54 protein-coding genes, 1 pseudogene and 2 riboswitches are annotated in these 55,815 nt (G+C 66.9%); of the genes and pseudogenes, 17 read left to right on the plus strand and 38 right to left on the minus strand.

Annotation, left to right across the window (positions count from 1 at the left end):
* The first annotated feature begins 313 nt into the window (after positions 1–313).
* A complete protein-coding gene (locus IEX49_RS15710) occupies positions 314–1,033 on the plus strand; it encodes a TetR/AcrR family transcriptional regulator (RefSeq protein ID WP_188807089.1) in 720 nt (239 codons plus the stop codon).
* A complete protein-coding gene (locus IEX49_RS15715; RefSeq protein ID WP_188807091.1) occupies positions 1,033–3,597 on the plus strand; it encodes a YhgE/Pip domain-containing protein in 2,565 nt (854 codons plus the stop codon). The genes IEX49_RS15710 and IEX49_RS15715 overlap by 1 nt, the downstream gene beginning before the upstream one ends.
* 315 nt (positions 3,598–3,912) lie before the next feature.
* Here IEX49_RS15715 and IEX49_RS15720 read toward each other — a convergent pair whose 3' ends face one another.
* A complete protein-coding gene (locus tag IEX49_RS15720; protein WP_188807093.1) occupies positions 3,913–4,290 on the minus strand; it encodes a hypothetical protein in 378 nt (125 codons plus the stop codon).
* A 125-nt stretch (positions 4,291–4,415) separates the two neighbouring features.
* The gene (locus IEX49_RS15725; protein ID WP_188807095.1) at positions 4,416–4,847 is read right to left on the minus strand and encodes an Hsp20/alpha crystallin family protein; all 432 of its coding nucleotides are present in this window, start codon (positions 4,845–4,847) and stop codon (positions 4,416–4,418) included.
* Between the two features lie 140 nt (positions 4,848–4,987).
* Between IEX49_RS15725 and IEX49_RS15730 the strand changes: the two genes are divergently transcribed.
* Positions 4,988–5,278: a MerR family transcriptional regulator gene (locus IEX49_RS15730; protein ID WP_188807097.1), complete on the plus strand. Its 291-nt coding sequence runs from the start codon at positions 4,988–4,990 to the stop codon at positions 5,276–5,278.
* Here IEX49_RS15730 and IEX49_RS16935 read toward each other — a convergent pair.
* The 9 genes from IEX49_RS16935 to IEX49_RS15765 form a co-directional block, all read right to left on the minus strand.
* Positions 5,262–5,621, minus strand: coding sequence for a PEP-utilizing enzyme (locus tag IEX49_RS16935; RefSeq protein ID WP_229672789.1), 360 nt, complete (start codon positions 5,619–5,621; stop codon positions 5,262–5,264). The two genes, IEX49_RS15730 and IEX49_RS16935, sit on opposite strands and share 17 nt — an antisense overlap.
* Positions 5,622–5,660: 39 nt before the next feature.
* Complete coding sequence (locus tag IEX49_RS16940) at positions 5,661–6,380, minus strand: PEP/pyruvate-binding domain-containing protein (protein ID WP_229672791.1); 720 nt, start codon at positions 6,378–6,380, stop codon at positions 5,661–5,663.
* Positions 6,377–6,523, minus strand: coding sequence for a hypothetical protein (locus IEX49_RS16945; RefSeq protein ID WP_229672792.1), 147 nt, complete (start codon positions 6,521–6,523; stop codon positions 6,377–6,379). The genes IEX49_RS16940 and IEX49_RS16945 overlap by 4 nt, the downstream gene beginning before the upstream one ends.
* Positions 6,524–6,865, minus strand: coding sequence for a hypothetical protein (locus IEX49_RS16950; protein ID WP_229672794.1), 342 nt, complete (start codon positions 6,863–6,865; stop codon positions 6,524–6,526).
* A gap of 130 nt (positions 6,866–6,995) precedes the next feature.
* Entirely contained in the window at positions 6,996–7,643 is a 648-nt protein-coding gene (locus IEX49_RS15745) for a transcriptional regulator (RefSeq protein WP_188807099.1), read from the minus strand.
* Complete coding sequence (locus IEX49_RS15750; RefSeq protein ID WP_188807101.1) at positions 7,640–8,047, minus strand: hypothetical protein; 408 nt, start codon at positions 8,045–8,047, stop codon at positions 7,640–7,642. Before IEX49_RS15750 ends, IEX49_RS15745 begins: the two co-directional genes overlap by 4 nt.
* An 82-nt stretch (positions 8,048–8,129) precedes the next feature.
* Positions 8,130–8,252: a type B 50S ribosomal protein L36 gene (gene ykgO / locus IEX49_RS15755; RefSeq protein ID WP_188807102.1), complete on the minus strand. Its 123-nt coding sequence runs from the start codon at positions 8,250–8,252 to the stop codon at positions 8,130–8,132.
* Positions 8,249–9,358: a GTP-binding protein gene (locus IEX49_RS15760; RefSeq protein ID WP_188807103.1), complete on the minus strand. Its 1,110-nt coding sequence runs from the start codon at positions 9,356–9,358 to the stop codon at positions 8,249–8,251. The genes ykgO and IEX49_RS15760 overlap by 4 nt, the downstream gene beginning before the upstream one ends.
* 105 nt (positions 9,359–9,463) lie before the next feature.
* Entirely contained in the window at positions 9,464–9,754 is a 291-nt protein-coding gene (locus IEX49_RS15765; RefSeq protein ID WP_188807105.1) for a GNAT family N-acetyltransferase, read from the minus strand.
* A gap of 108 nt (positions 9,755–9,862) precedes the next feature.
* Between IEX49_RS15765 and budC the strand changes: the two genes are divergently transcribed.
* On the plus strand, positions 9,863–10,642 hold the full coding sequence (gene budC / locus IEX49_RS15770) for a meso-2,3-butanediol dehydrogenase (RefSeq protein ID WP_188807107.1): 780 nt from the start codon (positions 9,863–9,865) through the stop codon (positions 10,640–10,642).
* 65 nt (positions 10,643–10,707) lie between these two features.
* Here the strand turns inward: budC and IEX49_RS15775 are convergent, their stop codons facing one another.
* On the minus strand, positions 10,708–12,027 hold the full coding sequence (locus IEX49_RS15775; RefSeq protein WP_229672796.1) for an aspartate aminotransferase family protein: 1,320 nt from the start codon (positions 12,025–12,027) through the stop codon (positions 10,708–10,710).
* A 220-nt stretch (positions 12,028–12,247) separates the two neighbouring features.
* A complete protein-coding gene (locus tag IEX49_RS15780) occupies positions 12,248–13,168 on the minus strand; it encodes a LysR family transcriptional regulator (RefSeq protein ID WP_188807111.1) in 921 nt (306 codons plus the stop codon).
* 229 nt (positions 13,169–13,397) lie between these two features.
* On the opposite strand from IEX49_RS15780, the gene IEX49_RS15785 reads away from it, so the two are divergent.
* Both IEX49_RS15785 and IEX49_RS15790 read left to right on the plus strand, forming a co-directional pair.
* Positions 13,398–14,828, plus strand: coding sequence for an APC family permease (locus IEX49_RS15785; RefSeq protein WP_229672801.1), 1,431 nt, complete (start codon positions 13,398–13,400; stop codon positions 14,826–14,828).
* A gap of 149 nt (positions 14,829–14,977) precedes the next feature.
* Complete coding sequence (locus IEX49_RS15790; protein WP_188807115.1) at positions 14,978–16,456, plus strand: benzaldehyde dehydrogenase; 1,479 nt, start codon at positions 14,978–14,980, stop codon at positions 16,454–16,456.
* Between the two features lie 28 nt (positions 16,457–16,484).
* On the opposite strand, the gene IEX49_RS15795 is transcribed toward IEX49_RS15790, so the two are convergent.
* Positions 16,485–17,222, minus strand: a complete 738-nt coding sequence (locus IEX49_RS15795; RefSeq protein ID WP_188807117.1) for a thiamine phosphate synthase — start codon at positions 17,220–17,222, stop codon at positions 16,485–16,487.
* Entirely contained in the window at positions 17,219–18,058 is an 840-nt protein-coding gene (gene thiM / locus IEX49_RS15800) for a hydroxyethylthiazole kinase (protein ID WP_188807119.1), read from the minus strand. Before thiM ends, IEX49_RS15795 begins: the two co-directional genes overlap by 4 nt.
* Positions 18,049–18,142, minus strand: a riboswitch (TPP riboswitch). It overlaps the preceding gene by 10 nt.
* Positions 18,143–18,227: 85 nt before the next feature.
* Between thiM and IEX49_RS15805 the strand changes: the two genes are divergently transcribed.
* Both IEX49_RS15805 and IEX49_RS15810 read left to right on the plus strand, forming a co-directional pair.
* Positions 18,228–18,737, plus strand: coding sequence for a helix-turn-helix domain-containing protein (locus IEX49_RS15805; protein WP_188807121.1), 510 nt, complete (start codon positions 18,228–18,230; stop codon positions 18,735–18,737).
* A complete protein-coding gene (locus tag IEX49_RS15810) occupies positions 18,734–19,291 on the plus strand; it encodes a DUF6036 family nucleotidyltransferase (RefSeq protein WP_308421960.1) in 558 nt (185 codons plus the stop codon). Before IEX49_RS15805 ends, IEX49_RS15810 begins: the two co-directional genes overlap by 4 nt.
* Here IEX49_RS15810 and IEX49_RS15815 read toward each other — a convergent pair.
* The 4 genes from IEX49_RS15815 to IEX49_RS15830 form a co-directional block, all read right to left on the minus strand.
* Positions 19,254–20,729, minus strand: a complete 1,476-nt coding sequence (locus IEX49_RS15815; protein ID WP_229672805.1) for an MFS transporter — start codon at positions 20,727–20,729, stop codon at positions 19,254–19,256. The genes IEX49_RS15810 and IEX49_RS15815 overlap by 38 nt on opposite strands.
* The gene (locus tag IEX49_RS15820) at positions 20,726–22,420 is read right to left on the minus strand and encodes a bifunctional hydroxymethylpyrimidine kinase/phosphomethylpyrimidine kinase (protein ID WP_229672806.1); all 1,695 of its coding nucleotides are present in this window, start codon (positions 22,418–22,420) and stop codon (positions 20,726–20,728) included. The genes IEX49_RS15815 and IEX49_RS15820 overlap by 4 nt, the downstream gene beginning before the upstream one ends.
* A riboswitch (TPP riboswitch) is annotated at positions 22,411–22,504 on the minus strand. Its footprint overlaps the gene before it by 10 nt.
* A gap of 29 nt (positions 22,505–22,533) precedes the next feature.
* Entirely contained in the window at positions 22,534–23,001 is a 468-nt protein-coding gene (locus IEX49_RS15825; protein WP_188807122.1) for a hypothetical protein, read from the minus strand.
* A gap of 221 nt (positions 23,002–23,222) precedes the next feature.
* A complete protein-coding gene (locus IEX49_RS15830; RefSeq protein ID WP_188807124.1) occupies positions 23,223–24,035 on the minus strand; it encodes a hypothetical protein in 813 nt (270 codons plus the stop codon).
* Between the two features lie 445 nt (positions 24,036–24,480).
* On the opposite strand from IEX49_RS15830, the pseudogene IEX49_RS15835 reads away from it, so the two are divergent.
* Positions 24,481–25,787, plus strand: a pseudogene (locus IEX49_RS15835) (ISL3 family transposase).
* Positions 25,788–25,848: 61 nt separating this feature from the next.
* Here the strand turns inward: IEX49_RS15835 and IEX49_RS15840 are convergent.
* From IEX49_RS15840 to IEX49_RS15855, 4 genes are all read right to left on the minus strand, one after another.
* Positions 25,849–26,904: a hypothetical protein gene (locus tag IEX49_RS15840; protein WP_188807126.1), complete on the minus strand. Its 1,056-nt coding sequence runs from the start codon at positions 26,902–26,904 to the stop codon at positions 25,849–25,851.
* 65 nt (positions 26,905–26,969) lie between these two features.
* The gene (locus IEX49_RS15845) at positions 26,970–27,902 is read right to left on the minus strand and encodes an HNH endonuclease (RefSeq protein ID WP_229672807.1); all 933 of its coding nucleotides are present in this window, start codon (positions 27,900–27,902) and stop codon (positions 26,970–26,972) included.
* 96 nt (positions 27,903–27,998) lie between these two features.
* Complete coding sequence (chcB2, locus tag IEX49_RS15850) at positions 27,999–28,874, minus strand: cis-4-hydroxycyclohexanecarboxylate dehydrogenase (RefSeq protein WP_229672808.1); 876 nt, start codon at positions 28,872–28,874, stop codon at positions 27,999–28,001.
* A complete protein-coding gene (locus tag IEX49_RS15855; protein ID WP_229672809.1) occupies positions 28,871–29,458 on the minus strand; it encodes an FAD-binding protein in 588 nt (195 codons plus the stop codon). The genes chcB2 (IEX49_RS15850) and IEX49_RS15855 overlap by 4 nt, the downstream gene beginning before the upstream one ends.
* Before the next feature lie 291 nt (positions 29,459–29,749).
* Between IEX49_RS15855 and IEX49_RS15860 the strand changes: the two genes are divergently transcribed.
* The 3 genes from IEX49_RS15860 to IEX49_RS15870 all read left to right on the plus strand — a co-directional run bounded on the left by IEX49_RS15860 (position 29,750) and on the right by IEX49_RS15870 (position 33,022).
* Entirely contained in the window at positions 29,750–30,667 is a 918-nt protein-coding gene (locus IEX49_RS15860) for an NAD(P)-dependent oxidoreductase (RefSeq protein WP_188807128.1), read from the plus strand.
* A gap of 68 nt (positions 30,668–30,735) precedes the next feature.
* On the plus strand, positions 30,736–32,229 hold the full coding sequence (locus IEX49_RS15865; RefSeq protein WP_188807130.1) for an SLC13 family permease: 1,494 nt from the start codon (positions 30,736–30,738) through the stop codon (positions 32,227–32,229).
* Positions 32,230–32,296: 67 nt separating this feature from the next.
* Entirely contained in the window at positions 32,297–33,022 is a 726-nt protein-coding gene (locus IEX49_RS15870) for a sulfite exporter TauE/SafE family protein (RefSeq protein WP_229672810.1), read from the plus strand.
* Positions 33,023–33,112: 90 nt separating this feature from the next.
* Here IEX49_RS15870 and IEX49_RS15875 read toward each other — a convergent pair whose 3' ends face one another.
* Complete coding sequence (locus tag IEX49_RS15875) at positions 33,113–33,517, minus strand: carboxymuconolactone decarboxylase family protein (RefSeq protein WP_188807134.1); 405 nt, start codon at positions 33,515–33,517, stop codon at positions 33,113–33,115.
* Between the two features lie 134 nt (positions 33,518–33,651).
* Here IEX49_RS15875 and IEX49_RS15880 point away from each other — a divergent pair, with 134 nt between their 5' ends.
* Both IEX49_RS15880 and IEX49_RS15885 read left to right on the plus strand, forming a co-directional pair.
* Positions 33,652–34,347 carry a GntR family transcriptional regulator gene (locus IEX49_RS15880; RefSeq protein ID WP_188807136.1) on the plus strand — a complete coding sequence of 232 codons (696 nt, stop codon included), beginning with the start codon at positions 33,652–33,654 and terminating at the stop codon, positions 34,345–34,347.
* Positions 34,348–34,430: 83 nt separating this feature from the next.
* Complete coding sequence (locus IEX49_RS15885; protein WP_229672811.1) at positions 34,431–35,909, plus strand: aldehyde dehydrogenase family protein; 1,479 nt, start codon at positions 34,431–34,433, stop codon at positions 35,907–35,909.
* Here the strand turns inward: IEX49_RS15885 and IEX49_RS15890 are convergent.
* The 9 genes from IEX49_RS15890 to IEX49_RS15930 form a co-directional block, all read right to left on the minus strand.
* Positions 35,898–36,125 carry a hypothetical protein gene (locus IEX49_RS15890; protein ID WP_188807138.1) on the minus strand — a complete coding sequence of 76 codons (228 nt, stop codon included), beginning with the start codon at positions 36,123–36,125 and terminating at the stop codon, positions 35,898–35,900. The two genes, IEX49_RS15885 and IEX49_RS15890, sit on opposite strands and share 12 nt — an antisense overlap.
* A 138-nt stretch (positions 36,126–36,263) precedes the next feature.
* A complete protein-coding gene (locus IEX49_RS15895; RefSeq protein ID WP_229672812.1) occupies positions 36,264–36,986 on the minus strand; it encodes a nitroreductase in 723 nt (240 codons plus the stop codon).
* A 37-nt stretch (positions 36,987–37,023) separates the two neighbouring features.
* Positions 37,024–38,229 carry an MFS transporter gene (locus tag IEX49_RS15900; RefSeq protein ID WP_188807140.1) on the minus strand — a complete coding sequence of 402 codons (1,206 nt, stop codon included), beginning with the start codon at positions 38,227–38,229 and terminating at the stop codon, positions 37,024–37,026.
* Positions 38,226–39,362: a CaiB/BaiF CoA transferase family protein gene (locus IEX49_RS15905; RefSeq protein ID WP_188807142.1), complete on the minus strand. Its 1,137-nt coding sequence runs from the start codon at positions 39,360–39,362 to the stop codon at positions 38,226–38,228. Before IEX49_RS15905 ends, IEX49_RS15900 begins: the two co-directional genes overlap by 4 nt.
* On the minus strand, positions 39,362–41,491 hold the full coding sequence (locus IEX49_RS15910; protein WP_188807144.1) for a TRAP transporter large permease subunit: 2,130 nt from the start codon (positions 41,489–41,491) through the stop codon (positions 39,362–39,364). The genes IEX49_RS15905 and IEX49_RS15910 overlap by 1 nt, the downstream gene beginning before the upstream one ends.
* Complete coding sequence (locus tag IEX49_RS15915) at positions 41,488–42,684, minus strand: C4-dicarboxylate TRAP transporter substrate-binding protein (RefSeq protein WP_229672822.1); 1,197 nt, start codon at positions 42,682–42,684, stop codon at positions 41,488–41,490. The genes IEX49_RS15910 and IEX49_RS15915 overlap by 4 nt, the downstream gene beginning before the upstream one ends.
* A gap of 51 nt (positions 42,685–42,735) precedes the next feature.
* Positions 42,736–43,893: an acyl-CoA dehydrogenase family protein gene (locus tag IEX49_RS15920; protein WP_188807148.1), complete on the minus strand. Its 1,158-nt coding sequence runs from the start codon at positions 43,891–43,893 to the stop codon at positions 42,736–42,738.
* A gap of 14 nt (positions 43,894–43,907) precedes the next feature.
* The gene (locus tag IEX49_RS15925) at positions 43,908–44,372 is read right to left on the minus strand and encodes a MaoC/PaaZ C-terminal domain-containing protein (RefSeq protein WP_188807150.1); all 465 of its coding nucleotides are present in this window, start codon (positions 44,370–44,372) and stop codon (positions 43,908–43,910) included.
* On the minus strand, positions 44,357–46,591 hold the full coding sequence (locus tag IEX49_RS15930; RefSeq protein ID WP_188807152.1) for an acetate--CoA ligase family protein: 2,235 nt from the start codon (positions 46,589–46,591) through the stop codon (positions 44,357–44,359). Before IEX49_RS15930 ends, IEX49_RS15925 begins: the two co-directional genes overlap by 16 nt.
* 110 nt (positions 46,592–46,701) lie before the next feature.
* Here IEX49_RS15930 and IEX49_RS15935 point away from each other — a divergent pair, with 110 nt between their 5' ends.
* Genes IEX49_RS15935 through IEX49_RS15945 form a run of 3 tightly spaced genes read left to right on the plus strand, consistent with a single transcriptional unit; the run spans position 46,702 to position 49,089 of the window.
* Complete coding sequence (locus IEX49_RS15935) at positions 46,702–47,892, plus strand: thiolase family protein (protein WP_188807154.1); 1,191 nt, start codon at positions 46,702–46,704, stop codon at positions 47,890–47,892.
* The gene (locus IEX49_RS15940) at positions 47,889–48,308 is read left to right on the plus strand and encodes a Zn-ribbon domain-containing OB-fold protein (RefSeq protein ID WP_188807156.1); all 420 of its coding nucleotides are present in this window, start codon (positions 47,889–47,891) and stop codon (positions 48,306–48,308) included. The genes IEX49_RS15935 and IEX49_RS15940 overlap by 4 nt, the downstream gene beginning before the upstream one ends.
* A 4-nt stretch (positions 48,309–48,312) precedes the next feature.
* A complete protein-coding gene (locus IEX49_RS15945; protein ID WP_188807159.1) occupies positions 48,313–49,089 on the plus strand; it encodes a FadR/GntR family transcriptional regulator in 777 nt (258 codons plus the stop codon).
* Positions 49,090–49,134: 45 nt separating this feature from the next.
* Here the strand turns inward: IEX49_RS15945 and chcB2 (IEX49_RS15950) are convergent, their stop codons facing one another.
* The 5 genes from chcB2 (IEX49_RS15950) to chcC1 are packed head-to-tail and all read right to left on the minus strand — an operon-like array spanning position 49,135 to position 55,352.
* Positions 49,135–49,998, minus strand: coding sequence for a cis-4-hydroxycyclohexanecarboxylate dehydrogenase (gene chcB2 / locus IEX49_RS15950; RefSeq protein ID WP_229672815.1), 864 nt, complete (start codon positions 49,996–49,998; stop codon positions 49,135–49,137).
* Positions 49,995–51,746: a 4-oxocyclohex-2-ene-1-carboxylate 5-dehydrogenase gene (gene chcC2, locus IEX49_RS15955; RefSeq protein ID WP_188807160.1), complete on the minus strand. Its 1,752-nt coding sequence runs from the start codon at positions 51,744–51,746 to the stop codon at positions 49,995–49,997. Before chcC2 ends, chcB2 (IEX49_RS15950) begins: the two co-directional genes overlap by 4 nt.
* 32 nt (positions 51,747–51,778) lie before the next feature.
* Positions 51,779–53,182, minus strand: coding sequence for an MFS transporter (locus IEX49_RS15960; RefSeq protein WP_229672817.1), 1,404 nt, complete (start codon positions 53,180–53,182; stop codon positions 51,779–51,781).
* Positions 53,179–53,559 (minus strand): Dabb family protein, encoded by a 381-nt coding sequence (locus tag IEX49_RS15965; RefSeq protein WP_188807162.1) that lies wholly within the window; start codon positions 53,557–53,559, stop codon positions 53,179–53,181. The genes IEX49_RS15960 and IEX49_RS15965 overlap by 4 nt, the downstream gene beginning before the upstream one ends.
* Complete coding sequence (gene chcC1 / locus IEX49_RS15970; RefSeq protein ID WP_188807164.1) at positions 53,556–55,352, minus strand: 4-oxocyclohexanecarboxylate 2-dehydrogenase; 1,797 nt, start codon at positions 55,350–55,352, stop codon at positions 53,556–53,558. The genes IEX49_RS15965 and chcC1 overlap by 4 nt, the downstream gene beginning before the upstream one ends.
* Positions 55,353–55,815: the final 463 nt, after the last annotated feature.

The following is a 55,815-nucleotide window of genomic DNA, read 5'->3' on the forward strand; positions in this document are numbered from 1 at the left end:
TGGCCGCCGTCGTCCCCCGACTTTCCGGGCAATCCCCACCGGTGACGATTGCCCGGAAAGGCATCAGTGGTTCACGACGCCGTCGTAGCGCTGGAGGAACGTGGCAAAGTACGGCTGACCTTGAGGTCGGAGGGCCGGCCCCATGTGACCCAGTCGTTGTGTTCCTCAGAGCTGACTCCTTAACACATGTCAGCAAGCGAGACCTCGATACGCTGTCATCGTCGGCATCTAGGCCCGTAGATCTCCCCGTATTTGGTCTCGCACATTTGACAGGTGTAAAGTTACCTCCCGCGAGCCAACAGCAGGAGGACCCATGAGCGAACCGTCGCAGCGCCAGGACCGGCCACATCTGTCGGCAGGCCGCTCCTGGGCGCCCCTCATCGACGCCGTCACGGCAATCCTGGACGAGGGCGCGGACCCGCACTCCCCGAACACCCCGCTGAACGTCGCGGATGTCGCCCGCCGCGCGGGCGTCAGCCGACCCACGTTCTACAAGTACTTCCGGGACGTCCCCACCCTGGTCCGCGCGGCCGCGCTGCAGCGCATGGAGGCCACCTTCGAGCGGGTGCCGACGGTGGAGCTCGGGGACACCTGGACCGTGTTCGCGCGGGACACCTTCCAGACCCTGCTCACGGACCTGGCCGCCCACCGCCGCTTCTACCTCTCCGCCATCGCGCTCAACCCCGCGGACGTGGCCAGCGACTTCGTCCGCTACATCTCCCACCGCCTGCTCGCCTACTCCCCCCTCGGCCCGGTCATCCATCGGCGCAAAGGCCCGGACACCGCCGCCGAGCGCGCGGAGTTCCTGGCCGCGGGCACGGTCTGGCTGGTGCAGCAGTGGCTCGCCGCCTCCGCAGACCCCCTGGCGGAGGTCCCGGACATGGTCGACCGCCTCTCGGCCCTGCTCCTGTCCAGCTCGGGTGCCACGGAGCAGGAGATCGCCGCGGTCCGCTCGGCCTCACCGGCAACCACCACCGTCGCCACACACCCCGGCACGACGCCGGCCGGCGCCTCCCCGGAAAGGATCGCCTGATGGCGCAGCACCGGAAGAACCCGCCCACCTATCGGCTCCGGAACGGCCGGACCGCACCGGTTCCCTTCGGAGGACGGCCCGCGCACCGTCATACCGTTCATCACGCCGCTCAACCCGCTGCCCAGCCCGCAGCCCAGCACGGTGAGGCCCTCGATGCCATCGGGGCCTCCGCGCCGCAGCAGGCGGTGGTGCGGAAATCGGCGCTCCAGCGCTACGGCGCCATGGCCTGGTTCGGGGTGATCCTGCTGGCCCTGGCCATCATTCCGTCCCTGTACTCCGGGCTGCTCACCGGCGCCAACATGGACCCGACGGGCAACCTCGATACGGTTCCGGCCGCCGTCGTGAACCTGGATGAGCCGGCCGAATCCCAGGGCGAGGCCATCCACCTGGGCGAGGACCTGACCGAGGAACTGGTGCACCCAGACGGGGACTCGGACAACCTGGACTGGCGTCCCCTGGGTGTGGCCGAGGCGCGGACCGCCCTGGAGGCCGGGGACGTGATGGCCGTGCTGACCATCCCGGAGCACTTCTCCGCGCACGCGGCCGGTCTGTCCACGGGTGAGGCGGAGGACGCGGCGCAGTCCACCCTGCGGATGCAGACCAATGACGGCGCGAACATCATCATGGGCACCATCGCCAGGACCATCGGCGAGACCGCGTCCAGCACGGTGGCCGAGGGCATCGGCGAAGAGTACGTGAAGAACGTGCTGCTGGGCTTCACCGAGGTCCACCACGGCATGCAGGAGGCCGCCGACGGCGCCGGACAGGTCGCCGAGGGCTCGCAGGATGCCGAGAGCGGCGCCGGCGACCTGGTCGTGGGGATCGACCAGCTGGCGGATGGCTCCGTCACCCTGGACCACGGGGCCCAGCAGCTGGCGGAGGGCGCCGCGGCGGCCAACGCCGGCAGCCAGGACCTGGCCCGGGGCGCCTCCTCCGTGGACGACGGCGCGCAACAACTGAGCACGGGGCTGGGCCAGATGCGGTCGCAGACCGAGTCCCTGCCCAGCCAGACCCAGACCCTGGCGGACGGGGCCGGGAAGGTGGCGGCCGGCGTCGGACAATTGGACCAGGGCGTCACCGCCCTCGAAGACACCGCAGGCACCCTCTCGGGCGGTGCCGGGCAGTTCGCGTCCGGTCTGGACGAGGCCGTGGCCGGTGCACTCCAGCTGCGGGACAGTGCCAGCGCGGTCGTGACCGGTGTGCAGCAGGTACAGGGTGATGCGGGCACGCTCCAGGAGCGGATCGCGAACCTCCGGGCCGCCGGCGATTCGATGACCGATGAGCAGCGACAGGCCGCCCTCGCGGAGCTGGCGGACGGAGCGGCACAGGTCCACGCGGGTGCCGAGCAGGCCGCTGCCGGGGCGTCCACGGTGAACGAGGGGCTCGGCGGGATCGTCGGGGACTCCTCCTCCGGCACGGGGCTGACCGGCCTGCGCGACCGCGTGGACGAGATCGCCTCCGCAGCCTCCACGGGCGCCGCCACGGTCTCCGAGGTGGCGGACAAGATCCACACGCTCTCGGACGGCGCCGGCCAGGTGGCCGCGGGCGCGCAGACGCTGGCGGACAGCTCCGGCACGCTGACGGACGGGATCTCCACGGCGGCCACCGGCGCGCAGACCCTGGCCGATGGCACCTCGCAGCTCAGCGACGGCGCAGGCCAGCTGGCCGCGCAGATGCCGGCACTGGCCTCCGGGGCGCAGGAGCTGGCCGCGGGCAGTTCCGAGCTGTCCTCCGGACTGGCCACCGCCGATGACGGTTCGCGCGAGCTGGCCTCCGGCCTGGGGGAGCTCTCCGATGGTTCCGGCCAGCTGTTCGCGTCCCTGCGGGACGGCACGGCGGACGTGCCGAGCTACACGGACGAGGACGCCTCCACCCTCGGCGCCGTGGCCGCGCTGCCGGTGAGCGCAGACCTGGAGCGCACCCACGAGGTCCCCTCCTACGGCTACGGCCTGGCCCCGTACTTCATGGCCCTTGCCCTGTGGGTCGGCGCACTGGGGTACTTCCTGATGCGCCCGCCCGTGCGTGAGGCCATGATCACCGAGGGCAAGCCCCTGTGGCGTGTGATGCTGCGCTCGGCGGCATTGCCCGCACTGATGGGCGTGGTGCAGTCCCTGGTGATGGTCTCGGTGCTCGTGTTCGGCTTGCACATGGCACCGGCGAACGCCTGGGGGCTGGCCGGATTCGCCGTGCTGACCTCGGTGACCTTCATGGCCATCAACCAGGGACTGGTTGCGCTGCTGGGACCGCCCGGACGCTTCTTCGCCCTGATGCTGATCGTGCTGCAACTCTCCGCCGCAGGCGGCACCTACCCCGTCCAGACCGCACCGGCGTTCTTCCAGGCCATCCACCCGTGGTTGCCGATGACCTACGCCGTGGAGTCCTTCCGGTCCCTCATCGCCGGCGGATCCATCGGCGTGGGACACGGGATCACGGTGATGCTGATCTGGATGGGGGTTGCGGTGGCGATGCTGGCGGTGGCCGTGACGCTCAAGGGCATCAGGGCGCGTCAGGCAGCCTCCGGATCGGACCGGTCCGAGGGGCGGACTGCAGTGGTCACGGCGTAACCCGAAACCCGACGCCAGCGGTCCGGTGGGGGCCTGGGGCGCGGGCCATCGATGCGCACGGCTCCGGCTCCTTCACCAGGACGATGACGCCACGGAACTGCGCCGGTCCACGGTCTCGAAGACCCGTGGCGCCGTGCTGATCTCCTCGCCCTGCCTCGGAACCTGTCAGTTGGCAAGCGTCGCCGCCGTGGGATACCGCGACGGGGCCAGCGGACAGGTGGGCCCATGGTGTGGCTCTCCGGGTTTGACGACGAGGCGCGATTCCAGGCGTTCCGGGAGTGGGGGGGCGGGAGGCCCACCAGTCATCTGGAGATATCAGGCACCCTGCCCGAAGATGAACTCCTCGGCGTGCCGGATGGCCTTGGTGAACGCCTGGTTCCGCAGGGTCACCCGCTCCCGGTCCACCCCACTCGTTGGCTCGGCGTACTGCGTCGGCCCGGGATGCAGGATCCAGATGTCGCCATGCGGGGGCAGGTAGAACACCCCAAAGGACCTGCGCTCGGAGTCGTCCGCCCACACCGGCACCACGGCCACGGCGGCACCGGTATCAGCGTTGATCCACTGCGCGCGCGGCATGGGCGGCTCCAGCACCTCGGGATCGAGGAACGGGGCAGTGCCCTTGCCCCAGCGCTCCTCGAACCGCTCGTAGAACGCGGGCAGCAGGGAGTGGTTGTACGGACGCCATGAACTCATACCGGTCTCCTCGACTGAGAGGCTTCGGACAGGGGCCGGACGCCCACGCCCCCGAGGGTTGGAACGCGAGCGTCCGCCCGCGGAGGCCCGGAGCCACGCCCCGGGCCCCGCGATGAGGGAAGCCCCTAGGAGCCGGACTCCACGAGCTGCCTCTGATCGCCGGTTGCCTCGACCTGGATCCGCCGTGGCTTGGCGTGCTCCGCCACGGGGATCCGCACCGTCAGGACGCCGGACTCATAGCCGGCCGTGATCGCGCCGGTGTCGAGTTGTTCGCCCAGGACGACCTGACGGCTGAAGACGCCCCTCGGCTGCTCGGAGGCCAGCATCTCGGCACCCTCCGGGGCCCGCGGCGACCGCTCGGCCCGAACGGTCAGGGCGTTGCCTTCGATCCCGAGGTCGATGGAGTCCGCCTCGACCCCGGGCAGGTCGAACGCGATGACGAACTGGTCGCCCTCCCGCCAGGCCTCCAAGGGCATGGCCGCCGGCCGGGAACGGGTTCCCAGTACCTGCTCGGCGAGTCGGTCAAGTTCGCGGAACGGATCGGTACGCATCAGCATGATTGCTCACTCCCAACAGATGATCGGTCTGAATCTCCTGGTGCCAGCCTTGCAGATCTCAACTGGCTGGTACATATTTATATAACTCACGAAGCCAAGGTCCGCAAGAGTGAGTTTTCAGGCGGGCAGGGAGGTTCCGCATGGTGGCGAGCAAGGACAACCAGGGCGTCTACAGCATCTCGGTGACCGCCAGGATGGTGGGGATGGAGCAGCACAACCTGCGCCAGTATGAGAGCCGCGGGCTGCTCGAACCCGACCGGACCTCGGGCGGCACCCGTCTCTACAGCGACCGGGACGTCGCCGTACTCCGGCGCATCGGGGAACTGCTGGCCGAAGGCCTGAACCTGGCCGGCGTTCGCCTGGTCCTGCAGCTCGAGGCCCGCAATCGACACCTCAGGCGGCAGATGGACCGCCTCAAGGGCCAGACGTAGCGTCGACGCGGCCGGCATCGCCATCCACCGTCACTGCCGCCACGCGGATCAGAGCCTCGGCAGCCCCGGGTACGGCGAGCACGGCGGGGATCCCCACCTCGCGGGCGACGATGGCCGCGTGGGACAGCACCCCTCCGGTCTCGGTCACCACCGCCGCGGCGATCGTGAACAGGGGCGTCCAGGCCGGATCTGTCTCGCGGCACACGAGCACGTCACCCGGGCGGACGGCCGCGAAGTCCCCGGGGCCGCGGACCACCTGGACCCGGCCGGTGGCCACCCCCGGACTGGCCGGCACCCCCACCAGCACCTGCCCGACGCCGGTCCGTTCCGGCCCCGCTGTCACCTCCGGGAGGGGTGTGGTGACGGGACGGGCCTGAAGGATTTAGGTGGTGCCGTCCGCGAGCACCCACTCGATGTCCCGGGCACCGCCCAGCACGGAGGACACCTTCCGGCCCACCACGTGCAGGGACTGCACCCGGGAGTCCGCCAGGCACCACGCTGCCTGCTCCGCCGCGGCCACCGGGCCGGTCACGAGTCGCCCGTCCCGACGGTCCGAGCGCGTGATCTTCCGTCCTGCCCGGCGCGCGAGGATCCCAGAGTCGTCCGTGCGCCAGGAGTCGGGGGCGACCCTCCCGGAGACCAGCAACTCCCCCACGCCCCAGGAGCCCTCGATCACGGTCGGGTCACCGGTGAACATCACCCCGGAGACCTCGGCGTCCACGAAGCGCTGGACCAGCACGGCCATCCCGCCCGCCGCTCCAGCCGAAGCCCCCGCGCCGTCCTCGCCCACCGCCGAGGACCGCACCGCCACATACTCCGAGCCGGCCCCCTCCAGCAGGTCATCCACCGCCCGCCCGACCCCCTCGATGACCGCAGCGGGCAGGTCGATGGCGAGGAGCCGGCGTCGTGCTTCTTCGGGGCGCCCGGCGGACGGCCGGTCCAGACCCAACGCCACCGCCGCTTGGCGATACACGCCCGCCGGGATCACGAAGCCGTGCGGCACGGCGAACCCGGCGCGCAGCAGCCGGGCGAGGGACGCGGCCTTGCCGCCGACCTCGGGAACGCCGACGGCCCCGGCGGCGGCGAGGTCCAGTACGGTCATGGCTGCCTGCCGCCGGCGAATCCGGTCCACCGCAGCCGATCGGGCAGGTGGGAGAGTTCGTTGACCGTCACCACGCCCGGGGGTTCGCCCACCCGGAGCTCGATCACGGTCAGGGAGGCGTTGGCGATCCCGGCCAGGGACATTCACCGGGCCGTCGGCGCCCCGAGGGCCTCCCGCACCAGCCAAGCGATGGGGTAAGCGTGGGTGACGAGCACCTCGTGCGTCGGGCGCTGGGACTGAGCGTCCGGTCGGCCGAACCGCGCCACGAGAGCGTCCGCCGCCCGATGCCCGGTCTCCGCCTCGGCACGGTCATAGCCGTCGAAGAGACCGGTCCAGGAGGGGGAGAGCTCGCCCGGCGCCGGCACGTGGGGGACGTGGTCCACGAGTTCGGGGGCCTCGTCGACCAGGACTCGCGGCCGCTGCGCGCCCAGCTCCGCGGAGAGGATCGCCGCGCTGGCGGCCGCCCGCGGCAGCGGGAATGCCACACCGCGTCGAGGGGCATTCGCGCGAGACGTCGGCCGATCAGGCGTGACTGTTCCCGGCCGTCGTCGGTCAGTTCACCCAGGGCGTCAGCCGCCCCGTGGCGCAGGAGGTAGAGGGTGCGGGCGGCCACGGTCACCGTCCGCCCGGGTCCGGCTGCGGGGTACGGGCGCGGCCCAGGCTGCAGAGCAGGTCCTGGTGGAGTTCGACCCACACGGTGTGGCAGGACAGGATCCCGACGCCGGCCACCCACTTCTCCTCGCCCGCGCGCGCCGTCCGCACGGCGGCGGTGAACTGGCGCGGGTAACGCGCGAACCTCGGGAGATCGGCGGCGAGGTCGGCGAGGAGGCGTTCCAGGGCATGGCCCAGCTCGGTCAACTCGGGCAGCACCGCGTCCCGGTGGCTGGCGCGGCTGGCGGGTGACTCGAGCTGCCACTCGGTCAGGAGGCGCACGAGCCGGGTGTTGAGATCCTCGAAGCGTTCCGCGGTGGATTCGAGGACTGCGTGGGCTCCGGCGGTCCGGCGCTCCTCGGCGAGCAAAGCGGTGAGTCGTTCCTTGCCCGCGTCCGTGAGGATCCAGCCGCCGGATCCACCGAAGCTCATGCGCTCGATGAGGGCGTCGCGGGCGAGGCCCAGGAGGGTACCCTCCGCGGTAGTGACCTCCAGGTCGGCGCGCTCGGCGACGGCGAGGGTGGCTGCGAAGCCGCCCAGGCGGACGGCGTTGAGGATGCGGAGCTGCGGGGTCGAGGGACCGGTGCCGCCTGACGCAGGGCGCGCGTTCACGAGGGCCGCCCCGGGGGCCCTCCGGACTCCGTGCGGCTGGAGACCCGCTGGAACCGCTGCTGGGCGGCCTGGGGCGAGTTGACCCCGAGCTGCTGCGCGATGTCCGGCCAGGTCAGCCCTTCCGCGCGGGCGACCAGCAGCAGCCCCGCCTCGAGGGCGTCCAGGTCCGCCCGCGCCGAGTCCACCAGTTGCAGGGCAGCCCGCAGCTCCTCGTGATCTGCCCGTCCCAGGGCGGCGTTGGCGCGCTCCAGGGCGTACCGCAGCAGTGTCAGGTCATCGGGCGGACTGCCGGCGCGTTGCCAGGGGAACCGCGGGAGTCCGTCGGCGCCGGCGTCGAGGAGCCGGCGCCGGGCGGACACGGCCTCGTGGTGTTCTTCGGATTCGTCGGGGAGCGCAGGGGCCATGCGGGAGAGCCTGGAGCATCAACGTTTCGTTGTCAATCTTTCGTTGATGTCAGCGAGTACCCTCGCCCCGCCTGACCCGGCCTCAGCCCTGGCGGGCCTTCATGCGGGGGTTCTGCTTGTTGATGACGAAGGTGCGCCCTCGGCGGCGGACCACTTGCGCCCCGGGGATCTTCTTCAGCGCGCGCAACGAGTTCACTACTTTCATGGGGTCCTCCGATGGTCGGTGTCATGGGTATCATCCAGGCCGAAGGGGTCGGCCAGGCCGGTGAATCCGGACTGCATCTCAGCCTCGGTCAGCTGGGATTCGGTGAGCAGGCGGGCGAACTCGGCGGTGCCCAGGCCTTCGCCGGTGGCTTCGATGACCGTGCCGGGCTGCCCGAGGTCGCCGTGCGAAACGCCCTCAGCGAGCATCACCGGAGGTGCCGGCAGGGATTCGTCCCGGTAGGCCGGCCACGGCCCGGTGTTCTCCAGCCACACCCGGGGGCCAGCCCCTTTCAGCAGGATCCGGCACTCCGGGGCAGGGGCCATCCAGAGCTGTCCGCGCAGCCGGCAGCATCCCGGCGCCAAGACCTCCAGGGCCCGGTGGAACCGTTCGGGGTGCAGGGGGCGGTGGAGCCGGTGGCGCACGGTGCCGAACGGCGAACCGGCCGCATCGCATCCCCCCGGTTCCTGCGAACCACCTGAACAGCTTGAATCGCGCCGGACCTCGGCAGCCCTGGTGGTGAGGTGGGCATGAGGTGCCAGCTCCCGGAGCAGCTGGAGTCCCCGGGCGCGGGCGGGTGGGTCGACCGGGACCACGTCGGGCTCGGCCAGCAGCACGGCGCCGGTCAGCGCGAGTTCGTCCATCAGGAATTCCCCCGGCGTCCGCGGATCCTGCGGCAGCGCGAGGTAGCCGGACTCGAACAGCGTGTGGCGGTCCCAGATCTGGTCCTCCACCGCACTCGGGGAGCAGGCCAGCACCACAGCGTCCAGGGTGATGCCCCGGCGGGTGCCGCCGGTCAGCGCCTGCAGCACACCGGCGGCCGGCAGCGCCTCGGGCAAAGCCAGGATCAGGTGCCCCACACCCTCGTCCTGCGCCTGCCGGACGGAGGGCACGATCTCCAAGCGGACGGCGCAGCTGGGACAGGGGTGCTCCAGTCGCCTCTTATGACGCTCCGGTCCCACCCCGGGCCGGAAGACACGGCGGACCAGCACTCCGTCCTCCAGGAGGTCGTGGAACGCCACCACGGCCTCCGGAGACGAGGTGGCGAGCAGATCACAGGCCTGTCGGCGACACAGGGAGTCCAGGGAACTGACGAGGGTGAGGCGCATGCCCGCCATCCTACATGAGAATGATTCGCATTAGAGAGGCCAGTTGGCGCAGACCGGCCCTACGGCCGTCGACGTCAGCAGTCGAGGCGGGCCCCGGAACCGAGATCACCGCCCATAGCGGTCCGACCGCTCCCAGGGCCAGTCCTCGGCGATCCAGTCGACGAGCGTCTCGGCCAGCGGACCGTCCAGGGAGGCGTGGCTCGCGCGCACCCAGGACTGCACCGCGACGTCGAAGCCCTCCCTCTCCGGAGGGTAGAGGTAGACGCAGCCGATGACGTCCCCGTCCACCGGGTCCAGCACCGTGAAGGTGAACCCCTTGCGCGCCTCGAAGTCGGCGGCATGCCGGGTCAGGTCCTGGAGGTTCCGCTCGGGCGGATAGCCCTCCGGCGGCGGCACGCCTCGCAGAGCCGCTGACGCCGCCCTCCTTGCATTCACCCGTTGCACCACTCCTACACTGGGCACATCCGCTATTCGTAAAACTGTTTTGCAAAGGAGTGGGTATTGATGCGTTTTGACGGAAAGCGAATTCTGGTGACCGGGGGTATCTCGGGTATCGGGGCCGCCACCACCCGGCGGTTCCTCGAGGACGGGGCCCGGGTGGCCGTGCTGGACATCGACCAGGAGCGCGTTGACGAGTTCGTCTCCGGCGAGTCCTCAGGCGATCGGTTGATCGGTGTGGCGGCCAACGTCTCCGATTCCGACTCGGCGAAGGCAGCCGTGGAACAGGTCGTCGAACAGCTGGGCGGTCTCGATGTGCTCATCAACAACGCCGGTGTGGGCGGCGTTGGCAAGGCCGGTGACGTCAGCGACGAGGACTGGCGCAAGGTGATGGGCGTGGACCTGGACGGGGTCTTCTTCATGGCGCGTGCGGCCCTGCCGCACCTGCTGGAGTCACAGGGCAACATCGTGAACACCGCGTCCATCTCCGGGCTGTATGGCGACTACGCCATGGTGGCCTATGACACGGCCAAGGGCGCCGTCGTGAACTTCACCCGTGCCACTGCCGTGGACTACGGGCACGATGGCGTGCGCGTCAACGCCGTGGCCCCCGGCCCGGTGCGCACCCCCATCCTCGAGGAGGCCCTGGCGAACGAGGAGATCGCCGCCACCTACGCCGAGCGCATCCCGCTGGGCCGCACCTCCGAACCCGAGGAGATCGCCAGCGCGATCACCTTCCTCGCCAGCGAGGACGCCAGCTTCATCACCGGCGTCATCCTGCCGGTGGACGGCGGCCTGACCTCCTGGAGCGCCCAGCCGAACATCTCGGTCGGCCTCTCGACCTGATCCCGCACGCGGGATCAGCGTGGTTTCCCCACCCACTCTCGCCCAACGGGGAGGAGACAGCCGCGCTACAAAGCGTGCGTCGCCGGCCGGACGGCGTTCGTCACAGTCTCGGATTCCATGTCCGAGACGATTGACTTCAGGGTCTCGATCAGCCCAGTGATGTCCTCGTCGGTCATGGCCAAGGACAGCGACATCTCTCCCCGGTGGACGGGAAAGTATCCCCGGTTGGCCAGCTCGAGAGAGATGGTCTGCGTCTTCTCCCCGTCCACGATGCGCCAGTAGTCACGGTGCGTTCGCACCGCCTCGCCAGGCGAAGTCATGTAGGCGTACCCCAGATGCGAGATTTCCCGTCCGTGGATCCGGAACGGGCTGTTGCGATCCTGGCTCCACGTATTGAGCTCTGACGCGATACGCCGGGCATGCCCATTCAGCGTGGCGAAGGCCTCTTCGGTGAGCTCAGTCAGGCAGGCAGCCCCTGCCAGCACCGAGAGTTTGTGCCCGTGGTGTGTTCCGGAGACCGAGACCCGGCCGTCCTCCAAGGCATCCATGATGTCTGCCCTGCCGCCCACCGCTCCCAGGGGCAGCCCGCCACCGATGATCTTGCCCATGACGGTCAGGTCCGGTGTGATCCCGTAGAGGCCCTGCAGTCCGTGGTATCCGGCCCGCAGACTGATGGTCTCATCGAAGACCAGCACGATCCCCAGCTCTCGGGTGACATCGCGCAGCATCTGCACGAATTCCTGATCCAGCGCCACCATACCGCCAGCACCGCTCTGGAGTTCCAGGATCAGGCACGCCAGTTCCTCACCATGGGCCCGCAGGAGTGCTTCGGTGCCAGACAGATCATTCTGGGTCAGCACGAGGACGTCGTCCACCGTCGTGGCAGGGATACCCCCACTGTCCGGCACGGATGCCGGGGCCGCGGCCTCGCCGCCATTCTCCGGGGTGGGGTGTGCGGAGATCTGCAACACGTCGCTAAAGCCGTGGTATCCACCTTCGAGTTTCGCAATCCGGGTGCGCCCCGTGGTGGCTCGCGCCAGACGGACGGCCGTCATACAGGACTCCGTCGCCGAGCAGGAGAACTGCACCTTCTCCACCGAGGGGATGCGCTCAATGAGCATCCGGGCCAGGTCCCCCTCCTGGCTGCCCGGATTGCCGAACGAGATTCCGTGGGGAATGGCTTCCATCAAGGCCGACGTCAGCGCAGGGTGGTGGTGACCCAAGACATTGACGGTGTAGTTGTTGTTCAGATCCAGGAGACGGTGCCCGTCAACCGTCTCGATGTAGGCCCCTTCACCGCTGGTCACGAAGATCGCGTGGGGGCCGAAGTTGAAGGAGTTCCGACTGTATCCGCCCGGCACGGATCGGCGACTCTCCTCGCTCATTCGCCCGGAGACCGAGAACCGCTCCATGAATCTCTGCTGTGCTTGCTGAAGCGAGAATCCCGCCACAATGAACCTCTTCGTTGATGGGATGGCAGCCCACGGCTGCTGTCTGTCGTTCCATCTTTCGGTCCACGGCCTACAGTCGGCAATCACGGAAACTCGAATGCGTCTTCGCCAGAACAGAACGCCCGACGCCGGCCCGCAGAGTGGCAGGTCGGCCTCAGCCGACGAGAGATTCGGCTTCCGGCAGGTCTGAGATGTGGTCCCGGATCACCGTCCGGGTCACCTCCAACAGTTCGGGAATCATCGGATTCACATTGCCTCGGCGCCAGGCGAACGCCTGGACACTGGCGGGCGCATCGGAGATCGGGACGAACCGGACTCCGGGGTGTTGGAAGGTGCGGGTGGCCGAGGCCGGATAGGTGTCGATCGCCCCGGAGTACGCCACCGCAGAGAGACTCTCGTTCAAGGTGCGGACCAGGGCACCGGCGCGGCCAGGCGCCCCGCGGACGCCAGCCAGGGTCCAGAAATCCGCCCACTCGGTCGGAGTGGTGTCCCCGGCGACCGCAAAGGGCTGATCCAGGATGTCGGCCACCGTCAGGGAGGCGGCCTGTCCGAAGGGCCCAGTGGCCGCCACCGCCGCGTAGAGCCGCTCCTGGAAGAGCGGTCTGATCTCGAATCGCGGGTCGTCGATCGGCATGCGGAAGAAGGCGACGTCAACCACCCCCGAGCCGAGCTCTTCGAACTGGGTACTCATGGACAACTCCGTGAAGTCCAGTCGAGTCTGTGGAAAGTTCGCTGCGAAGGCCCCGAAGACCCGGTGGGTGAGTTCGCCCAGTGCCTCCCCGAAGAAGCCAATGCTCAGATGCTCGGTAGCGCTACGAGCGATGGACTGGGTTTCGGTGCGCAATCTGTCCAGTTGGTCCAAGATCATTTGGGCCTCGCGGACGAAATGCACTCCTGCGGGAGTGACCAACACCTGATGGGGGGTCCGTTCGAACAATTTGACGTCCAGTCTGGATTCGAGCCGGCGTATGTGGGTGCTCAGGGCAGACGCGGCGATGTGCTCCATCTCGGCAGCACGGCCGAAGTGCAGTGTCTCGGCCACCCGCACCACATACTGCAGCTGCCGGATCTCCATCACCAGTCACCCTCGACTCTCCTCGGCCTTCAGCGCCCCGTGGACTCCATGTTCAAGAATCGCGAACGCACCTTCTCACAGTGACCGTTGTCACGTACCGCTGGCTCCCGAAGCATGGAAGACCACAGTGGATCGACCACCTGCCAGCATCTTCCCACCCCCAGAGGTATCCATGAAAACGTCATCCCCGACGAGCCAACCCCAGACAGCGTCATCGAAAACCACCCAATTGAACACGGGTTCCATCGGCACCGCCGGGATCGTGTTCTTCGTGGTCGCGGCCGCCGCACCTCTGGCCGCCACGTTGGGAGCCGGCCCGGTGGTGTTCATGTTCGCCGGCCCGGCGGCTCCGGCCATGTATCTGATCGCTGCGTTGGCCCTCTTGCTCTTCGCCTTCGGGTTCTCGGCCATGAGTCGGTACGTCACCAATGCCGGCGGTTTCGCCGCTTTCATCTCCTGGGGCATGGGCCGCTGGGCTGGTTACGCCGCCGCCGGGATCGCCCTGGTGGCCTATCTCGCCATGTTCCTGGGAATCTCGGCCCAGTTCGCCACATTCACCTCTGACTTCTTCGACCGGTTCCTGGGCCTCGAGGTTCCGTGGCAGGCCACGCTTTTGGTCGGTGTGGCTGTCATCGGCCTGCTCGCCTATCGAGACATCCGAGTGTCCACGGTGCTCCTGGGCGTCATGCTGGTCCTGGAGGTCCTGTTTCTGCTCGTCTTCGATGCCGCCGTACTGGTGCAAGGCGGTGTCGAAGGCATCAACGTGGCCTCGTTCAGCCCTGCCGACATCTTCAGTCCCACCATGGGGCTGGCCCTGCTCTTCGCCTTTGCCTGTTTCGTCGGCTTCGAGGCGACCATCCTGTACGGCGAAGAGGCACGTGACCCCAAGAAGTCGGTGCCGCGGGCCACCTACATCGCCGTCATCGTGATCGGTGTGGCCTACACCCTGACCATGTGGGCCCTCGCCCTCGCCTACGGGGTCGATGACGTCCAGGACGCCGCCTTGGCCGACCCGGTCAACTTCGTCCTCGCTGCCGTCACCGATTACCTCGGCGCGTGGGCCGCCGTCGTGATGGAACTGCTCGTGGTGACCAGCCTGCTGGCGGTGCTGTTGTCCTTCCACAATGCCCTGAATCGCTACGTGTTCTCCCTGGGCAGGTCCGCCTTCTTGCCACGGTGGCTCAGCCACACACACCCCCGTCACCACAGTCCGAGCCGTGCCAGCGTGATCGTCTCGATCACCTGTGGCCTTCTGCTGGTGTTGTTCATGCTGACCGGCCAGGACCCCTTTGCAGTGCTGTACATGTGGATGATCGGGCTCGGCACACTCGGCCTCCTGCTGTTGCAGGCTGCCGGCGCCGCAGCCGTCGTCGTTTTCCTCCGCGGGCGTTCCGCTCAGGTGGGCCTGTGGTCACGCCTCGTCGCGCCTCTGATCGGAGGAGCAGTCCTGGTGGTCGCCGTGGTTCTGGCGGTGATCAATTTCGACGCCCTGATCGACACCGAAGGCGCCATCTCAGTCATCCTTCCGGCCCTCTACCTGGTTGCCATCGGCGCCGGACTGATCATCGGCGCCGTGCGCCCCGTCGAGGACCTACGCCGCGAATATGACCCTGAGACCGTCGCAGAGCCACGGCTGGCGGACCCCACACCGGGAACGTGATAGCTCCTGGATGCGGAGCACCGACACCGCCCGATCCAGCCCCGCCAGCTGGACCGCTCCACACCACCACTGGTCACTGCCATTCCCCACGGGAACCGCTACGCGGGGCATCCCGCGCCATATACACATCTATTGTTACGAGGAGAATCATGACAACGTTGCAGACCGAGCAATCGTCCATTCTGGATCCGTCTGTCTGGGGCGGCAAGATCTATACGGATGGCTGGACGCAGGGTTCGGCGGAGTCGGTGGACGTCATCGAGCCGGCCACCGGTGCGGTGCTGGGCAGCGCGGGGATAGCCTCCGCGGAGGATGTCTACGCCGCGGCCACCCGGGCCGCCGCGGCTCAGAGGGAATGGGCTGCGCGCAAGCCGGAGGAGCGTGCCGCGGTGCTGCGCCGGGCCGGTCAGGTCTTCGAGGACCACGTTCAGGAGTTCAACACGTGGATCCAGCGCGAGACCGGGGCGATCGCCCCGAAGGCCGGGCTGGAGACCCATGTGGCGGCCAATGAGTGCTTCGACGCCGCCGGACTGCCGCACCATCCGGCCGGGGACGTGCTGACCTCCGATGAGGACCACTGGTCCTTCGCCCGCCGGGTCCCGGCCGGAGTGGTTGCGGTGATCTCCCCGTTCAACTTCCCGCTGATCCTGTCCATCCGTTCCGTGGCGCCGGCCCTGGCCCTGGGCAACGCGGTGATCCTCAAGCCCGACCCGCGGACCCCGGTCTCCGGCGGCGTGATGATCATGCGCGCCTTCGAAGAGGCCGGCCTGCCCGCCGGGGTGCTGCAGCTACTCACCGGTGGCGCGGAGACCGGGGCCGCGTTGACCGACGCCCCGGAGGTGCGGATCGTGTCCTTCACCGGCTCCACCGCCGCCGGCCGGAAGGTCGGGGAGGCCTGCGGCCGCAACCTCAAGCGAGCCCACCTGGAGCTCGGCGGCAACAACGCCATGGTCGTGCTGCCTGGCGCCGATGTCGCCGCCGCTGCCAGTGCCGGAGCCTTCGGGTCCTTCATGCACCAGGGACAGGTCTGCATGACCACCGGCCGCCACCTCGTCCACGAGTCCCTGAAGGAGGAGTACGTGGCCGCCCTGAAGGAGAAGGCCGAGCACCTGCCCGTCGGCGATCCCACCGGGCAGGTCGCCCTGGGACCGATCATCGACGAGAAGCAACGGGACAACATCGACCGCATCGTGCGGGGGGCGAAGGACGCCGGGGCGAACATCGAGGCCGGCGGCACCTACGAGAACCTGTTCTACGCCCCCACGGTGATCTCCGGGATCGATCGGGACAACCCGGCCTGGGCCGAGGAGATCTTCGGGCCGGTGGCTCCGGTGTTGTCCTTCAGCTCGATCGAGGAGGCCGCCGAGATCATCAACGCCAACGAATACGGGCTCTCCGTGGGCATCCTCGGAGACGTCGGCCAGGCCATGAAGCTGGCGGACCTGGTCCACTCCGGCAAGGTCCACATCAACGAACAGACCGTCTCGGATGAGTCCAACGCCCCCTTCGGCGGGGTCGGAGCCTCCGGCACCGGCTCCCGGTTCGGTGGCTACACCGCGAACATCGAGGCCTTCACCGAGACCCAATGGCTCACCATGCGCCCCGACATCGCCCCCTACCCCTTCTAAACCCCACCACCCACTATGAGGGCAGAGATCACCAGTAATCTTTGCCCTCAAAATGCGGTATGGGGGCCGACCGTCGGGTCAACTGTGACTGACGATCTTGGCGACCAGCGAACCCCGCCAGCACCTTCCGCACCACAGCCCCCGGATCCTCGGTCTCCATGAGGGCCCGCACCAGCGCGACGCCGGCCACGCCGGTCCCAGCGAGCGCGGCGGCATCGGCGGCGGTGACGCTCCCGATCGCCACGATCGGCAGCTCCGTCGCCGCCACCAGGGGACCGTAACCGGACACCCCCAGCGGTTCCCGCCCGGAGTCCTTCGTCGGGGTCGGCCGGAACGGCCCGGCCCCGACGTAGTCGATCACCCCGCGCAGCTCCTCTGCGGCCCGCACCAGCTCCAGGGTCCCGGTGGTCACCCCGATCACCGCCTCCGGTCCCAGCAGCTCGCGTGCCGCTGCCACCGGCAGGTCGTCCTGTCCGAGGTGCACGCCGTGGACCGCAGCTCCCCGGGCACGGGCAGCGAACGCCACGTCGGCCCGGTCGTCCACGAGCACGCGCGTGGCAGGGTTCGCCGCGCGCACGGCCTCCGCCACGGCACACGTGAGCTCGAGCAGATCGGCCGCGGACGCGTCCTTGGCCCGCACCTGCACGACGCCGGCCCCGGCACCCGCCGCGGCGGCCGCCACCTCCACGGTCCGACGCCCGGTCCCGGAGGTCACCAGGTAACAGCGCAGGTCCAGCGGCTCGCGCGCCGAGTCACCAGCCCTCACCGCACGGCCCCGCCCGAACCATCCGTCGCGGCGCCCACCGCGTCCAGCGCATCGAGCAGCTCCACCCGGAAGCTCCCCGGCCCTGCGGCCCGCTCCGCAGCCACTTCACCGGCCACGTTCAGCCATGTCGTCGCAGCCAGCCCCGCCCGGAACGGATCCACCTCCACCGCGCAGCACGCCGCGGTCAGCGCCCCGAGAAGGCATCCCGTGCCGGTGACCCGCGTGAGCTGGGAGGTGCCGCGCGCCACCAGGGCGCGACGGCCGGCGTCGAGCACCAGGTCCGTCTCACCGGAGACGGCGACCGCTCCCCCGGTCCGCCGCACCACCTCCCGTGCGGCCTCCTCGGCCGCGACCGGTGCCGCCACCGAGTCCGCTCCACGCCCACCAGGCCCACTCCCCACCAAGGCCAGCACCTCGGAGGCATTGCCGCGCACCACCTCCGGATGAGAATCCAGCAGCTCCCGCGCCAGCGGCGTGCGGACAGGGGCAAGGCCGATCGCGGTGGGGTCCAACACCCAAGGGCGCCCGTCCCGCACGGCGACCTCCACCGCTGCCGGGATGCCGTCCATCGCGTCGGTGCTCAGGGTCCCGAGGTTGACCGCGAGCGCGTCGGCCACGGTGGTCACCACGGGGGCCTCGGCGAGGGTCTCGGTCATCATGGGGCGGGCGCCGGCGGCGAGCAGCCCGTCGGCCACGATCCCCATGGACACGGTGGCGGTGATGCAATGCACCAGCGGCGCGCGCTCGCGCACCGCACGGATCACGGGCGCGACGGCGGCCAGGTCCGGATCGTGCGCGAGGTCCGGTCCCGGCCGGGTTGAGCAGGAAGAAGTCACGTGGACATCCCTTCGCTAGTTCGAACTAGATCAGGTTCCACGGGTGTGATCTCAGCGCCGGTCGGCGCACCCCGTGTCCAGGGTTCAGTGTAGGGCAGGCACACTCATTCCCATCCCCGGCCCCACGTCCAGTCGTTGTGTTTTTGGCGTTTAAGAGTAGCCTTTTACTATGGACGATGACTGGCTCAGCACGGGCAGTGCCGCAGAGATTCTCGGTGTCTCGCGGCAACATATCGTTGACCTCTGTGATCGCGGCGATCTGCCGTCCATCAAGGTCGGCACACATCGGCGGATCCGGCGCGACTCCCTCGCTCGCCTCATAGCGCCGCAGTTAACTCGCAATCAGGAAAGATCCCTGTGGCTTCATCGGGCAGTGCTGGGCGCTCTCATGATGGAGCCCGCCGTCGTGCTTCAGTCGGCTAGGGACAACATCGCTCGGTGGAAGTGCGCGCATCGCCCGGACGGCAAGTCCGTGCACTATCTCGACCAATGGAGTGCGGTCATCGAGGGCGGCGTGGATCAGGTGGCCGCTGTGCTGACCGGAACCGATGAACTGTCTTGCGAGCTTCGGCAGAACAGCCCCTTCGCCAGCGTCCTCACCGATGAGCAGCGGCAGCAGGTCCTGCGCTCATTCCAGCAGCACTGGCGCCAGGACCACAGCGGGGAGCGCGCCGCATGAACAGACAGCAGCTGGCCCACATCCTCCGGTCGGCATGCACCATCGTGGGCGACAAGGACGTGCTCGTCATCGGCTCACAATCGATCCTCGGCTCCTATGACGAGGACGACCTGCCCGCAGAAGCTACCGCATCGATCGAGGCCGACATCGCCTTCCTCGATGATCCCGATCGAGGGAAAGCAGACCAGGTCGAGGGCATCATCGGCGAGCTGTCCGGATTCCACGCCTTGAACGGCTTCTATGCAGAAGGCATCCATGTTGAGACAGCTATCCTCCCTGAAGGGTGGCGGGATCGCCTGGTCGGGTGGGACATCCTCTCCTCGGCTCCCGCGGAACCTCACTTCCTGGAGCCGCACGACCTCGCCGTGTCGAAGCTGGCAGCAGGCCGCGAGAAGGACAAGACGTTCGTCAACGCACTCATCGTGAACGGCATGCTCGATGTGAAGACCCTGCACGAGCGCAACGAACTGATCTCGAACGAACACCAGTTCCTTAAAGACCGGTCCCGATCGCATCTCAACAACATTGGAAGGGCCTCAGGTAGTCAGACCTGACCGATCCGTCCCTGTCCGCCCCCGCCCCGACCACACCCGCGGCGACCTCGTCCAGGTCACCGTCCAGGTCCCGGGGCGCCAGCTTCGGCCCGAGCGCCGCGCCGAGCACGAGCAGCAGCCCGCCGAGCGCCACGAGCGCCATCACGGAGCCGTCCCGCCCCAACCCCGCCTCGAGCGCGGGCAGGTAGAAGGGGTAGAGCGCCGGCAGGATGAGGGACAGGCTGTACCCGGAGCCGTAGCCGGTGGAGCGGACCTCGGTGGGGAACCGCTCGGACAGGTACGCGGAAACGGGGCCGTAGGCGGAGACGGTGATCACCTGCAGCACGGCGGCGCACGCGGCCGCCGCGGCGAGGGTCGGCGAGTGCACCGCCAGCCACCACACCACCGGCCCGGCGATCCCGGCGGCCACACCCCACAGCACGAAGACCCGACGCCGCCCCACCAGGGTGGACAGGTGCCCGGCCAGGGCCATCACCACGGCCTGCGCCACGGAGGCGATCCCCATGACCACGGGGACCGCGGTGGGCTCCAGCGCGGAGTCGGTGGCCAGCCGGTCGGTCAGCAGCAACACGGTGGTGTTGGTCAGCAGCCACAGCCCGGTCATCAGCACGAAGACCTGCCAGAAGGCTCGCGCCCACCGGCCGGCGAGCAACTGGCGCAGCCCAGCCTTCCGGCTCGGGCCGCCGCGCCCCACCGGTACCTCCTGCGCCCGGCCCTCCTGCCTCCCGTCAACCTGCTCCGCCCTCTCGACTGCTTCCGCCCGCTGCCGGCTGCGGTGGAACACCGGGGCATCGGTGACCTGCCGGGAGTAGTAGACCAGCATCCCCACGGAGAGCAGCGCCCCGAGCACGAACAGCAGTCGCCAGCCCCAGGCGGCGTAGGCGTCTGGCCCGATCAGCGCGAGCAGCCCGGCCACGGAGAACGCGATGGACGCCTGCGCCCACGGGGCCATCGAGAGAATCAGCCCGCTCATGAGCCCGCGGCGCCGGGGTGCGGACCACTCCATGGCCAACGGGATGGCCGCCGAGTACTCCCCCGCCACGAAGATCCCGCACAGGAACCGCAGGGCCAGGATCAGCCCGATGGTCCCGGCGCCGAGGATCTCGTGGGTGGGGGTGGCCGCGATGGCCAGGGCGCACAGGGCGGTCCCGGCGATCGCGATCCGGGTGGTGCGGGTGCGCCCGAGCCGGTCGGCGATGCGCCCGAACACCACCCCGCCGATCGGCCGCCCCAGCAGCATCGCGATGACGATCAGCGCCCCGGTGGACGCGGCGGCGGCCGGCCCGGCGAGCACGAGCATCGCCGGGGCCAGGGCGGTCAGCGGCAGGAACACGTGGATGTTGTCGATCCAGTTGCCCACCACCCCGGCCCGCAGGGCGGCCTTGCCCTCCGGGGGCAGATGCACGACGGCGGCCGGGGCCGTGGCAGCGGCGGTCACCGGGCGCTCCCGGCCAGTTCCGGACGGTTGGTCGCGGCGGCGGGCAGCGCCGCTTCCCCGCCGGGTTCGATCCGCAAGGCCTGGTCGAAGAACTCGAGTTCGTGCCGGCAGGCTGTCAGGAACGCGCGTGCCCCGGCGGCGCGCACGGCCGGGGAGGCCGCCGCCATCTCGGCCTCCAGCTGGGCGAGCGCCTGCTCGGTGGCGGTGACGAAGCCGGGATCCCGGTAGGTGTCCAACCAGGCGGCATAGGGGTGGTCCGCGGGGACGGCAGGCAGGGCGGCCCCGACCTGGGCGTAGAGCCAGAAGCACGGCAGAACGGCGGCCACGCCCACGGCCCGGTCCTCCCCGAGGGCGGTGGCCAGCAGGAAGGTCGTGTAGGCGGCGGTGACCGGGCTGGGGGCTGGATCCAAGGCTCCATGGTCTGCGGTGCCGAGCCAGCCGCGGTGCAGCTCGGCTTCCTCGGTCAGTGCCCCGGTGGCCGCTTGGGACCAGTACACCTGGGAGGCCGGGTCGGTACTGCGGGCGGCGAGTGCGGCCAGGGCCCGGGCGTAGCCGTTCAGGTACAGCGCGTCCTGGGCCAGGTAGAACGCGAAGGCGTGCTGCGGCAGGGACCCGTCCACCAGGGCGCGGACGAAGTCGGAATCCGCGATGGCCGTATTGGTCTCCGCCCCGGCAGCCCAGAGCGCGGCCGTCCAGGGGCCGGGCGGCGCGAGGGCCGGTGCGGGGACGGCGACCTTGTGGCCGTCGTCGCCTGCCCGCGGGGCACCCAGGCCGGCGGGTGTCTCGAGGAGGTGGGGGACGGCGTCGGGCATCAGCCAGGGGGCGGATGAGGCGGCGGCCTGCAGCCGGCGGGCGCGGTGGCCGTGGTCCACGGGGCCGTGGCCGGAGCCGACGCGCAGGGCGGCGCCGTGGGTGATGGACTCGTGGAGCCAGTCGGTGGCCCAGGCCAGGGCGGCGGCGGGGCTGTCCCCGCGGCCGAGGCGTGTGGCCAAGGCGGAGGACAGGGAGCAGCCGGTGCCGTGCGTGCTGGTGGTGTCCACGCGGGTGGAGGGCACGGCGATGCGGGCGCCGTCCGGGGACAGCCAGGTGTTGGTGACGGTCAAGGTGTCCAGGTGGCCGGTCTTCACGACGACGGCCACCCCTGTCTCCGCGGACCAGCGGGCGGCCTGCTCGAGCGCCTCGTCCTCCGCGGCGGCACGGGGCTGGCCGGTGAGCACGGCGAGCTCGTCGATGTTGGGGGTGACCACGGTGGCACGGCGGCAGAAGGCGACCATGGCCTGCTCGGCCTCGGGCTGCAGCAGGCGGTCCCCGCTGGTGGCGACCATGACCGGGTCGACCACGAGGATTGTGGGTTGAAGGTCGTCCAGCCAGGCGGCGACCGTGGCGATGATCTCCGCGGTGCCGAGCATGCCGGTCTTGATGGCGTCGAGGGTGACGTCGTCGCTAACGGCGCGCAGCTGGGCGGCGAGGAAGTCGGCGGGCGGGACGTGGAGGTCTCGCACGCCGTGGGTGTTCTGGGCGACCAGGGCGGTCACGACGCTCATGCCGTAACCGCCGGCCGCGGTGATCGACTTGAGGTCCGCGGCGGTGCCCGCTCCCCCGGACGGATCGGTGCCGGCGATGGACAGCACGCGGGGCACTGAGGGCAGGGCGGAGCTGGGCGAAAATTGGATATGGCAAGAAGAAGTCACGCGGACATCCCTTCGCTAGTTCGAACTAGATCAGGTTCCACGGGTTTGATCTCAGCGCCGGTCGGCGCACCCCGTGTCCGCGGCCCAGTATAGGCGGGTCCAATCGCCGGTTCTCAGCCCGACCTTTTCGACCCGTTGGTTGCCGTGTAGTCCAGCACCGAGTTGTGAATAGCGATCACCAATCCTCGAAGCGAAGCCAGATAGGCGATCATCCGAAGTTGATGCCAGACGGGCCGAGCTCCTGCGTCCGAGTCATGCTCTATGCTCGAATTCACAAGAATCCGCTCAAAGTCAGAATGTGGGCCATCTCCGTATACCAGGTTCCAGAGTTCATATATCGGTTCAGGTTCGTACTCGAGGATTTGGGCATTTTTGCCCAATGGAGGCGCAGAAGAGTCTCGATTTAGCAGCCAGAACTGGGTGATGTCCTCGTCTGTGGCGGTGAACCACGCCCAGAGACGTTTTCGCAAGTCGATACACATTTTTTCGTCACTACTGATCTTTTCGAGGCGGGCGATTGTTGGCCACAAGGAAGAGTCATCGCCATCGGTCAATGCGATCGGCCGAACTTTGAATGCCAAAGACTCAAAGACGACTATTGGTGGTACATCATTCAATTCACCCCTGAAGTATGGGTGATCGAAGAATGCCAGAGCTCGAAGGCTGAAGCTTAGGAAGGCGGACTCATCATTGGCGGCATGGCGCCGGGCATTTTTTCCCAGGCCGAGTTGATGAATTGGTGATAGCTAGGCTGACCGGCTTGAACGGCCACAAGCGATGTGTGTCGAACTTGGCTTTTCGTTCACCTCAAACCGAAGGTAACCCCCGTCAATTTCGGGGCAGTATCCGGGAAAGGTGCATAAGAGTGTCCACCTATGCGCTTGAGTTGATCTCGGTCGCAACGAATCGCGTCAACCCCGATTGGCGTGTAGGACAGCGCTCGGTGGTAAACAATTGCACCCAGCAAAGACGGAATTGCGCCGATGATTTCTGCTCCCTTGGAGATCGGGGCGATCTCAGTAACCAACCCTGCCGCTTCCAAGCCGTGTACAGCCGCCGCCCAAGACGAACCCGATGCGGAGTCCATTTCCATGGTCTCGGCGAACGCCGTTTTGGGTGCCCTCACCATCAATTGCCGAAGATCTGACTCGCCTCCGTTGAACCTGGATGACTGCACAAATGCAAACGAACCCTCGTAAGCCCTGTAGATCAAGAAGTGAAGCCTGACCTGAGAAGATGTCAGATTGGAGACAATCCGGGAGTAAAAGAGGCCGTCGTCAGACGATCCGGTTTCGCCAGCTATGAGCCCCGCGAAGTATTCCTGATGGAGCTCGTCATCGATCCAAGACGAGTTCTCAATGAGATCCGCGGCCAATCTCGGGTGAACGGCTCTAGGCTTGCCATCATCCAGGCCCGATTGTGAGTCGCGGCGCTCGCTCACTCTCTCTCCGATTCTGAGCAGGTTGTTCATTCGATACTCGGTCCATTGACCGAACGCGCTACCAACTGCCTTAATTGACGGGCCAAGTGTCCAGTAGAGTCCCAAGGCACCTGCGCCCGTAAATATGCCGGGCATGCCCAACTCCGCCAAGTCCGGAATCTCAAGCTCACTCATATTCAAAGAGTAACCCCCGCACCGGACCGCAAACGTGCCAACAGGAAGAGACGCAGAGTGCCATCGCGGCTTCTCGAGCAAACTCCTACCGGAAAGTCTCCGGAGGCCGAAGCGGAGCAAGCAAGACTCGACAGAAACCGGATAGGAAAGGAAAACGGCGCGCGAACTTCTATTCGCTAGGAAGAGCCAGACCAGGTTCCACGGGGAGGGCCAAGGCGCATCCCGCATCCACCAGGGCCGCGCAGACCGCGTCACTTTCGGATCCTATGCAGCGTCGCCCGCCTCACCATAGTTAGAGGGAAAGGTGGCACTCCGCGGTTAATCGGCTCATCACAAACGAGGGTGTAGACGGGAGTCTCGGAGGATCGGCGCGGCGATAGCTAGATAGAGGTCGAGGCCTTCCGAAGATGGAAGTTCCTACACAAGCCATCTGAAAGACCTCGACGTGCCCAACGCTACCTTCGATGACTGTGACCTGACCAAGTTCTGCCGCCTGGACGAACTCGGCCTCGAGGCCCTCGGCCAACGTCTGGAACCAGGCCGGGCGGTGCTGGCCTGCCGAGTTGTCGACCCCGATGACTGGTGCCACCGTTGCGGATCCCGGGGCACCCCAAGGGGTACCGTGATCCGCCGGTTGGCCCATGAGCCGTTGGGCTTCAGGCCCACGACCCTGCACATCACGGTCCGGCGCTACCGGTGCGATGGCTGCGCCCACGTGTGGCGCCAGGACACCACCGCCGCGGCGGAACCCAAGGCCAAGGTCTCCCGCCGCGCACTGCGCTGGGCCCTGGAAGCCCTGGTCATGCAGCATCTGACCGTCGCCAGGATCGCCGAAGCACTCGGGGTCAGGTGGAACACCGCCAACGACGCCGTGCTGGCCGAGGGCAAGCGGGTGCTCATCGACGACCCCACCCGGTTCGACGGGGTCACCGCGATCGGCGTGGACGAGCACGTGTGGCGACACACCCGGCGTGGGGACAAGTACGTCACCGTGATCATCGATCTCACCCCGCTGCGGGCCGGGACCGGCCCGGCCCGCCTGTTGGACATGGTGGAAGGCCGGTCGAAGAAGGTGTTCAAGACCTGGCTGGCCGAACGAGACCAGGACTGGCAGGACGGCATCGACGTCGTGGCCATGGACGGGTTCACCGGCTTCAAGACCGCCGCCGAGGATGAGGTCCCGAGGCGGTGGCGGTCATGGATCCCTTCCACGTAGTCCGGCTGGCCGGAGATGCCGTCGAGCGTTGCCGGCGCCGGGTCCAGCAACAGGTCCACGGCCACCGCGGCCGCAAGGCCGATCCGCTCTACAAGGCCCGCCGCACATTGCTCACTGGTGCGGACCTACTCACGGACAGGCAGTACTCCCGGATTCAGGCTGTCTTCGAGGGCGATGAGCACGTGGAGGTTGAGGCGACGTGGGCGTTCTACCAGCACATAGTCGCCGCTTACCGGCAACCGGACAGAGCCAAGGGCAAGACGATGATGCAGTCACTGATCGCCAAGCTGGGCCGTGCAGTGCCGAAGAAGCTCACGGAGCTGGCCGCGTTGGGCCGGACGCTGAAGAAGCGAGCGGCGGACATCTTGGCCTACTTCGACCGGCCCGGGACCTCGAACGGACCCACCGAGGCCATTAACGGCCGCCTCGAGCACCTGCGTGGCTCCGCCCTGGGCTTCCGGAACCTCACCAACTACATCGCCCGATCCCTGCTCGAGAGCGGTGGATTCAGGCCGCTGCTACACCCTGGATTGTGAAGAGCCGGTTAATCAGCCGTCAAACAATGTAGACATCGAGAGGCGTTGCATATTTAAGAGACTAGATTGATTGCCAGTCAATTTGATCATAATCGACGGTCAAAAGTTTGACGTCTTCCAACCGTCCGTCGAAGTCTATGACCTCGCCATCAAGGGAAGCCCTTACTGCCCCGCGTGCACGAAGAGGGAAACTACGAACTGCATACTTCAGTTCGTGGCCCGACGAGTCTTGACGAGCTAACTGCTCCTCTACATTGAACTCGACCTCAATTTCGGCGTACAAGCTCCCTGACCAGCGGTCATACTCGACATCGCCTATGATCTCGGCTGACTCCACGCTGCCAACGCTTACGCTCTGCTTCTCCCAGGTCTCGTAACCATCGTCCGGCAAACCAGGTAGGTCCCACCAGTTCGGGTCGCCGAAATCCGCGAGCATTTCGACGTCTTCACCGATCGTATCCGTGTACCGCCCTTGGACAGAGTTCACGAATTGATCTTGAACCCAGGTTGCAAAGAGCGAGAAAAGGTGCTCCGATGCGACCTCCGACTCATCGAGGAGATGTTGCAATTCCCCCAAGTTCTTAGCGTGCTGCGGAACGTCCACGCGCAAGCTCGCACAAGTTTGCTTCAGTGCGTGACTATCGCCTGTTACAACGATCAAGCCATCGGGTTCATCATCGTTGTAGCTAACGACGGAACGAATCCATGCGCTGTCAGCAGCCCCAGTCTTGACGCCCGACTTGCGTTGGCCAGCGGCTCGAACTAACACCTGATCCAAGAGCGCTTCGCGTGCGTCCCCGTCTTCGAGCGGAACGATGATCGCACCCGATTTCTCGATAGCCGAATAGACTTCGTCAACACTAATAGTCGATATCTGATCGCGAATTTGGATCCCCCACTTCTCCACCTCTCGCCGGTGGGTTTCGTAGGATTTGATGAATTTCTCGCGCTTATCTGCTGCATGTTGGGCTAGCTCATAGACAACGATCTCAGACATCCATAGCTCCGCCCCATGCCTTGAGCAAGCTGCCGCCCATTGCGAGATTGTTTTCGCGTTCGGCAATGCATCCTTGCCGAATACATTCGAGTCAAAGACGATAGCGCGGATCTGAGGCATGATCCGATTGTCCCTCAGATCGTAGTTGCGGCGATTCTGATCGTCCTGTCAAGCCTCCTATGAAGTCACGCAACCCCGTCAACCGCTTTGCTTCGGAATCTCTCGAACGCTTTTTCAAGAAGATCGTGTCGAGGACGCTCCGCATTCCGTTTCGGAAGCGCCATCAGTCTTTTGCCATGAAGTTCTTGAAGTCCGTGACGGAGCATCGGGCCATCGACTTCGTCAAGCAGATCCTCGCGGATCTGGACCACGTGGTCAGGACGGATCCCAAGGAAGCAACCGTCGAATGCGGCATGATGAATCTTGCACATAGCCATGCCATCAACGACAGAGGCAATGCCGAACTCCTCGCGGTCAGGGACGATGTGAGCGGCATCAAGAAGTTGTGGGTGGGCGAGATTGCAGACGGCGCAATGGTTCTCGTAGGCAATGAGGACCGTAGACCTGAAGACTGGTTGGTGCAGCCTGATCTTCGTTTCCCGCCGCAAGTATCGCCGGAGCGATTCTTCCATGGCTGACCCCGTCATCATCTCTGGGAGCATGTCGGTTTCGTTCACTGGAGCCAATGCGAAACGCTTCAACTCGACTTCTTCGCGGACAATGTAAACCGGCGAAACTACCTGGAACCTCGCCGGAACCATGGCCACTCCTACGAACCAGATCAACGGGAGTTGCAACTCCATGGCCTGCCGGAGACCCCGATTTTCGGGGTGATTCGGGTTATCTCCGCGCAATACATATCGAATGAGTCCGTCAGCACCAATGTCATCCTCGTAGGGCCGCTTCTGACCAGGAGGGCGGTAAACCGTCTGAAAGGACAACGCCGCTTCGAAGTCGCGTGGCTTCCGGATGCCTTGCTGGGTGGACTGGAGCACAAACGGCTCCCCCTGGTAGGTGAAGTCCAGAATGTCCTCGCGAGTTAATGGTTCGAGACCATCGCTGGTGCGTTCTTTGAGCCACGCGATCGCAGATTTCCGCAGTTCCACCGGCTCCGCCACAGCGGTCTCCTTCTGAGAAGCATCACGCCGCAGCGTGAGCAGAAGCTACGACCAAGTCGGACTACGGGATTCACATACCGGTAGCTCTATTCATCGCTACTGCGCCACGTAGCCGCCATCTACCGACCAGACGGCACCCGTGACGAAGGTCGCGGCGTCGGAGGCTAGGAAGCAGATGACCTCGGCGACTTCCTCGGGGGTTCCGAGGCGTCCGATCGGCTGACGGGCGGTCATCTGCGAGCGGACCGACTCGTCCAGACCCGCGGTCAGCGGGGTCTCCACGTAGCCCGGGGCCACCGCGTTGACGCGAATCCCCGTCTTTGCGTAGCCCAGCCCGGCGGAGCGGACCAGGTTGGCCACCCCCGCCTTCGCCGCCGAGTACGGCGCGGAGTTGGCCTGGCCGACGAGACCGATGATCGAGGACACGGCTACGACCGCCCCGCTCCCCCGCCCGTCGTCGGCAGCAGCCATATGCCGCAGCGCGTGCTTCAGCGACAGAGCCACCCCGGTCAGATCGATGTCCAGCACCGTCCGCCAGTGGTCCAAGTCCAGCTCATGCAGGGGCCCCTTGCGCTCGGCGATGCCGGCATTGGCCACCAGGACATCCACATTCCCGGAACCAACGACTCCACCAGCAGAACTGCCGAACTCCGCCGCCGCGTCCATCAGCGCCGCCACCGACTCCTCGGCGGTCACGTCGCAGCGCACAGACAGCGCACGGCCGCCCGCACCCTCGACCTCAGAGACCACCTCGGCCGCCTGCGGATCCACGTCCCCGATCACCACGGCGGCTCCGCGGGCGGCGAGCATCCGCGCGGTCGCCGCACCGATGCCTCCGGCGGCGCCGGTCACCACCGCCGTGCGCCCCGCGAACGGCGAGGGGTCCACACCCAGCCGGGGGCCGGCGTCGGGCCTCTGGCCTGTGACAGCACCAGTCCCAGCGCCGGCCCCCACAGGATCAGCCGAACTCAAGCCTGGACCTCCATGGCCCGCTCCAGCGCATCAGCAGAGCCGGACTCGGCGGCGAGCTCGGCGATGTCCCGGCCCATCCGGTAACCGAACACCAGGGCCGGGCCGATGTGCGAGCCGTAGCCCGGGTAGCCGCCACCGAACACGGACACCGCGGCGGCACCCACCGAGTACAGGCCCGGGATCCGCTTCCCGTCTTCGCGGATCACCGCGTGGCGGGAGTCCACGTCGATCCCGGCGAAGGAACCGAGGTCCCCCATCCGCACCTTCGCGGCGTAGTACGGTGCCTGGTCCAGGGTGGCCAGGTTCGGGTTCGGCTTGTGGTCCATGTCCCCGCGGAAGTGGTTGTAGGCGGTGGATCCACGGCCGAACTCGGTGTCCTCCCCCGCGATCGCGTCCTGGTTGAACCGGTCGATCGTGGACTGCAGGCCGGCGGCGTCCACGCCGATCTTCTCGGCCAGCTCGGCCACGGTCTCACCCTTGACCAGGTAGTCCGCGGCATAGAACAGCTGGCGCGGGATCGACGTGGGCTGTGCCGCCGGCACCGGCCAGCGCCACGCCGAGCCGTGCCCGCACGGTGCCGGCATGCTCACCGGACAAGAGCGCGCCGGTGACGGCGCCGTCGTCGTCGGTCACCAACCCCTGAACCGGAGTACCCGTCCACACCCGCACCCCGGCGCCCTGCGCCGAGGCGACCATTGCGGTTCCACACTCCACGCCGAACCTCGCGAGGGTATCTCGGGCATGTGTCTTCCGCGACGCAGATCTGTGACGCGGCTTTCATTTTCGGACCAGCAGTACTACCGTAATACCGTATTAGCCACTCGGACGGTCTGACGTCCTCCCCAACGAGTCACCAACGCACGGAGTATTGCCACATGAGCACCCAGACAAACATCCAGCCGAAGAGCTTGTTCATCGGACTCGGCAACATGGGCCGCCCCATGGTCGCGCAGTACTCCACAGAGTTTCCCGCTTATGTCTACGACATCAACGCCGAGACGGCGCGAGACGTGGCCCAGGACACCGGAACCCTGGCTCTGACCGACCTCGCCGATCTGCCCGAGGGAATTGAGACCGTCATCCTCATGCTGCCGAACAGCAAGATCGTCGAAGAAACGCTTCAAGGCAAGGAAGGCCTGTTCCAACAGCTCACCGCCGGGGCGCTGGTCATCGACATGAGTTCGTCCGAGCCTGGCAGCACCCGCGCACTGTCCTCGGAGGCAGCGGAACTCGGCCTGAGCCTCGTTGACGCCCCCGTTTCCGGTGGGGTCCTCAAGGCGAAGACGGGCAAACTGTCGGTCATGGTCGGCGGCGATGAGGACGCAGTCGAGACCGCCATGCCCCACCTCGAGACCATGGCCGGGGCTATCGTGAAGGCTGGTCCCTCGGGAGCCGGCCACGCCGCCAAGGCACTGAACAACCTGCTCTCGGCCACCAACCTCGCCGCGGCCGCCGAGATCCTCTGCGTCGCCCAGGCCAATGGCATTGAACCGTCCACCATGGTGGACGTCATCAATTCCTCGACGAGCCGAAGCCAGGCCACCGAGGTCAAGTACCCGAAGCACATCTTGACCGGAACGTTTGATTCGGGCTTCGCCATGGACTTGATGATCAAGGACATGGGCATCGCCATGGACCTCATCCGATCCGGTGCAATCGAAGCTCCCATCGTCGGCCTTGCCAACGAGGTCGCAGGCAAGGCCCGAACCTCACTGAAAAGCGAACGGCCGGACCATACCGAACTGGCTCGCTACGTGGAGAACATCAACCACACCACCTTGCGCTCACGGTAGATCCCGGAGCCACCTGCCACGGCGGCCGTCCACGACGACCCGCACTCTCCCCAGACAGGACACTTCTCATGAGCACCACTCGTACGATCGCGCCCAAAAGCGCCACGAAAACCAAGGACAAGAAGCCCAGAGGCAACTCCGCCAAGTTGATCGGCGGCCTCCTGGGTCCCGCCTTGTTCCTCGTTCTCATATCCATCCCTGACCTGGGTGGAATGGGAACGACCGCTCAGTCAGTACTCGCCATCACCGCCTGGGTGGCCACCTGGTGGATAGCTGAGACGGTGCCACTTGCGGCGACGGCCCTGATCCCCCTGATCCTCTTCCCGATCTTCGGTGTGGCTGAACGCAACGATGTCATCGCCTCCTATGCCAACGACATCATCTTCCTGTTCCTGGGTGGCTTCATCATCGCCGCCGCGCTGGAGAAAGTGAACCTCCACCGGCGAATCGCCCTGAAGATCATCAACGTCATGGGCACCAATCCGGCGCGGCTGGTCTTGGGTTTCATGTTGGCCACCATGTTCGTCTCTCTGTGGATTTCCAACACCGCTACGACGATGATGATGATCCCCATCGCCCTCTCGATCCTTAGCCAGTTCCACTTCAACGAGAGCGAGGAAGAGAACCGCAAGGTCCGGATCCTGGAGAAGGCCCTGATCTTCGGCACGGCATATGCGGCCACCGCTGGCGGTATGGGCACCCTGATCTCCGGCACGCCCACTCCCATCTTCGCCGCGCAATCCATGGAGGTCGCCGACACCGAGATCGGCTTCGCCCAGTACATGCTGTTCGGGATCCCCGCTGCATTGATCTCCACGATTCTCATCTGGTTGTACCTGACTCGGATTCAGTTCAAGGTCGGTCACCACCCTGTCCCTGGGGCCAAAGAGGTCATCCACCGGGAACTGCACGCCCTGGGCAAGATGTCCCGGAACGAGATCCTCGTGCTCATCACCTCGGCCACGATCGCCTTCATGTGGGTCACCCGGACTTTCCTGTGGTCCAACCTCATCCCGCAGATCTCAGACGGCATCATCTCGGCCGTAGGCATCCTCCTGCTCTTCCTACTCCCCTCTACCGACGGCGGCCGCATCCTGACATGGAAGGACACCTCCAAGGTGCCGTGGGACGTGCTACTGCTGTTCGGTGGCGGCCTCGCCATCGCACTCGGGTTCGAAGAATCCGGATTGTCCGAGTGGTTCGGCAACAGCCTGGGGATCCTCGAGGGCGCCCCGCCTGTCATCGTGATCTTCGTCGGAGTCCTCCTGGTGCTCTTCCTCACCGAGATCACGTCGAACACTGCCACGGCCACTCTGCTGATCCCGGTCTTCGCGGTCGTCGCCGACGCAGTCGGCATGGACCCCGTTCCGCTGATGCTTGCGGCGGCGCTGGGAGCAAACTTCGCCTTCATGTTGCCGGTGGCCACGCCCCCGAACGCCATCGCCTTTGGAACCGGAAAGGTCACCATCCGAGAGATGGTCGGGGCAGGGTTCTGGCTCAACATCCTTCACGCCTTCTACGTCACGGCGATCATCATGCTCTGGTTCCCGGTGGTCTTCTGAGCAGCCATCGACCACCGCACTCAAGGCCAAGTCGTCACCCGTGGAGGTAGGGCTTCTCTTCGTCATCGTGGCCGTGCTCATCGGCTGCATGATCCAGAGGACCAGTGGCATGGGCGTCGGCCTCGTCGTCTCGCCCGTACTGGTTCTCTTGATCGGCCCGGTGGCAGGGATCCTCATGACGAATGTCATCGCCGTGGCATCTTCTTCGCTGATGACCTTGGCCGTCAGGGCAGACATCGATTGGCGAAGGTACTTGCAGATCGCCCCGGTAGTGGTGATCGGCTCCGTCCCTGCGGCGCTGTTGCTCAGCACCGCGGGGACGGGGCTGTTGGAGGTCGTCTTCGGCATCGTCCTGCTCATCGCAGTTGGCGGCACCGCGCTGTTGCCCGCACTCCCGGAAGCACCTCTGGCACGAGCGGGAATCGCGACCGGCATCGCGGGAGGGTTCCTCAATACCGCCGTCGGCGTCGCATCCCCCGCCCTCCTCGTTTATGCACGCGTCACGAACTGGGCCCATCGACCCTTCGCCGCCACCCTTCAACCGTTGTTCCTCACCATGGCGGTCGTCTCCATCGCCACCAAGTCAGTGGTGGGCCTGGGATCGGCAACCGGCATGCCTTCCTGGCCGTTGATCATTGCTGTCGTGGCGAGCGTGCCTGTTGGCGTCCTGATAGGCGGACCGGTAGCCCGACGAGTTCCGCCCACGGCCGCCAAGCGCCTGGCCGTCACCATCGTCGTACTCGGTTCCTGCGCCACCTTGATCCGCGGTATCTCACGGCTGTTGGCCGGCTGAGGATGGCACCGGGAGGAGGGTTCTCAGGAAAAAGCACCGGGACCGAACGGAATGTACCGTTCGGCCCCGGTGGGACACACAGATGGCAGGTCAGGCCTTTCCAGTATGGACGGCAACCTCCGGCTCCAAAGTCTCCACCTGGATGACCTCCTGCCAGGCCTCTACGCCGTACTGGAAAGCCACGATCCCGGCCTCGGGAAGGGCGATCTCGATGGCCTCGAGGATCTCTTGTGGGCTTGCACCGTGGTCCAACGCCACCTGGATGTGACTCTTCAGCTGCGGCTTGGGGGCCCGCATCACGGTGAGGCTCAGGATGAACAGAAGTTCCTTGGTCTTGGCGTCCAGAAGTCGTGGCTTCAGGTAGGCCGACGACACGACCGTATTCGCCGCCTTCAGGACCTCGAAATCAGCGGTGGCCATAATCTTGTGATAGTCGAGCACATAGCCGCGCTTCTCGGCCATGTCATTGATGTACTGCTGGGCTTCGCTGGTCATGGGGACCCCTTCGAATCTCGGGTGCGGTCACGACGTGATTCGCGACGCGCGTTCCAAAGTCATAATACGGTATTATGGTCTTCTAGCAAACGCCATCCAGGGCAGGCCGCCGGCGAGACAGGGACAATGGACATATGACTGAAGCAACCCATATCAAGCGTGTCGCCGCCCCATTGCGCCATCAAGTGGCCGAGGGACTGCGGGACGATATCCACGAGGGGAATTTTGCCCCGGGCCAGCGCCTGGTCGAGAGCCAGCTGTGCGAGCGCTACGGGGTGTCGCGGACGGTCGTGCGGGAAGCCCTCCGCCAACTGGAGACCGAGGGGCTCATCCAGGTCGAGCCGAATCGCGGCCCCGTCGTGGTCGTACTGACGGAGCAGGACGTCCAAGACCTCTATCGGGTCCGAGGCTCCTTGGAGGGCCTGGCCGGCGAATTGTTCGCCGAAGCCGCCACCGCCGACGAATGCGATGGGTTGATCCGCGAGCACCAGCGACTGGACCTTGCCCTGAAGGAGGGGACGCTCAAGGATCAGGTCAACGCCAAGGACAGGTTCTACGACTCCCTGCTGGCCGGCACGCACAATGCCGTCCTGCAGTCCATGGTCGCCAGCATCCATGGCCGGACGCGACTTTTCCGCAGCCTGTCCCTACAGGCTCCGGGGCGCCCGCAGGAGTCCATCAGGGAACTGCAGACGGTCACCACGGCGGCCGCGGTTGATCGCGATCCGGCAGCCGCTCGCGCCGCCTGCGAAGCCCACATCTCCCGCGCGGGGGAGCTGGCCCTGAAGACCCTGCGCCAGCAAGACATCGAGGATGCGCTCGTCCCCTAAGTCAAAAAGGCCGCCGGCATTCAACTCTAATAATACTGTATTACTGTATTAGAGAAACAAGCTGACCGTCTCAGGAGGACTCCGTGGACAGAATTGCCGATCTCAAAACACGGCGGGACACCACGATCGACCCGCTTAAACCTGACGTCATTCAGCATTGGATCGATGGAGCAACCCGCCCCGCGGCGGACGGGGCCACCCAAGTGATGGTCAACCCCTCGACCGGCACTTCCGGTGCCACGGTCTGCCTCGGCACCCCGGCTGACGTCGATGCCGCTGTCGCCTCCTCCCGCGGTGCGGCCTGGGGATGGCGCAAGACGGCTTCCACTGAGCGCGCCGAGGTGATCGCCGCGCTGGCTCGGTTGATCCGGACAAACCTCGAGTTTCTGGCTGACCTCGAAATCGCCGAGACAGGCAAGCCCCCAGCAGTCGCCGCCTCAGAGGTCCGCGGGGCCGCGGAGTACTTCGAGTTCTACGCCGGCCTGTCCCACCTGCCGCAGGGCGAGGTCATCAATGTCACCCCAGACCAGCATGTTTACACCCTGCGCGAGCCATTCGGCGTGGTCGGTGTGATCACCCCGTGGAATCTGCCGATCAACCAAGCCGCCCGGGCAGTCGCGCCGGCCATCACCGCCGGCAATGTCGTGGTGGTCAAGCCGGCTGAATCCACGTCCCAGTCAACCGTGGCACTGGCCCAGCTCGCGACTGAGGCCGGCCTGCCGAACGGCGTCTTCAATGTGGTGCTCGGTCAGGGCGCAGTCGTCGGGAGCGCAATCATTCATCATCCGGACGTGCGGAAGGTCGCGTTCACGGGGTCCGTCGCCGTGGGTCAGGAGATCGGCCATGTCGCTGCGGACCGGGTCCTGCCCCTGACGTTGGAACTTGGCGGCAAGTCCGCCAACATCGTCTTCGCTGATGCGGACCTTGACTTCGCGGCCTCGGAGGCAGTCCGGGCGTTCACCACGAACGCGGGGCAGGTGTGCTCCTCGGGGACCCGGCTCCTGGTCGAGCGCTCCGTCCACGACGACTTCGTAGTCAAGATTGCCGACATCGCCCGGCAGATCCGGCCGGGCACCGACATGGGTCCGATGATCACGCAGGGACAGTTCAACGAGGTCAAGGAGTACTTCAGCATCGCCCGGGCGGAAGGCGCCACAGCGGTGACCGGCGGTATGGCCGAGCCCATCCCCGGACTGGAAGGCGGTTTCTTCCTCACCCCCACCGTGTACACCGGCGTGGACAACTCCATGCGCATCGCCCGGGAGGAGATCTTCGGGCCGGTCCTCGTGGTGATCCCCTTCGACACGGAGGCCGAAGCCATCGAGATCGCCAACGACTCCGACTTCGGGTTGGTGGGCGGCGTTTGGACACAGGACTTCCCCCGAGCCATCCGTGTGTCCGAAGCCATCGAGGCCGGTCAGATCTACGTGAACACCTGGTCCACGGCGGCTGTCCAGGCCTCGTTCGGAGGCCAAAAGAAGAGCGGCTACGGCCGAGAGAAGGGGATTGAGGCGCTGAACCATTACACGCAGTTGAAGAGTGTCACCCTGTCATTGCGCTGACGGCCCGCCACGCCACGGCAGGCACATCCTCACGCTGACGGTCACCTCCTCCACGAAGGAGGAGGGCGCACCGACCTCCGTGGTCCGCTCCAGAGCCTCAGAAGAACCGGACTCGGCAGCGAGCTCCACGATGCCCCGATCCATTCGGTAGCCGAAGACCAGAGCCGACCCGATGTGGGAGCCGTCCTCCGAATACCCACCACCGAACACGGACACAGCGGCGGCGACCCCGGAGTGCAGCCGCGTACAGCCGCTGGCCTGCCTTGTAGAAAGGCTTGCCCCTCGAGCGGATATCGATTGGCCGGAGTCCATCGTGGACTGTCGGAATTAGAAGATCTCTTGGTCCAGGGTCGTTCAGTCCAGGAACCGCACGCTCTCCCCCAGCTCAGCCCGCGGCACCCGGAACGCGTTGGCCGCGGCGGCGGTGTCCTCGTAGCCCAGGGCCACGGTCGCCACGATCCGCTTATCGGCCGGGATCACCAGCGTCTCCCGCAGTGCCGGGGCGTACAACGCCGGGGCCGCCTGTGGGATGGAGGCCAGACCACAGGACTCGGCGGCCAACAGCAGTGTGGCGATGTAGGCGCCGATGTCCACGGCCCCGTACTCCCGCAGCTCGGCGGCCAGGGTCACCAACACCACGTGGGGTGCGCCGAAGAACCGGAAGTTCTCCAGATGCTGACGGCCACGAGCCTCGCGATCCTCCCGGCCGATGCCCAGGGCACCGTACAGCGCGAACCCGGCCTGCCGACGTCGGGCCAGCCGTTCTGCCGTGTAGGTCTCCGGGTCCACCAGATCCGGCGCCTTCTCCGCGCCAGAGGTGACGTGTGCGGTCAGGGCCTCACGGGTGCGCTCTAGGGTGTCGCCGGACAGGACATAGGACGTCCAAGGCTGGGCGTTACACCAGGTGGCGGTGCGCTGCGCCATGGCCAGGACGCGCTGCAGTACGGCGCGGTCCACGGTCTCCGGGGTGAAGGCCCGGCAACTGTGGCGGGAGGCAAGTAGCCGTTCCAGTCCGGCCGCAGCATCATCAGCAGCGCCGTCGGTGGGGTATGCAGCTGTCATGGTCTTGTACGTCATATCTGGGTCTCCTCGATTCATTAGCTCTTCGAATAGATCACGTCGCCGCGCCGGTCCCCACCCGCCGCCACAACAGAACACTGGCGATCACGGTGAGCAGGCCTAGCGCCCCAGCCACCGCGACGAAGGGGGCTTCGCCCAACGGGACCAGTCCCAAGATGAAGGTCCCCACCGCCATACCCCCGTAGAGGGCGGCGTTGTTCCAAGACAGGGCGTAGGCGCGGTTCGTGCCGGCCGAGTGGGTCAGCATCTCCTGGCCGTTGCTGACGAAGGCCGCACCGGCGGCGAAGGTCACCACCCAGCCGATCAGGGACAACCAGAGGTTGTCCGCCGCGGTGGCCAACACGATGAAGCAGGTCATGAGGCCCGCATAGATGAGGTTGAGCAGCGGCTGCGAGCCGTTCCGGGCATGGATCCAGTCCACCAGCCGGCCGCCCGTCGAGGCACCGATCAGGGATCCAACGCCCACGGCGGTTCCCACGAGCCCCAGTTGCGCGGTGTCCAACTCGAATTGGGTGAAGAGCAGGGCACCGGCGAAGGTGTAGGTGGCGTACCGGGTGGCCTGTGCGAAGAAGTTGGCCATCACGAGGAAGCTGAAGTTCGATTGGCGCCACAGGCCCAGGGAGTCGCCCAGGGCCACCCTGAGCCGGGCCTTCTCCGGCACCCGGGCCTCGGCGCCGAGGCGTCGCCCGATCAACACGGCCAGCCCGGCCGCGATCACGCCGAGCCCGAGGAAGGCCCAGCGCCACGAGGCAAACGAGGCGATCAGGCTTCCCAGGGGCACCCCGACGATCTGTCCGGCGGCAAAGGTCGAGGCCACGCCCGCCACGGCCTTGCCGACCTCGTGCGGAGCGGCGGTCTCCGTGGCGAAGGACCATACGGGCGGTCCCATGACGGAGGCGCCGACGGCGGCAACCACCCGGGCGGCCACCACCAGTCCCAGCGTGGGCATCAGGGCCACGCCCAGTGCCCCGACGCTGAACACCGCGGCGCCGAACCACATGGCGGACCGCCGCGTGAAGCGGTTGGTGATCAACGCGACGGCGGGGCTGAGCAGGGCGTAGACGAGGGAGAAGCTCCACCCGACCACGGAGGCTTCACCGCTGCTCACCTCGAAGGTGGCACTGATCTGGGGCAGCAGCGGAGAGACGATGAACATGTCCGTGCCGAGCACCAGAAACAGCGAGGCGGCCATCCGATGGGCTGGCCACGGGGTGGCCGTAGGTGCTGCGAACATGGTCATGGCCGGGCGGGCCCCCACAGGTCCTCTGGTGAGGTGCGCAGGGTCTGTGGGTCGGCCGGCATCGGGGCCGGGGTGCGGGAGAAACGCGGCGCGGGCGCCGGCTGCACCACGCCGTCCACCTCGATGAGCGTGCCCCGGCTGCCCAGGTGTTCGTCCCGCTCGGCTTCGGCATACGTCAACACCGGGGTGACGCAGGCATCCGTCCCGTCGAAGACCTCGGTCCAGTGGGCCTGGTCGTGCTCGGCGAACCGTTCGGTGAACAAGTCGCGGAGGGCCGGCCAGGTGGCCGGGTCGTCGCGGTCCGGGGCGGTGCGCTCGGGCGCGGTGCCGTCCAGGCCCAGCCCGGACAGGAGCTGGGCGTAGAAGGCCGGCTCCAGAGCACCGACCGCCATGTGCCGTCCGTCCCGGGTGCGGTACACCTCATACCAGGGCCGGCCACCGTCCAGCATGTTGGACCGCGGCTCGTCCGACCAGCGGCCGGCGCCGCGCATGGCCCAGACCCACTGCCCGAGCATCGAGGCTCCGTCCACCATGGCGGCGTCCACCACCTGTCCCCGCCCGGAGGCGGCGCGCTCGAGGAGGGCGGAGAGCACTCCCGTGACCAGGAACATGGTGCCTCCGCCGTAATCCCCCAGCAGGTTCAGGGGGATGGCCGGCTGGGCGTCTGCTCCGGTGATGGCGGCCAGGTGTCCGGTCAGGGACAGGTAGTTGAGGTCATGCCCAGCGCTCTGGCTGCGGGGACCGTCCTGACCCCACCCGGTCATGCGGCCCAGCACCAGCCGCGGGTTGCGTGCCAGCAGCTCGTCCGGCCCGAGCCCGAGGCGTTCCAGCACCCCGGGCCGGAACCCCTCCAGCACCACGTCGGCTCCCGCGGCCGCCTCTAGGAAGGCGAGGCGGCCGTCGTCGGACTTCAGGTCCAGTTCGATGACGCGGCGGCCCCTGCGGGTGCCGTCCAGCTGGTTCCCCTGGCTCTCCAGCCAGCCAGGACGGGCCACGAGTACGACGTCGGCGCCCAGGTCCGCGAGGATAGTGCCGGCCAGTGCCACAGGCCCCAAGGCGAAGACCTCGAGTACCCGGATGCCGGCCAGCGGACCCCGCTGCTGTCCCGGCCCCTTCTCAGGTGCGCCGGGCATCAGGAGCCTCCTGTCGCCCCGAGGAGGACGAACTCCGGGACGAAGATGATGAACACCAGCATGGCGATGCCCGCCAGCAGGAACGGACCGACACCCTTGAACACGTCGATCAGGCTGACCGGTGTTCCGGCATTCACCTCGGGGTTCTGGGACACCCGGTGGACGATGTAACTGAGGATGCCGATCGGCGGGGTGACCATGCCCAGCTCGACCAGGATGACCATGAAGATGCCGTACCAGATCAGGTCGACGTCCAGGGCGGTCAGCACCGGGGCGAGGACCGGGACGGTCAGCAGGATCATGGCCAGGCTGTCCATGAACATCCCCATCAGGATGAACACGGGGATCAGCAGCAACAGCAGCATGGTCCGGGTCAGGCCGATGGACTGCACCCATTCGGCGAGCGCCTCGGCCAGGCCGGAGAGCGCGACCACCCGGGTGAGCACATGGACGCCGATCAGCAGCAGGAAGATCGGAGCCACGCCGGCCACGGTCTCTTTGAGCGAATCGATCATCCGGGGCCAGAACGTCTTCCAGCTGCGGTCGTCACTGAAGGCCCAGCCCATGACGATGGCAAGCAGGGCGCCTACCGCGCCCGCCTCGGTGGGTGTGAACAGGCCGGAGAACATGCCGCCGATGATCGCCAGGATGATCACGGTCATGGGGATCACCCCGGGCAGGGTCCGGAAGCGGTGCGTCCACGAGACGCTTCCGCCCGCGGCCTTCGGCGCGAGCTTCTTGTCCGCCAGGGACCACAACAGGATCACCACAGAGAAGGCGATGGCCAGGACCACGCCCGGCAGCACCGCCGCCGTCAGCTGCGGGCCCACCGCGGTTCCCGCCGTGCTGGCGTAGACCACCAGCACCACGGACGGGGGAATGAGCATGCCGAGGGTTCCGGACATTGCCACAGAACCGGTGGCCAGCTTGGGCTTGTACCCCGCCTTGAGCATCTCCGGGATGGCCACCCGGCCCAGGGAGTAGGTGATGGCCATAGAACTGCCGCTGGCCGCGGCGAGACCTGCACCGGCGAAGTTCGTGGAGATCGCCAATCCGCCGGGCAGCCCGCCCATCCAGGCCTTCGCCGCCTCGAACAGTCGAGCCGTCAGCTGGAAGCGGCCCATCACGGTGCCCATGAGGATGAACATCGGGATGACGCTGAGGCTCCAGCTGGCGGTGGTGTCAAAGGGGATGTCCTCGAAACTCACCAGCACGGCGTTGAACCCGGACATCCGCCACAGGCCCACGGCAGCCGGGATCAGGATGGCGAAGCCGATGGGGATGCCGGCCAGCATCAGCACGATGGACAGAGCGATCACCAGGATGCCGATGGTCAGGTCGCCGACCGGACCGAAGAGGACCAGGACCATCAGGGCGAGCATCACCACTACGGCACCGATCATCAATCTCCGGCTGGCGATCTCGGCGGCAGGTGCCTCGATGTTCTGCGCGCTCTTCAACTCAGTAGAGACACGGCGTTCCACCAGCACGGATTCGGGATCGACCCGGCCTGCGATGACCATGTCCACCATCGTGGCCACGATCTGCACCGCCAACAGGATCAGACCGAGTGCGACAAGGATCTTGACCGGCCACACCGGGATCTCCACGGCGCCCAGTGCCACGAGCTGGATCTCCGTGGCGAAGGAGGCACTGGCCACGGCGGCGACCGCAAGAGTGACCGTGGCGACCAGGCTGATCGCCTGGGCCGTGAGGTTAGCCACCAATGCATCCTTGGGGCCCAGCCGGTCCACCAGGATGGTCGCCCGGATGTGCTCGCCGATGGACTGAGCGAATGCCAGCGAGAGGAACACCAGCAGCGGCATCAGCGCGTACTGCGTGATCTCCAGGACACCCGTGATCGGCTGGTGGAGCAGGCGCATCACCACGTCGGCCACGATCAGCAGGCCCAGGATCATGGTCAGCACACCGGCGACCTGGCCGCCGATCTTGCTGATCAGGTGGGCCACCCGCGTCAGCCATGTCCCGCCCATCCCCGGCTGTTTCGGTTCGGAAGTCGGCATGACCACTAGGTCGTCAGCATCCGGATGGCCCATGACACCGTCCTGGTCGTGAGTGGACGCTGTCCGCTGTCCGGTGAGCTGTTGAGTAACGCCGTTGGGGGTCATGGCCGGTTCCTATCCCACAGTTTGCTCTTGACCGTCTCCTCATATTCGGAGAGGTCGATGTCCTCAGGCGTGCCCAGGTCCATGTCCTGCACACGTTCGAGCCAGGTGTCCATGGTGGTGACGTAGTCATCGATGACAGCCTCGGGGTCTTCCAGGGATTCCGGCGCCGAAGCCGGCATCTGGTCTACGACCTTGGATTGTTGGTCTTCGATGGCATCGACGAGGTCGTCTTCTCCCTCCAGGAAGGTCAGCCCCTTGTCCTCAACGCCCTCCGTGCGGAGCTTCTCCTCCAGGCCGAGGCCTTCGTACTTGAGGTATTCGAGCCACCAGGTGTATCCGGCATCCCACACTGCGTCCCGGTCTTCGGGCTCCAGGGCATTCCACTGGTCCAGGTTCATGATCGCGTACTGGGCGTTGATGCCGGACAGCGGGATCTCCGTGTAGTGCTTGGCCACGTCCCACAAGCTGTAGGCGGTGACTGTCTTGGGCGAAGCCAGCGCACAGTCGATCACGCCGCGCTGGAGTCCCTCGTAGGTCTCCGTGATGGACACGTTCACCGGGATCATGCCGGCAGCCGCCAACTCCCGGTCCCACAAGGCGCCGCCACTACGGACGCGCTTGCCTTTGGCGTCTGCCAACGATGTCACCGGGGAGGTGCAGATGATGTCGTACTTGGTGATCGAGTGGGACGAGAACAGCAGCTTGATGCCGCGGTCTTCGAATTGCTCGTTGACCTGCTCTGAGTTCATGGCGAAATCTGCCTGGGCGGCATTAGCCTGCAGGATGCCGTCCGGGTAGTCCGTGGAGGAGACGCTCCCCAAAGAACTGATCCACTCCGTGAACGGAAATTCGCTGCCATAGTAGGTAGCGGTGAACATGCCCAGATCAGCCACACCGCCGCGGATACCCGCCGGCATGTCCGCAGTACCGAGCAAGCTACCGCCCCAGTACTGCTTGAAGTCGATCCGCCCGTCAGTTTCCTCGGTGACCTGATCCGCGAAGGCCTGGAAGGGCCCGCCCGAGGTGGCGCTGGTGTAGTCCGCATACCGCAGCACCAGAGGGTTGTCTTCCGAGTAGGCCGCCCCCAAGGGGGTGGCCCCACAGCCGGCGAGGGTCCCGGCCATCAGGGCGATCGCCACACCGGCGACGGTCCGCATGCGCCTCGAGGGGCGCTTCTTTCCATGAGTTGTCATTGTGCTCACGCTTCCTTGACCCGGGCAGGCCTTATGGCCTGGTTCCGTAGGTCAGAGGCCCATCCTCTTGGCGAGGACATTCCGCTGGATTTCATTGGTTCCGCCGCCGATCGGGCCGACGCGGGAGTCACGGAAGTACATCTGCATGTCATATTCCATGGCGTAACCAGATCCGCCATAGACCTGCAAACCGATGTCCGAGACCTTGAAGTTGTTCTCCGTGGCGATGATCTTGGCAGCCGAGGTCTCCTCGATGGCCAGTTCGCCGGCGTCGAGCAGCTCCGCGACCCGGTACGTGGCCTGACGCGCCTGCTCGGCCATGAGCCACATATCCACCAGCTTGTGCTGAATGACCTGGAACGAGGAGATCGGCTGGTCGAACTGCACGCGCTCCTGCGCATACTCCCGGGCGTCCTCCGTCACGCGGTAGCAGTTACCGGCCGCGATGGCGGCCAGGCCGAGACGCTCTCCGGCCAGGCACTTCATGAGGTTCTTCCAGGTCTTGCCCTCTTCTCCGATGCGGTTCTCCTCGGGAACGACGACGTTCTCGAAGACCACCTCGTTGGCGTGGGTGGTCCGCCGGCCCAACATCTTCAGGGGATTGATGGTGACGCCGGGGCTTGTGACGTCCACCAGGAACGTGGTCAGGCCCTGGTGCCGTTCGGCGTTCGGGTCGGTCTTGGCGATCACCACGATGTAGTCGGCCACATGCGCGCCGGAGATCCACACCTTGGTTCCGTTGAGAACATAGCCGCCGTCCTGCTTGACCGCCTTGGTCGAGAGACCTGCCACGTCGGATCCGGTGCCCGGCTCGGACATGGCCAGCGCCAGTTTGACGGAACCGTCGATGACGCCGGGGAGGATGCGCTTCTTGAGCTCATCGCTGCCGAACTTGGCCACGTGGCCACCGGCGTAGACGGAGGTGATCATGACAGCCTGACCGATGCCCGCGTAGTGGTACCCCAGGGTCTCCATGAAATTGGTGATGTCCTTGTAGGACCCGCCGGCGCCCCCGTACTCCTCCTCGAAGAACAGGCCGAGGAATCCGCTCTCCGCCAGTGCCTGATAGGCGGCCTGAGGGAATTCCTTAGCCTCGTCGATGCGGCGGATCTCCTCCTTGGGGAGGGTGGACTCAAGGATCTCGAGGACGGCCTCGCGGACCATCTTCTGGTCCTCGCTCAGGCCTGCTGTGTTGACAAGTGTCTTCATGGACGGTTTCTCCTTCAATTGGTCTGTGTTTCAAGTCCGGCGCGGGTGTAGGCCATGGTCTTCATGACGCCGCGCTGGACCACCGTGTTGTCCTGGTTCACGAGTTCCATCTGCCGGGCGACCACGCCGCGGTCCGGCTTCGAAGTGGTCTTGGCGCTCTGGATGGTGGTGCGCAGCCGGACTGTGTCCCCGATGAAGATGGGGGCAAGGAACACCCATTCGTCCACACCGAGTGCGGCGATGGCTGTCCCGTCGAATTCGCCCATACGGGCGCTGAGGCCGGTGACGATCGACATGCCCAAAGTGCCGTGGGCAATGCGTTGGCCCAGCGGTGATCGGCCGGCGTACTCGGCATCTGTGTGCATGGGGTTGGTATCGCCGGAGACCCAGGAGTACGTCACCACGTCGGTTTCTGTGACGGTACGGGCGGGGCTCTCCCTAACCTCACCGACGATGAAATCCTCTACGCATTTGCCCACTGGACTACTCCTTCTGCCTCTACATCCGCTGACGCGGCATCGGTCTGGTTCTGTCGGGTGTGCTCCTGCTCCGCCGTCAGCACCATGAGCGCATCGACGGCGACCGGGCCCCGGTCTCGGGTGATCCGGACGGGGTTCAGTTCGACCTCGGTGGCCACGCCATCGAGGTCTCGGGCCAACCGGGAGAAGGCAACGATGGCGTCGGCGATGGCGTCGATGTCATAGGCGTCCTCACCGCGGGCCCCATTCAGGACACCGGCCAGGGTCATCTCAGCCACGGCCGCGCGGGCCGTGGCCCGATCCATCGGAGTGAGATAGACCTTGACGTCCCGGAGAATCTCGACCCAGACGCCGCCGCTGCCGAGCAGGATGAGGGGCCCGAAGACCGGATCGAAGCGGGCACCCAACAGGATCTCCGGCCCCTCGCCCGCCATCGTCTGAAGGCTGTAGCCCTCGATGCGGGCGTTCGGGGCCTCTGACACCAGCCGAGCAGCCATGGTGGAGATGGCTTCACGGACCTCCTCCGCGCTGTTGAGCCCCACCCTCACGCCGCCGACCTCTGACTTGTGCAGGATGTCTGGGGAGACCACCTTGAGCACCAAGGGAAAGCCCATGGCCTCCGCTGCAGCGGCAGCATCGTCAGGTCCATGGACCGCGCGCTCCCCTGGTACGCGGATGCCATAGCTGGCCACAATTTTCTTGGCGGCAGACTCCGTCAGGGCCGTGGTCCCCGCAGGCAGGGCGGCCAGCAGGCCAGCTGCCGGCGACTCACGACCGCGGTCAGCTGCGGACTCGGCCAGCGGAGACCAGTCGGTGCGCGCGTGCCAGTCCATCCACTGCCTGATGGTCCACATGCACCGGGCCGGGGAACGGAAGATCGCGACGGACGCGTCGCCGTCGAGATCCTGGCTGCCGGGTCCCTCGAGCCACTCGTTCATCCAGACCGCTGCCAAAGGCGTAGTGGACTCGGCCGCCACCTCGGCCAGGTACCGGGCACGCACGCCGGTGGTTGCCTCGTGCACGAATGTCAGTGGCACCACCACGGCGCCAAAGGCCGGGTCGTCGCAGAATGCCGTGAGGCTCGTCTTGAACGTCTCGACGTTCTTCAACACCTCTGCTGTCAGGTCTGCTGGGTTGGCCAGGGACCCGAAGCCAGGGACCACATCGTTCAGCACGCTCGTGGTCGCGTCAGCCAAGGGGGGCAGAAGCAGCCCGTTCTCCTCGGCCTTGTCGGCACAGATCACACCGGCTCCGCCCGAGGTGGCCATGATGCCGACGCCCTCGCCGGTGGGGCCCTCTGAGTTCCGGTCGAAGAAGGCGGCGACTTCCATGAGTGCCTCGAAGTCCTCGACGAGGATCGCCCCCGCACGCTTGAAGGCGGCACGGTAGGCGTCTGCCGAGCCGGCAAGGGTACCGGTGTGGGACAGGGCGGCCCTGCTGCTGGCCTCGCCGTTGGCGGCCTTGTAGACGATCACCGGCTTGCCGGCGCGGCCGGCCTTGCGGATGGCTTCGATGAACCGCCCGCCGTCAGAGATGCCCTCCAGCAGGCACACGATGGTGGATGTGTCCGGATCCTCTGCCAGATAGGACACGTAGTCGGCGACGTCAATGTCGACGGAATTGCCGCAGGCGAGGAACTTACTGAAGGACAGGCCGCGGTGCAGTCCCTGCAATAGCGCGTAGCCGAGCGCGCCACTCTGGGAGACCAGGGAGATCCGACCGGCGTCTCCTTGGATCATCTCTCCGCAATCGGTCATGAAGTTCATCCCGGCGCCGCTGTTGGCGTTGACAAGGCCCACACAATTGGGCCCGGCGAGCCGGAGTCCGGCCCGCTGCGTGGTGTCCAGGAGTCGCTGCTGCGCTGCCTCGCCGTCTGCGCCGCCCGCCTCGCGGTACCCGGACGCATAGAGTATGGCCCCGCCGATGCCGAGCTCGGCGGCTTCCTTGATCACTGACTCCGCGAGCTTCTGTCCGACCCCGACGATCACACAGTCCGGCGTCTCGGGCAGATCGCTCAGGCTCGGGAACGTCTGGTATCCGAGGATGTCGCTGTACTTGGGATTGATTCCATAGACGGTGCCGCCGAAGTGAGCGAGGTTCTCGAGGGTGCGTCGGCCGAAGCTGCCCTCGGTCGAGGATGCGCCGACGACCGCGATGGTCTGGGGCTCGATAAGCCTGCGCAGGTCTTCACGCCCATACAAGGGACGGTGGTGAGTCATGTCACTCCTGGGTTTCAAAGGTTGATCCATTGCCAGTGTGACTGTAGTCTCAAAGTCCGTCAAGAGGTGTTCCAAACGTCTCGATTCGCATCCGCCAGGAGGAGCACGACATGGGCAGAGTGGCAGTCATCGGTTATGCGGCAACCCCCGTGGGCCGACTCCAACCCCAAGGGCCGGAGAGCGGCTCCCTGGAACATGAGGTCCTGGCTGACGTGGTGCTCCGGGCGGTCGAGATGGCCCAGGTGGACAAGTCGGACATCGGCGGGCTGAGCTTCGCCCAGCCCCGTCCTTACACGCAGCAGAAGTACTTCGCGACCTTCATGGCGAGCTATCTGCAGCTGCCTTGCGACGGGTTCGTGGCCGAGGTCCTCGGCAATGGGATGACCGGTGGCTTCGCCTTCGAGCATGCGGCCGACAACATCCGCACGGGCCGTGCCAAAGTGGCTTTGGCGCTGGGCGTGAACTATGAGACCGCCATCCCCTCAGGCGAGCACATGATGAGCTCCATGCGGGCCGTGGGTGACGTGGATTTTCAGGCACCCTTCGGCATTACGCCTATCGCCTGGTATGCCATGGACATGATGCGCTACCTCCACGACTTCGGGGCAACCCGCGAGGACGTCGCCACGGTGGCCGTGAAGAACCGCCACCACGCCACGCTGAATCCTCTGGCCCAGTACCGCAAGCCCACCACCCTGGAAGAGGTCCTGGACCAGCCCACCATCGTGCACCCCTTGGGGCTCTTCGAGGTACCCCCGCGCAGCGACGGGGCGGTGTGCCTAGTGCTGGCCGACGAGGAGGTCGCCCGCGCCAGTGGGCGGCCCTATGTGGTGGTGCGCGGCACCGGCTTCCATCACGAGGGCGCCCACCAGATCACGGCGACACCCAACGACATGATCGCCTTGAACGCAGCCCAGAAGGCCGGTGGGCAGGCCTTCGATGAGGCCGGGCTTCGACCGTCCGACATTGACTTCGCCGAGCTGTACGCACCCTGCACCATCGTCGAAGTCCTCGTCAGTGAGGCCCTCGGCTTCGCGCCCCGTGGAGCCGGCGCACGGTTCGCCGCGGAGGGCCGCACCTCCCTGGGCGGGGACATCCCCCTCTCGACCTCCGGCGGGCTGACCTCCCGTGGTCACCCCGCCTATGTCACCCCGCTCTACAACCTGCTGGAGACCTGCGAGCAATTGATGCATCAAGCAGGAGAACGACAGGTCAAGGACGCCTCCGTCGGACTTGCGACAGCCGAACTCGGCAACTACAACGCCGCCTTGGTACACATCCTCGAAAGGGTCTCCGCATGATTGACACCGTCGAACTCGACCGCCCGCACCCGTACCCGCCCCGGAAGACGCCCTTCACCACCCGTTTCTGGGAGGCTCTGGCCCAGGGACGGTTCATCACCACCCGATTCGGCTCCGACGGCGTCCCCACGTTCCCGCCCAGGGAGTTCGACCCGGCCACCTGGAACCGCGATGTCGACTGGGTGGAGCTCTCCGGGCAAGGAACGCTGTACTCCGTCACCTCCGTGCATGCCGCTCCCGAAGCTTTCAAGGCCTTCACGCCCTATCAGGTCGCCATCGTGGACCTCGAGGACGGACCCCGGCTGGCCACGGCATTCCTCGGGCCCGTGGACACTCCGCTGGACAGCCCGGTGGAAATCGTCGCGTTACGATACACGGACGACATGGCCTTCGCAGCCCGCCCTGTGGCGACCTGAGCCCATGTCCATCACGACGCCGGCTGGCCAGACAGACCAGCCCAAAGGGAGGCAATACGTGGATCGCCCAGCTCAGCCCTTTGCGAGCGTCCGCCCTCGTCGCGCCGTCGACGCCATCATCGAGCAGATCCGCGACCGCATCCAGTCCAACGAGCTCAAGCCAGGCCAGAAGCTTCCCAGCGAGCGCGACCTGGCCGAGCAACTCAGCGTCAGCCGGAACACCGTCCGGGAGGCGATCCGGATGCTCGAGGTCTCTGGGCTCGTCACGCTGAAGAAGGGCGCCACCGGCGGAGCCTTCCTCACCAACTCAAACTCGGCCGCCTTGTCCCAGAACCTGATTGACGGCATCGCCCTTCGCCAGTACAACGTCAAAGAGCTCATCGACGTCCGCATGGTCTTGGAGCAGTACATCGCCGCACAGGCTTGCGAGAATGCCAGCGACGAACAAATTGAAGAACTCGCCGCGCTTGCGCAGGCCTCCCGCCAAGCCGAGGATGACGTTCCGGAGTACGAGCAACGCTTGGACTTACACATTGAGTTTCACCGGAAGCTCTCTGAGATGTCCCACAATGGCGTGGCGGAGACTCTGACGGGGCCTCTGCTGGAGATCACGCGGCACTTCCACCTCGAGACCGGTCCCACCGGCGGCCCCGAGACGCACGAGACTCGTCAAGAGTTGGTGCAGGCACTACGGGAACGTAATCCCGAAGCCGCCAAGTTGGCACTCGCCAAGCACTTCGCAGCGCTGCAGAGTCGATTGCTGGTATCTCACCCGGACTGATTACTGCCCGACGCGCACCGGACGATCGGCCTTGAGCAGTGGCTATTACTGCGCCACGTAGCCTCCATCAATGGACCACACGGCACCCGTGGCGAAGCTCGCGGCGTCGGAGGCCAGGAAGCAGATGACCTCGGCGACCTCCTCGGGCGTGCCGAGACGACCGATGGGCTGGCGGACGGTCATCTGCGAGCGGACGGACTCGTCCAGTTTGGCGGTCAGCGGGGTCTCCACGTAACCCGGGGCCACCGCGTTCACGCGGATCCCGGTCGGCGCGTAGCTGAGTCCGGCGGAGCGGACGAGGTTGGCCACCCCAGCCTTGGCCGCCGAGTACGGCGCGGAGTTGGCCTGGCCGACGAGTCCGAGGATCGAGGAAACCGCGACGACGGCCCCGGAACCCTGGGCGTCCATGTGCCGCAACGCGTGCTTCAGCGACAGAGCCACCCCGGTCAGGTCGATGTCCAACACGGTGCGCCAGTGATCCACGTCCAGCTCGTGCAGGGGCCCCTTACGCTCGGCGATGCCGGCGTTGGCCACCAGGACATCCACGCTCCTGGAGCCGCCGCCGGCACCAGGAGAGTCACCGAACTCTGCCGCGGCATCCATCAGCGCCGCCACGGACTCCTCGTCGATCACATCGCAACGCACGGACAACGCCCGACCGCCCGCAGCCTCAATCTCAGCCACCACGTCAGCGGCCCGCGGGTCCACGTCACCGATCACCACGGCGGCCCCACGGGCGGCGAGCATCCGCGCGGTCGCCGCACCAATCCCGCCGGCTGCACCGGTCACGACCGCCGTGCGCCCCGCGAACGGCGAGGGATCCACACCCAGCCGGGGGCCGGCGTCGGACATCTGACCCATCTCAGCACCACGCCCCACGCCGGCCCCCACAGGATCAGTCGAACTCACGCACCGACCTCCATGGCCCGCTCCAGGGCATCAGCAGAACCGGACTCGGCGGCCAGCTCAGCAATATCGCGGCCCATCCGGTAACCGAACACCAGCGCCGGGCCGATGTGCGAGCCGTAGCCCGGGTACCCGCCACCGAACACGGACACGGCAGCGGCACCCACGGAGTACAGCCCCGGGATCCGCTGGCCGTCCTCGCGCACCACCGCGTGCCGCGAATCCACGTCGATCCCCGCGAAGGAACCGAGGTCCCCCATCCGCACCTTCGCGGCGTAGTACGGTGCCTGGTCCAGGGTGGCCAGGTTCGGGTTCGGCTTGTGGTCCATGTCCCCGCGGAAGTGGTTGTACGCGGTGGACCCGCGGCCGAACTCGGTGTCCTCCCCGGCCACGGCATCCCGGTTGAACCGGTCGATCGTGGACTGCAGCCCGGCGGCGTCCACACCGATCTTCTCAGCGAGCTCGGCCACGGTCTCACCCTTGACCAGGTAGTCCGCGGCGTAGAACAGCTGACGCGGGATCGGGGTGGGCTTGGCGAAGCCGATCCCGTACTTGCGCATCAGCTTCTCATCGCCCACGATCCACGCGTACACCGACTCCTCGTCCTTCATGTGGTCCAGCATCTGCCGGCCGAAGTCGTGGTAGCTCAGCGCCTCGTTGCCGAAGCGCTTCCCGTGCTTGTCCACCGTGATCATGCCGGGCAGCCCGATCTGGCGCAGGTGCGGGAAGAGCCGCTGGGTGCGGGTGACCAGGTTCTTGAACACCGTCACCGGGGCCCAGGAGCCCGGGGAGGACACGGCCGCGTTGATCCTCCCACCCACGGCCATCGCCATCCGCGCCGAAGAACCGTCGTGGCCCTGGGTCGGGGTGAAGTGCTCCCCGCCGTTCTTGTCATGCGGGAAGTACTGGCGGCGCAGCTCCTCGTCTCCGGAGAAGCCGCCACCGGCCAGGACCACGCCGAGGCGTGCCTGCACGGTGCCGGCATGCGTGCCGGACAACATGGCACCGGTGACGGCGCCGCCGTCGTTCACCACCAACTCCTCCACCGGAGTGGAGGTCCATACCCGCACCCCGGCCTCCAGCGCGGAGGCGACCATGCGGGTCATCAGGGCGGAGCCGTTGGTGCGCTTGAGCGGCTGCTGGAACAGAGCGGTATCCACCCAGGTGCGCAGCAGCTTGGAGGCGGTGTAGGTGAAGGCTTTCACGGACTGGTTGGCCTTGAGGATGGTGGCCATGTCCGGACCCACCTGCGGCATGTACCCGAACACGGTGTAGGAACTCAGGTACGGCTGCAGCTCCTTGCGGCGGGCGCCCAGCATGCGGATGTCCGCGTCGGACGGCAGGATCGCGCGCCCTCCCAGGCGAGCCCCGGGAAGGTCCATCTGATAGTCCGGGGCCTTCTCCGGGTAGGAGAACACCACGGAGGTGTTGTCCTCGAAGAAATCGATCGCCTCGGGGACGGTGTCCAGGAAACCGGCCACGCCCTCCTCGTTGTAGTAGTCCCCGGACAGCGCCTTCAGATAGGTCTCCGCTTCGGCCCGGGTGTCCCCCGTGGCGGCGGAGCCCTTCGGGTTGCCCGGCACCCAGGACCAGCCCGCGGACAAGGCCGTGGTGCCGCCGAAGTGCGGGGACTTCTCCGCCACGATCACGTTCAGCCCGTCATGGGCGGCCCGCAGCGCGGTGGCCATGCCGGCGGCGCCGGAGCCGACCACCAGGACGTCGCACTTGTGGAGGGGGTTCTTCTCGGTCATGTGTTCTCCAGAGTTCGGGGTAGACATCGTGTTCAGGCTCGGGTCCGGCCGGTGCCCCTGAGGTAGGGCTCGCCGAGCTCCGCGATGGGAGTGTGCGCGGTCTCCCGCGAGCTGAAGCACGCCGCGGCGGCGATGAGGGCCACCACGCAGCCGAAGATCGCCACGGGGACCCAGCCGAACGCGCCGGCGCCAAGCAGCATGCCGCCGATCATCGGGCCGAAGCCGGCCAGGACCAGGCCCAGCTGGTTGCCCATGGCCATACCGGTGTAGCGGACCGGGGCGGCGAACAGCTCCCCGAAGAAGGAGGTCCACACGCCGTTGAAGCCGGAGTACAGCACCGTCATGAACAGGAACGAGGCGGCGAAGACCAGCCAGATGTTGCCGGTGCCCAGGGCCAGGAAGTACAGGAAGATGGCCACGGAGCAGCCGATCATGGCGGTCAGCATCAGCGGCTTGCGGCCGATCCGGTCCGAGAGCTTGCCGGCGAAGGGCATGATGGCCATGGACAGGCCGATGGCCACCGCGTTGACGGTCAGGATGTCCGTGCGCTCGAAGCCGCCCTGGTCCACGGCGTAGGACAGGCCGAACACGGTGAAGATCGTCTGCATCACGGAGAACGCGGACATCAGCATCACGCGCAGCACGTCCCCGCCCTGGTACTTCAGCACCTCGCCGGCAGGCAGCTTCTTGACCTCGCCGGCCTCGGCCACCTCCTCCTCGAAGACGGGGGTCTCGTCCAGCTTGGTCCGCACCCAGAAGGCGATGGCCAGCACGAACACTGAGAGCAGGAACGGGATCCGCCAGCCCCAGCTCAGCAGGGCTTCCTCCGGCAGGGCCGCGATGGGGATGAACACGACCGTGGAGAGGACCATGCCCGCGGCGTAGCCCATCATCACGAAGGAGGTGAAGAAGCCGCGGCGGCCCTCCGGGGAGTGCTCGATCGTCAGCGAGGAGGCCCCCGCGGACTCGGCGCCGGCGGAGAAGCCCTGCGCCAGGCGGGCGACCACCAGCAGCACGGTGGCCCAGATGCCGATCGACTCGAAGGTCGGCAGCAGGCCGATGGCCAGCGAGGCCAGGCCCATGATCATCAGGGTCACCAGCAGCACGTTCTTACGCCCCAGCCGGTCCCCGAAGTGGCCCATCACCAGGCCGCCGAGCGGACGGGCGATATACGCAACGCCGAACGTGGCGAAGGAGGCGATGGCCGCGATGGCCGGGTCACCGCCCGGGAAGAACAGCTGCGGGAACACCAGGGCGGCGGCGGTGCCGTAGATGAAGAAGTCGTAGTACTCCATGGTGGAGCCCAGGAAGGAGGCCAGGGCCGCCTTCTTCGGCGTGCCCTGGTGCTCCATCACGACGTCGGCCCGGTCGCCTGCGCCGGTCCGCGCGGCGTGCGCTCCGGTTCCGGTGGGTGAGGGTGTGGCGGTGGTGCTCATGAGTGGTCCTCGGGGGTGTGGGAAGTGATGGGGAAAGTGGTGTGGGTGTCGGTGGTGCTGACGGGGAGGTCGGCGGATAAGGCAGCGGGGAGGTCGAGGTCCACGTAAGCCAGGTCCAGCACGTTCGGCAGGGAGAAGGGCTTGATGGCCTCGTGGGCAGGATGGGTGTTGTAGACGGCGAGGGCGTCGCGGTCCTCGAAGTCGGCGATGATGACGTGGTCCCAGGACTTCACCGTCCTCAGGACGTCGGGTCCATGCTGGAATGCCAGCAGTCCGGGGATCTCGCCGTGGAGTCGGTTCAGTCCTTCGATCCACTGGGCGCGGATGTCCTCGGTGAAGGAGTCCTTCCAGCGGAACATCACGATGTGCCGGATCATGCGGACACCTCCTCGAGATCCCGGGAACCAGACCGGGCAGCGCCCGGTGCGCGGCCGTCGTCGTGCCCGGTGTTCTCGGTGCCCACGTAGTCCGCCGGCTGGCCCGCCAGGCGGCGGCCGGCCAGGTAGGCCATGGTCATGAGCGGGCCGAGGGTGGCGCCGGCGCCGGGGTAGCCGGCGGCGTAGGGGCTCTCGGTGGTGTTGCCGGCGGCGAACAGGCCGGCGATCGGTGCGCCGTCCACGTCGAGCACCTGCCCGTTGCCGTCCGTGGCCACGCCGCCGCAGGTGCCGAAGGCGCCGTTGACCACCTCGAGCGCGTAGTACGGGCCGTACTGCAGCGGGCCGAGGGAGGGGTTGGGCCACTGGTTCTCGGCATCGCCCCAGTAGCGGTCGTACTCGGAGGCGCCGCGGCCGAAGTCCGGGTCCTCGCCCACCACGGCGTGCTCGTTGAACCGGGTGACCGTCTGTTCGAGCGCCTCGGCGGGGACGCCGATCTTCGCCGCCAGCTCTTCCAGGGTGGGCGCTTCGACGAGGTAGTCCGGGGTGGGCTGGCCGGCCCGGTGGTCCAGGAGGCCGTATCGCTCCAGGTAGGACTGGTCGAAGACCACGTGCGCCGGGGTGTTCAGCGTCTGGTTGTTGGCCGAGTCCCAGGACTGCAGCACGCGCGCCAGGTCGTTGTAGTTCTGCGCCTCGTTGGCGAAGCGCTCGCCGTGGCGGTTGACCATGATGGAGCCCGGGCCCTGGCGCTCGAAGCGCAGCAGGTTCCCGACCGGCTCGCCGTCCCGCAGCGTGCCCACCAGGGACATGGGCGCCCACCAGGCCTCACGGGTGCCGCGGGTCATGGCGCCGATCCGCTGGGCCATCTTCAGGGCGTCGCCCGTGTTCGAGGGCGGGGAGCACATCGTGTACAGGCGGGTGGCGAGCATCGAGTCGGCCAGGGCCTGGTCCCATTCGAAGCCGCCCGCGGCCAGCATCACGCCGGCGTTGGCCTGGACCTCGGTCCCGTCCGCCAGCACGACGCCGGCCACGCGGCTCGCGGAGGTGCCCGCGCCGCCGCCGTGGGTCCCGGTGGTCAGCAACCGCTCCACGCGGGCCTCGATGGCGAACTGCACCCCGTGGTCCAGGCAGGCCTTGAGCAGCATGGCGACCAGGGCGTGGCCCTTGGCCGCGAAGCCCTGCGCCTGGCGCTCATTGAGCTCGTCCCAGGGGAAGGTGGTGAAGGCGCCCCAGTCCTCGTACTCCTGCATGGTGTACGGGTGGCGGCCGTCGCTGCGCAGGTACTCGGCCAGATCGCCGAGGGCCTCGCGGTAGTTGAACAGCTCCGGCTCCACCGTGCGGCCACCGGTGACGGCGCCGGGCAGGTCCTGCCGGTAGTCCGGGAAGTTGTCCAGAAAGATGAACCGCACGCCGAGCTCGTCCTCGGCGAAGCGGAGCATGGTGTCCCCGTGGTCCAGGGCGGCGTCCAGCAGCTCGGCGCGGCCGCGGCCCCGGGCCACCGCCTCCACGTACTCACGGCCGGCGGCCTTGGAGTCGGCGATCCCGGCCTCGCGGGCGTAGTGGTTGTCCACCACCCAGAGCATGCCGCCCGAGACGGCGGAGGTGCCGCCGAGCAGCTCGGACTTCTCCAGCACGAGAACGGACTGGCCGGCGCGGGCAGCCGTGGCGGCGGCGGTCAGCGCGGCGGCACCGGAGCCGACGACCACGACGTCGTAGGCCGCGAGGCTGTTGGTACCGCCGTCTGCGGAAGCCGGCCGGCCGGCGTCGGGCGTGGGGTCTGCGGTGAGGAGACGCATGGGTGATCCTTCGGTCAGGGGCCCGCGGCTCCGGCTCACGGATCAATGTGTCGCCGGTCACTGCGGAAGGTCTGGGAAGGATCGTGGCACCGGTCACACCCGGGGCGAGAGGGGGTGTTCCATTGATTCGAACGCGCCCGTCCGTTCATCGGGACAGCCATCGGGACAGCCCTGCGTTTTCAGTCGACTTGGCATGGGTGTTGGGCCAGAACACCCACTGTGAGTCTTGGTGGTGGCTGGTCTGGGACTGGCTGGCAGGATGGCTACCGGCCGTTCCGTCCCATGGATGTGGCTCAAAAACCCACTGACCTTCGGGTGTCTTTTTCGGGACTTGTCCATTCATCGGGGTGGTCGGCCGGTACCCGTCCGGCCCACCTCGGTAGCTTGATCAGAAGATTGTCCACCCTGCGGGTGTGACTCATCACAGTGCTGTTCCGATGTGATCGCAACCCGGACTGGTACC

Origin of the sequence: Citricoccus zhacaiensis (genome assembly GCF_014645315.1) — a bacterium.
Classification (GTDB): domain Bacteria; phylum Actinomycetota; class Actinomycetes; order Actinomycetales; family Micrococcaceae; genus Citricoccus; species Citricoccus zhacaiensis.

Excerpts from the sequence above, each read along its gene's own strand:
- IEX49_RS15710 (WP_188807089.1), top strand. The coding sequence starts at position 314 with ATGAGCGAACCGTCGCAGCGCCAGGACCGGCCACATCTGTCGGCAGGC.
- IEX49_RS15715 (WP_188807091.1), top strand. The coding sequence starts at position 1,033 with ATGGCGCAGCACCGGAAGAACCCGCCCACCTATCGGCTCCGGAACGGC.
- IEX49_RS15720 (WP_188807093.1), bottom strand. The coding sequence starts at position 4,290 with ATGAGTTCATGGCGTCCGTACAACCACTCCCTGCTGCCCGCGTTCTAC.
- IEX49_RS15725 (WP_188807095.1), bottom strand. The coding sequence starts at position 4,847 with ATGCTGATGCGTACCGATCCGTTCCGCGAACTTGACCGACTCGCCGAG.
- IEX49_RS15730 (WP_188807097.1), top strand. The coding sequence starts at position 4,988 with ATGGTGGCGAGCAAGGACAACCAGGGCGTCTACAGCATCTCGGTGACC.
- IEX49_RS16940 (WP_229672791.1), bottom strand. The coding sequence starts at position 6,380 with ATGACCGTACTGGACCTCGCCGCCGCCGGGGCCGTCGGCGTTCCCGAG.
- IEX49_RS16945 (WP_229672792.1), bottom strand. The coding sequence starts at position 6,523 with ATGTCCCTGGCCGGGATCGCCAACGCCTCCCTGACCGTGATCGAGCTC.
- IEX49_RS15750 (WP_188807101.1), bottom strand. The coding sequence starts at position 8,047 with ATGGCCCCTGCGCTCCCCGACGAATCCGAAGAACACCACGAGGCCGTG.
- ykgO (WP_188807102.1), bottom strand. The coding sequence starts at position 8,252 with ATGAAAGTAGTGAACTCGTTGCGCGCGCTGAAGAAGATCCCCGGGGCG.
- IEX49_RS15760 (WP_188807103.1), bottom strand. The coding sequence starts at position 9,358 with ATGCGCCTCACCCTCGTCAGTTCCCTGGACTCCCTGTGTCGCCGACAG.
- budC (WP_188807107.1), top strand. The coding sequence starts at position 9,863 with ATGCGTTTTGACGGAAAGCGAATTCTGGTGACCGGGGGTATCTCGGGT.
- IEX49_RS15775 (WP_229672796.1), bottom strand. The coding sequence starts at position 12,027 with ATGAGCGAGGAGAGTCGCCGATCCGTGCCGGGCGGATACAGTCGGAAC.
- IEX49_RS15780 (WP_188807111.1), bottom strand. The coding sequence starts at position 13,168 with ATGGAGATCCGGCAGCTGCAGTATGTGGTGCGGGTGGCCGAGACACTG.
- IEX49_RS15790 (WP_188807115.1), top strand. The coding sequence starts at position 14,978 with ATGACAACGTTGCAGACCGAGCAATCGTCCATTCTGGATCCGTCTGTC.
- IEX49_RS15805 (WP_188807121.1), top strand. The coding sequence starts at position 18,228 with ATGGACGATGACTGGCTCAGCACGGGCAGTGCCGCAGAGATTCTCGGT.
- IEX49_RS15810 (WP_308421960.1), top strand. The coding sequence starts at position 18,734 with ATGAACAGACAGCAGCTGGCCCACATCCTCCGGTCGGCATGCACCATC.
- IEX49_RS15830 (WP_188807124.1), bottom strand. The coding sequence starts at position 24,035 with ATGAGTGAGCTTGAGATTCCGGACTTGGCGGAGTTGGGCATGCCCGGC.
- IEX49_RS15840 (WP_188807126.1), bottom strand. The coding sequence starts at position 26,904 with ATGCCTCAGATCCGCGCTATCGTCTTTGACTCGAATGTATTCGGCAAG.
- IEX49_RS15855 (WP_229672809.1), bottom strand. The coding sequence starts at position 29,458 with ATGCCGGCACCGTGCGGGCACGGCTCGGCGTGGCGCTGGCCGGTGCCG.
- IEX49_RS15860 (WP_188807128.1), top strand. The coding sequence starts at position 29,750 with ATGAGCACCCAGACAAACATCCAGCCGAAGAGCTTGTTCATCGGACTC.
- IEX49_RS15865 (WP_188807130.1), top strand. The coding sequence starts at position 30,736 with ATGAGCACCACTCGTACGATCGCGCCCAAAAGCGCCACGAAAACCAAG.
- IEX49_RS15875 (WP_188807134.1), bottom strand. The coding sequence starts at position 33,517 with ATGACCAGCGAAGCCCAGCAGTACATCAATGACATGGCCGAGAAGCGC.
- IEX49_RS15880 (WP_188807136.1), top strand. The coding sequence starts at position 33,652 with ATGACTGAAGCAACCCATATCAAGCGTGTCGCCGCCCCATTGCGCCAT.
- IEX49_RS15895 (WP_229672812.1), bottom strand. The coding sequence starts at position 36,986 with ATGACGTACAAGACCATGACAGCTGCATACCCCACCGACGGCGCTGCT.
- IEX49_RS15900 (WP_188807140.1), bottom strand. The coding sequence starts at position 38,229 with ATGACCATGTTCGCAGCACCTACGGCCACCCCGTGGCCAGCCCATCGG.
- IEX49_RS15905 (WP_188807142.1), bottom strand. The coding sequence starts at position 39,362 with ATGCCCGGCGCACCTGAGAAGGGGCCGGGACAGCAGCGGGGTCCGCTG.
- IEX49_RS15910 (WP_188807144.1), bottom strand. The coding sequence starts at position 41,491 with ATGACCCCCAACGGCGTTACTCAACAGCTCACCGGACAGCGGACAGCG.
- IEX49_RS15915 (WP_229672822.1), bottom strand. The coding sequence starts at position 42,684 with ATGACAACTCATGGAAAGAAGCGCCCCTCGAGGCGCATGCGGACCGTC.
- IEX49_RS15920 (WP_188807148.1), bottom strand. The coding sequence starts at position 43,893 with ATGAAGACACTTGTCAACACAGCAGGCCTGAGCGAGGACCAGAAGATG.
- IEX49_RS15930 (WP_188807152.1), bottom strand. The coding sequence starts at position 46,591 with ATGACTCACCACCGTCCCTTGTATGGGCGTGAAGACCTGCGCAGGCTT.
- IEX49_RS15935 (WP_188807154.1), top strand. The coding sequence starts at position 46,702 with ATGGGCAGAGTGGCAGTCATCGGTTATGCGGCAACCCCCGTGGGCCGA.
- IEX49_RS15940 (WP_188807156.1), top strand. The coding sequence starts at position 47,889 with ATGATTGACACCGTCGAACTCGACCGCCCGCACCCGTACCCGCCCCGG.
- IEX49_RS15945 (WP_188807159.1), top strand. The coding sequence starts at position 48,313 with ATGTCCATCACGACGCCGGCTGGCCAGACAGACCAGCCCAAAGGGAGG.
- chcC2 (WP_188807160.1), bottom strand. The coding sequence starts at position 51,746 with ATGACCGAGAAGAACCCCCTCCACAAGTGCGACGTCCTGGTGGTCGGC.
- IEX49_RS15960 (WP_229672817.1), bottom strand. The coding sequence starts at position 53,182 with ATGAGCACCACCGCCACACCCTCACCCACCGGAACCGGAGCGCACGCC.
- IEX49_RS15965 (WP_188807162.1), bottom strand. The coding sequence starts at position 53,559 with ATGATCCGGCACATCGTGATGTTCCGCTGGAAGGACTCCTTCACCGAG.
- chcC1 (WP_188807164.1), bottom strand. The coding sequence starts at position 55,352 with ATGCGTCTCCTCACCGCAGACCCCACGCCCGACGCCGGCCGGCCGGCT.